Annotated in this window: 50 protein-coding genes (1 of these 50 cut by a window edge); 25 read left to right on the top strand and 25 right to left on the bottom strand. The window is 33.6% G+C overall.

Features of this window, described 5'->3' with window-relative positions:
• The 3 genes in view from SLW70_RS10940 to SLW70_RS10930 are tightly spaced (at most 58 nt apart) and all read left to right on the top strand, a layout consistent with a single transcriptional unit that may run on beyond the window.
• Positions 1 to 468, top strand: the 3' portion of a protein-coding gene (locus SLW70_RS10940) for a gliding motility-associated C-terminal domain-containing protein (RefSeq protein ID WP_320888420.1). The gene continues 6,723 nt to the left of window position 1, outside the view; only the last 468 of its 7,191 coding nucleotides appear in the window; its start codon lies off the left edge, out of view; it ends in the stop codon at positions 466 to 468.
• Positions 469 to 526: 58 nt separating this feature from the next.
• The gene (locus SLW70_RS10935; protein WP_320888419.1) at positions 527 to 1,435 is read left to right on the top strand and encodes a type IX secretion system membrane protein PorP/SprF; all 909 of its coding nucleotides are present in this window, start codon (positions 527 to 529) and stop codon (positions 1,433 to 1,435) included.
• Between the two features lie 11 nt (positions 1,436 to 1,446).
• Complete coding sequence (locus tag SLW70_RS10930; protein WP_320888418.1) at positions 1,447 to 3,384, top strand: OmpA family protein; 1,938 nt, start codon at positions 1,447 to 1,449, stop codon at positions 3,382 to 3,384.
• Positions 3,385 to 3,459: 75 nt separating this feature from the next.
• On the opposite strand, the gene SLW70_RS10925 is transcribed toward SLW70_RS10930, so the two are convergent.
• The 8 genes from SLW70_RS10925 to pyrR all read right to left on the bottom strand — a co-directional run bounded on the left by SLW70_RS10925 (position 3,460) and on the right by pyrR (position 9,845).
• Positions 3,460 to 3,948 (bottom strand): CAP domain-containing protein, encoded by a 489-nt coding sequence (locus SLW70_RS10925; RefSeq protein ID WP_320888417.1) that lies wholly within the window; start codon positions 3,946 to 3,948, stop codon positions 3,460 to 3,462.
• A 321-nt stretch (positions 3,949 to 4,269) separates the two neighbouring features.
• Entirely contained in the window at positions 4,270 to 4,779 is a 510-nt protein-coding gene (locus SLW70_RS10920; protein ID WP_320888415.1) for a CAP domain-containing protein, read from the bottom strand.
• A 699-nt stretch (positions 4,780 to 5,478) separates the two neighbouring features.
• Entirely contained in the window at positions 5,479 to 5,988 is a 510-nt protein-coding gene (locus SLW70_RS10915) for a CAP domain-containing protein (protein ID WP_320888414.1), read from the bottom strand.
• Between the two features lie 263 nt (positions 5,989 to 6,251).
• Entirely contained in the window at positions 6,252 to 6,896 is a 645-nt protein-coding gene (pdxH, locus tag SLW70_RS10910) for a pyridoxamine 5'-phosphate oxidase (protein ID WP_320888412.1), read from the bottom strand.
• A 36-nt stretch (positions 6,897 to 6,932) separates the two neighbouring features.
• Complete coding sequence (locus tag SLW70_RS10905; protein WP_320888411.1) at positions 6,933 to 7,838, bottom strand: ribonuclease Z; 906 nt, start codon at positions 7,836 to 7,838, stop codon at positions 6,933 to 6,935.
• 103 nt (positions 7,839 to 7,941) lie between these two features.
• Entirely contained in the window at positions 7,942 to 8,274 is a 333-nt protein-coding gene (locus SLW70_RS10900; RefSeq protein ID WP_320888409.1) for a ribonuclease Z, read from the bottom strand.
• Between the two features lie 50 nt (positions 8,275 to 8,324).
• A complete protein-coding gene (locus tag SLW70_RS10895) occupies positions 8,325 to 9,251 on the bottom strand; it encodes an aspartate carbamoyltransferase catalytic subunit (protein WP_320888408.1) in 927 nt (308 codons plus the stop codon).
• A 54-nt stretch (positions 9,252 to 9,305) separates the two neighbouring features.
• Positions 9,306 to 9,845 carry a bifunctional pyr operon transcriptional regulator/uracil phosphoribosyltransferase PyrR gene (gene pyrR / locus SLW70_RS10890; protein ID WP_320888407.1) on the bottom strand — a complete coding sequence of 180 codons (540 nt, stop codon included), beginning with the start codon at positions 9,843 to 9,845 and terminating at the stop codon, positions 9,306 to 9,308.
• 259 nt (positions 9,846 to 10,104) lie between these two features.
• Between pyrR and SLW70_RS10885 the strand changes: the two genes are divergently transcribed.
• Entirely contained in the window at positions 10,105 to 10,278 is a 174-nt protein-coding gene (locus SLW70_RS10885; RefSeq protein WP_320888405.1) for a hypothetical protein, read from the top strand.
• 54 nt (positions 10,279 to 10,332) lie between these two features.
• On the opposite strand, the gene SLW70_RS10880 is transcribed toward SLW70_RS10885, so the two are convergent.
• Positions 10,333 to 11,949, bottom strand: a complete 1,617-nt coding sequence (locus SLW70_RS10880; protein WP_320888404.1) for an ABC-F family ATP-binding cassette domain-containing protein — start codon at positions 11,947 to 11,949, stop codon at positions 10,333 to 10,335.
• A gap of 175 nt (positions 11,950 to 12,124) precedes the next feature.
• Here SLW70_RS10880 and SLW70_RS10875 point away from each other — a divergent pair, with 175 nt between their 5' ends.
• The 12 genes from SLW70_RS10875 (at position 12,125) to SLW70_RS10820 (ending at position 26,336) form a co-directional block, all read left to right on the top strand.
• Positions 12,125 to 13,309: a hypothetical protein gene (locus tag SLW70_RS10875; RefSeq protein WP_320888403.1), complete on the top strand. Its 1,185-nt coding sequence runs from the start codon at positions 12,125 to 12,127 to the stop codon at positions 13,307 to 13,309.
• A gap of 404 nt (positions 13,310 to 13,713) precedes the next feature.
• Positions 13,714 to 14,364: a GNAT family N-acetyltransferase gene (locus SLW70_RS10870; RefSeq protein ID WP_320888402.1), complete on the top strand. Its 651-nt coding sequence runs from the start codon at positions 13,714 to 13,716 to the stop codon at positions 14,362 to 14,364.
• 269 nt (positions 14,365 to 14,633) lie between these two features.
• Positions 14,634 to 15,827, top strand: a complete 1,194-nt coding sequence (locus SLW70_RS10865; RefSeq protein ID WP_320888401.1) for an argininosuccinate synthase — start codon at positions 14,634 to 14,636, stop codon at positions 15,825 to 15,827.
• 284 nt (positions 15,828 to 16,111) lie between these two features.
• Positions 16,112 to 17,089, top strand: coding sequence for an N-acetyl-gamma-glutamyl-phosphate reductase (gene argC / locus SLW70_RS10860; RefSeq protein ID WP_320888399.1), 978 nt, complete (start codon positions 16,112 to 16,114; stop codon positions 17,087 to 17,089).
• 222 nt (positions 17,090 to 17,311) lie between these two features.
• Positions 17,312 to 18,448, top strand: a complete 1,137-nt coding sequence (locus tag SLW70_RS10855) for an aspartate aminotransferase family protein (protein ID WP_320888398.1) — start codon at positions 17,312 to 17,314, stop codon at positions 18,446 to 18,448.
• 208 nt (positions 18,449 to 18,656) lie between these two features.
• Positions 18,657 to 19,853 carry a glutamate-5-semialdehyde dehydrogenase gene (locus SLW70_RS10850; RefSeq protein ID WP_320888397.1) on the top strand — a complete coding sequence of 399 codons (1,197 nt, stop codon included), beginning with the start codon at positions 18,657 to 18,659 and terminating at the stop codon, positions 19,851 to 19,853.
• A gap of 59 nt (positions 19,854 to 19,912) precedes the next feature.
• Entirely contained in the window at positions 19,913 to 20,674 is a 762-nt protein-coding gene (gene proB, locus SLW70_RS10845; RefSeq protein WP_320888395.1) for a glutamate 5-kinase, read from the top strand.
• 70 nt (positions 20,675 to 20,744) lie between these two features.
• Positions 20,745 to 21,692, top strand: coding sequence for an N-acetylornithine carbamoyltransferase (locus SLW70_RS10840; RefSeq protein ID WP_320888394.1), 948 nt, complete (start codon positions 20,745 to 20,747; stop codon positions 21,690 to 21,692).
• Positions 21,682 to 22,467: an acetylglutamate kinase gene (gene argB / locus SLW70_RS10835; protein WP_320888393.1), complete on the top strand. Its 786-nt coding sequence runs from the start codon at positions 21,682 to 21,684 to the stop codon at positions 22,465 to 22,467. The genes SLW70_RS10840 and argB overlap by 11 nt, the downstream gene beginning before the upstream one ends.
• 75 nt (positions 22,468 to 22,542) lie before the next feature.
• Complete coding sequence (locus SLW70_RS10830) at positions 22,543 to 23,610, top strand: M20 family metallo-hydrolase (RefSeq protein WP_320888392.1); 1,068 nt, start codon at positions 22,543 to 22,545, stop codon at positions 23,608 to 23,610.
• Between the two features lie 102 nt (positions 23,611 to 23,712).
• A complete protein-coding gene (argH, locus tag SLW70_RS10825) occupies positions 23,713 to 24,993 on the top strand; it encodes an argininosuccinate lyase (protein ID WP_320888390.1) in 1,281 nt (426 codons plus the stop codon).
• Between the two features lie 179 nt (positions 24,994 to 25,172).
• Positions 25,173 to 26,336 (top strand): MFS transporter, encoded by a 1,164-nt coding sequence (locus tag SLW70_RS10820; RefSeq protein WP_320888389.1) that lies wholly within the window; start codon positions 25,173 to 25,175, stop codon positions 26,334 to 26,336.
• A 217-nt stretch (positions 26,337 to 26,553) separates the two neighbouring features.
• Here SLW70_RS10820 and SLW70_RS10815 read toward each other — a convergent pair whose 3' ends face one another.
• Together SLW70_RS10815 and SLW70_RS10810 are read right to left on the bottom strand one after the other, a co-directional pair.
• Positions 26,554 to 27,594, bottom strand: a complete 1,041-nt coding sequence (locus SLW70_RS10815) for a cysteine synthase family protein (protein ID WP_320888388.1) — start codon at positions 27,592 to 27,594, stop codon at positions 26,554 to 26,556.
• 76 nt (positions 27,595 to 27,670) lie between these two features.
• The gene (locus tag SLW70_RS10810) at positions 27,671 to 29,725 is read right to left on the bottom strand and encodes a S9 family peptidase (RefSeq protein WP_320888387.1); all 2,055 of its coding nucleotides are present in this window, start codon (positions 29,723 to 29,725) and stop codon (positions 27,671 to 27,673) included.
• 143 nt (positions 29,726 to 29,868) lie between these two features.
• Between SLW70_RS10810 and SLW70_RS10805 the strand changes: the two genes are divergently transcribed.
• Complete coding sequence (locus SLW70_RS10805; RefSeq protein WP_320888386.1) at positions 29,869 to 30,189, top strand: YbaB/EbfC family nucleoid-associated protein; 321 nt, start codon at positions 29,869 to 29,871, stop codon at positions 30,187 to 30,189.
• A gap of 149 nt (positions 30,190 to 30,338) precedes the next feature.
• On the opposite strand, the gene SLW70_RS10800 is transcribed toward SLW70_RS10805, so the two are convergent.
• The gene (locus tag SLW70_RS10800) at positions 30,339 to 31,364 is read right to left on the bottom strand and encodes a GntG family PLP-dependent aldolase (protein WP_320888385.1); all 1,026 of its coding nucleotides are present in this window, start codon (positions 31,362 to 31,364) and stop codon (positions 30,339 to 30,341) included.
• Positions 31,365 to 31,452: 88 nt separating this feature from the next.
• On the opposite strand from SLW70_RS10800, the gene prfB reads away from it, so the two are divergent.
• From prfB to SLW70_RS10785, 3 genes are all read left to right on the top strand, one after another.
• Positions 31,453 to 32,551 (top strand): peptide chain release factor 2 gene (prfB, locus tag SLW70_RS10795; RefSeq protein ID WP_320888384.1). Its coding sequence is split into 2 segments (ribosomal slippage): positions 31,453 to 31,515 and positions 31,517 to 32,551, totalling 1,098 coding nucleotides; the frame shifts between segments, so codons are not numbered across the junction.
• A 219-nt stretch (positions 32,552 to 32,770) separates the two neighbouring features.
• Entirely contained in the window at positions 32,771 to 33,769 is a 999-nt protein-coding gene (gene lpxD / locus SLW70_RS10790; protein WP_320888383.1) for a UDP-3-O-(3-hydroxymyristoyl)glucosamine N-acyltransferase, read from the top strand.
• Positions 33,770 to 33,799: 30 nt separating this feature from the next.
• Positions 33,800 to 34,222, top strand: a complete 423-nt coding sequence (locus SLW70_RS10785; protein ID WP_320888381.1) for an META domain-containing protein — start codon at positions 33,800 to 33,802, stop codon at positions 34,220 to 34,222.
• Between the two features lie 121 nt (positions 34,223 to 34,343).
• Here the strand turns inward: SLW70_RS10785 and SLW70_RS10780 are convergent, their stop codons facing one another.
• Together SLW70_RS10780 and SLW70_RS10775 are read right to left on the bottom strand one after the other, a co-directional pair.
• Entirely contained in the window at positions 34,344 to 36,863 is a 2,520-nt protein-coding gene (locus SLW70_RS10780) for an FAD-dependent oxidoreductase (RefSeq protein WP_320888380.1), read from the bottom strand.
• Between the two features lie 19 nt (positions 36,864 to 36,882).
• Entirely contained in the window at positions 36,883 to 37,824 is a 942-nt protein-coding gene (locus SLW70_RS10775) for a hypothetical protein (protein ID WP_320888379.1), read from the bottom strand.
• Positions 37,825 to 38,057: 233 nt separating this feature from the next.
• Between SLW70_RS10775 and SLW70_RS10770 the strand changes: the two genes are divergently transcribed.
• From SLW70_RS10770 to SLW70_RS10760, 3 genes are all read left to right on the top strand, one after another.
• Positions 38,058 to 39,686: an acyl-CoA carboxylase subunit beta gene (locus SLW70_RS10770; protein ID WP_320888378.1), complete on the top strand. Its 1,629-nt coding sequence runs from the start codon at positions 38,058 to 38,060 to the stop codon at positions 39,684 to 39,686.
• Positions 39,687 to 40,183: 497 nt separating this feature from the next.
• A complete protein-coding gene (locus SLW70_RS10765) occupies positions 40,184 to 41,035 on the top strand; it encodes a toll/interleukin-1 receptor domain-containing protein (protein ID WP_320888377.1) in 852 nt (283 codons plus the stop codon).
• 141 nt (positions 41,036 to 41,176) lie between these two features.
• Positions 41,177 to 41,527, top strand: a complete 351-nt coding sequence (locus SLW70_RS10760; protein ID WP_320888376.1) for a DUF4359 domain-containing protein — start codon at positions 41,177 to 41,179, stop codon at positions 41,525 to 41,527.
• A gap of 990 nt (positions 41,528 to 42,517) precedes the next feature.
• On the opposite strand, the gene SLW70_RS10755 is transcribed toward SLW70_RS10760, so the two are convergent.
• From SLW70_RS10755 to guaA, 11 genes are all read right to left on the bottom strand, one after another.
• Entirely contained in the window at positions 42,518 to 42,928 is a 411-nt protein-coding gene (locus SLW70_RS10755) for a hypothetical protein (RefSeq protein WP_320888375.1), read from the bottom strand.
• A 44-nt stretch (positions 42,929 to 42,972) separates the two neighbouring features.
• Positions 42,973 to 43,917, bottom strand: coding sequence for an NAD(P)H-dependent flavin oxidoreductase (locus tag SLW70_RS10750; protein ID WP_320888374.1), 945 nt, complete (start codon positions 43,915 to 43,917; stop codon positions 42,973 to 42,975).
• 9 nt (positions 43,918 to 43,926) lie between these two features.
• Positions 43,927 to 45,543: a S8 family serine peptidase gene (locus SLW70_RS10745; RefSeq protein WP_320888373.1), complete on the bottom strand. Its 1,617-nt coding sequence runs from the start codon at positions 45,541 to 45,543 to the stop codon at positions 43,927 to 43,929.
• A gap of 100 nt (positions 45,544 to 45,643) precedes the next feature.
• Complete coding sequence (gene mnmA / locus SLW70_RS10740; protein ID WP_320888372.1) at positions 45,644 to 46,831, bottom strand: tRNA 2-thiouridine(34) synthase MnmA; 1,188 nt, start codon at positions 46,829 to 46,831, stop codon at positions 45,644 to 45,646.
• Positions 46,832 to 47,091: 260 nt separating this feature from the next.
• Positions 47,092 to 47,805, bottom strand: coding sequence for a hypothetical protein (locus SLW70_RS10735; protein WP_320888371.1), 714 nt, complete (start codon positions 47,803 to 47,805; stop codon positions 47,092 to 47,094).
• Between the two features lie 105 nt (positions 47,806 to 47,910).
• Entirely contained in the window at positions 47,911 to 49,809 is a 1,899-nt protein-coding gene (gene yidC, locus SLW70_RS10730) for a membrane protein insertase YidC (RefSeq protein WP_320888370.1), read from the bottom strand.
• Positions 49,810 to 49,892: 83 nt separating this feature from the next.
• Entirely contained in the window at positions 49,893 to 51,509 is a 1,617-nt protein-coding gene (locus SLW70_RS10725; protein WP_320888369.1) for a CTP synthase, read from the bottom strand.
• Positions 51,510 to 51,663: 154 nt separating this feature from the next.
• Entirely contained in the window at positions 51,664 to 51,897 is a 234-nt protein-coding gene (locus SLW70_RS10720; protein ID WP_320888368.1) for a DUF3820 family protein, read from the bottom strand.
• 114 nt (positions 51,898 to 52,011) lie between these two features.
• Positions 52,012 to 52,413 (bottom strand): OsmC family protein, encoded by a 402-nt coding sequence (locus SLW70_RS10715; protein ID WP_320888367.1) that lies wholly within the window; start codon positions 52,411 to 52,413, stop codon positions 52,012 to 52,014.
• Positions 52,413 to 54,365 carry a LysM peptidoglycan-binding domain-containing protein gene (locus SLW70_RS10710; protein WP_320888366.1) on the bottom strand — a complete coding sequence of 651 codons (1,953 nt, stop codon included), beginning with the start codon at positions 54,363 to 54,365 and terminating at the stop codon, positions 52,413 to 52,415. The genes SLW70_RS10715 and SLW70_RS10710 overlap by 1 nt, the downstream gene beginning before the upstream one ends.
• 105 nt (positions 54,366 to 54,470) lie before the next feature.
• The gene (guaA, locus tag SLW70_RS10705) at positions 54,471 to 56,000 is read right to left on the bottom strand and encodes a glutamine-hydrolyzing GMP synthase (RefSeq protein WP_320888365.1); all 1,530 of its coding nucleotides are present in this window, start codon (positions 55,998 to 56,000) and stop codon (positions 54,471 to 54,473) included.
• Positions 56,001 to 56,535: 535 nt separating this feature from the next.
• Here guaA and SLW70_RS10700 point away from each other — a divergent pair.
• Both SLW70_RS10700 and SLW70_RS10695 read left to right on the top strand, forming a co-directional pair.
• On the top strand, positions 56,536 to 56,820 hold the full coding sequence (locus SLW70_RS10700; protein WP_320888364.1) for a hypothetical protein: 285 nt from the start codon (positions 56,536 to 56,538) through the stop codon (positions 56,818 to 56,820).
• 5 nt (positions 56,821 to 56,825) lie between these two features.
• Entirely contained in the window at positions 56,826 to 57,662 is an 837-nt protein-coding gene (locus tag SLW70_RS10695; protein WP_320888363.1) for a DUF6671 family protein, read from the top strand.
• Positions 57,663 to 57,671 lie beyond the last annotated feature (9 nt).

Below are 57,671 nucleotides of genomic sequence, written 5' to 3'. Positions count from 1 at the left end.
GAAAACTACACTGTAAAACAAGAAGATAGAGTTAATCTATCGGTGACCAATGTAGCCTTTGCTGATGGTTTCACACCTAATCAAACTCCTATTAGTGCTTCGGATAGCGAAGTTGTTGAAGCTAATATCGTGTTGGGTTGTGGTAGTATAACTGTTCATAATGCTTTCTCTCCTAATGGTGATGGTATTAACGAAACCTTTATTATCGACAATATTGATGATGTTTTATGTTATCCTACCAACTCTGTTGAAATATACAACCGTTGGGGAGTATTAGTTTTTGAAACTTCTGGATATGATAATGTAACTAAAGCCTTTAAAGGGATATCTGAAGGTAGAACAACTATTAGTCAATCTTCTAGATTACCTGCTGGAACTTATTTTTACATCTTGCATTATACTTCAATTGATGGACTTAATAATTCAACCAACAACACTAAAGATGGGTATTTATACCTTACTAGATAATTATAACTCAAATCTAATTCCTGAGGACTTTGGTCCTCAGGTTTAAAACTTAAGCCAAATGAAAACAAAAATACTTTCTTTCGTTTTGATGTTTACAGCAATAGTAAGTTTTGCACAACAGGATTCGCAATTTACTCAGTATATGTACAACACAATCAATGTGAATCCTGCTTATGCTGGATCTAGAGGAGCTATGAGTATCTTTGCTTTGCATCGTACTCAATGGGTAGGACTCGATGGAGCTCCTGTTACCAATGCGGTTTCAATCAATACCCCTTTGAATGAAAGTAGACTTGGACTTGGGGTATCTCTTATCAATGATAGAATTGGACCTATTGATGAGAATACTATTTCGGCTGATTTGTCTTATACCATTCCTACTTCGGAGATTTTTAAACTCTCTTTTGGAATCAAAGCAACTGCCAACTTATTTAGCTTAGATAACAGTAGATTAAACCCTGTAAACCAAGCTGACCCTACCCTACAAAGTTTCAATAAATTCAATCCTAATATAGGAGCTGGTCTATACTTACATTCTGATAAAGCCTATGTAGGTTTTTCTATTCCTAACTTCATTCAAACCAATCGATATGACGATAATGAAGTAGCTCTTTTTAAGGAGAAAATAAACTATTACTTAATTGCTGGTTATATATTTGACTTGAATAATTATATCAAATTCAAACCGGCTCTTCTCACTAAAATGGTAACGGGTGCTCCTTTGCAAACCGATATTTCTGGAAACTTCCTATTCAATGACAAATTTATGGTTGGGGTTTCATACAGATGGAGTGCGGCTCTAAGTGCAATGGTAGGCTTCCAAATCTCAGAGGCAATGTACATTGGATATGGATATGATAGAGAAACAACCAACTTGAATAATTACAACTCTGGTTCTCATGAAATTTTCTTGCGCTATGAGATTTTCAAAAATAACGATAAAATCACAACCCCAAGATTCTTCTAAAATCAATTATTATGAAAAAGAATATACTCCTTTACATAACTATAATAAGTGTTTTTTCTCTAAACATTTATTCGCAAAAAGCTAGACTTGCTGCGGCTGACAAAAAATATGACAACTTTGCCTACATTGATGCCATAAAAACCTATGAAAGAATCGCTGAGAAAGGATATAAATCAGCCGAGATGTTTCAAAAATTGGGGAATGCCTATTACTTTAATGCTCAGTTAGAGAATGCCGCTAAATGGTATGGTGAATTATTTGCTATGCAAACTGAGTTGCAACCTGAATACTATTATAGATATTCGCAATCGCTAAAAGCCATTGGGGATAACAAACAAGCTGATGCAATGATGGAAAAATTCAATCAATTATCAGGTGATGATAAACGGGCCAAGCTTTTTAAGAAAAATAGAAACTACCTTGCCGAAATAAAAGCAAACTCAGGAAGATATAAAGTTGAAGATGCAGGTATTAACTCCAAATATTCAGATTATGGTACTGCGGTTTATCTCAATAAAATCGTTTTTTCTTCTGCTAGAGATACGGGGAGTTTAGGGCAACGCAAACACACTTGGACTAATCAGTATTTCACTAATTTGTATATGGCTGATTTGGGCGAAGAAATGACTCCGGGTGCTCCTAGTAAATTTGATAAAAACATAAATTCTAAATTCCATGAAGCAACTCCTGCTTTTACTAAAGATGGGAAAACCATGTACTTTACTCGCAACAACTATCTCGAGGGGAAAAAAGGTAAAAATGGAAACGATATTACGTTAATTAAAATTTACAAGGCTACTTTAGAAAACGACAAATGGGCCAAAATTGTTGAAATGCCTTTTAATAGTGACAACTACTCTACTGCACACCCAGCTTTGAGTCCTGACGAAAAAACATTGTATTTTGCCTCAGACATGCCTGGTACCTTAGGATTATCAGATTTGTTTAAAGTCAAAATAAATGAGGATGGAACCTATGGAAATCCTGAAAATCTAGGAAACTCAATCAATACTCCGGGTAGAGAAACGTTTCCTTTTATTAGTGAAGATAACGAAATCTATTTCGCTTCAGATGGACATCCTGGCTTAGGAGGATTGGATGTATTTGTTTCTAAAATATTTGAAGATGGAACTTTCAATGAGGTTCAAAACGTAGGAGCCGATATCAATTCTCCCAAAGATGATTTTGCTTATCTAATCGATAGTAAATCTCGAAGAGGTTTTTTCACTTCTAATAAAGATGGCGGACAAGGATATGATGATATCTATAAATTCTTAGAAACTAAAAAATTAACTTGTGATCAAAAATTATTTGGACAGATTACAGACATAGAATCTAAAGAAGCCCTTCCTAATGCTAAGGTGAGTCTTTTTGATAAAAAATTCAACGAAATATCTTCCATAATGTCTGATGCCAAAGGAAACTATTCCTTTATGGTTGAATGTGGAAAAACATACTATGTAAGAGCCGAAAAACCAGAATACAATACCAATGAAGCAAATATAACGGTAGGTAAAGAAAATGGTCAAACCGAACTCAATATTGCTTTAGAAAAAATTAGCTGTAAAGTTGCTGTAGGTGATGATTTAGGAAAATGTTTTGGTATCAAAATGATTTATTTTGACCTTGACAAATCAAACATCAGACATGAAGCGGCTCTAGACCTCGAAAAAATCCTTGATGTATTAAAACAATATCCTAATATGAAACTTGATATTCGTTCACATACTGACTGTAGAGCTTCTTTCAAATACAACGAAGCCTTATCGGACAGAAGAGCCAAATCAACCATCGAATGGCTGGTTAAAAATGGGGTAAGTTCTAATAGACTTACGGGTAAAGGATATGGGGAATACCAACTCGTAAACCATTGTGCTGACGGTGTGAAATGTTCTGAAGAAGAACACCAAGAAAACAGACGTAGTGAATTTATAATTACAGATTTGTAAGGATACCGTTTATACACGAAAACACATTATAAAACCTCGAAATTTTCATTTCGAGGTTTTTGATTTTATGAGAAACTAATTAATCTTTGCAAAAATATTAGTAATATAATTTTTCCCTGTCGTTGGATCTGCTTTAATAGCAATTCCAAAGTGAGTAAAATTTCCCATGATCTTCTTTTTATGACTTTCACTTTTTAACCAAGCAGCTACTACTGATTCTGCAGAATTAAAATTCCAAGCAATATTTTCAGCCACAGTTTCAGCCCCAAGAACATTCTTTATATCCTCAGAACGAACAATGAAATTATCATGACTTACAACATTCATAGAAATCATATAATCATCATGTTCAGCTGATTTAGTCGATATATAATTTATTTTTTGTAAGGTAGTTAATCCTAAACTTTTCCTGTATTCATTAATTACATTTAATGTTTCCAGTTCCGTTTGAGTATAATTATAAATTATATTTCTCTGAAGAGTATTTTCATCATTAAATAATACTTCGGTATCGTTTAAAGCATTAGTTGAACAAGAGGTTATTACGTAAGCTAGCGAACTCATTATGAGAACACTAAAAACATTTCTATTCATAAAATATGTAAAAATTAATTACGTAATTTTCAATTCATCTGCACCTTTGTTTATAAATTTGATGGGACCAAACATACATATGTTTTAGTTAAACAAATGTAAAACATCGATGAAATACATGATTTTAACAGATTTCTATAATTTTTCTGATACTGTTTTTTTTTTGGATAAATAGATTCATTCTACAAATTCTCACAAATAATAATTGTTATGATAATGAAACACTTAAGTAGTATACATAAAAAAAGTGCCTCAAATGAGACACTTACATATGTAAAAAACTAATAAAATTTAAATCTTAGCAAAGATATTAGTATAGTAATTTTTACCCGTTACTGGATCTGATTTTATAGCAATTCCAAAGTGAGTGTAATTACCAACTATATTTTCTTTGTGTGCTGGACTATTCAACCAGGCTGCAACTACTGATTCTGCCGTTTTGAAGTTATAAGCAACATTCTCACCTACAGTTTTAGCTCCTAATACCTTGATGATATTTTCTGAACGTGAAACAAAATCATTATGATTTACAACTTTGTTTGCAATCATATAATCATCATGTTGCTCTGATTTGAAAGACATATGATTAATTTTTTCTAATGGATTTAATCCTTGACTAACTCTGTATTCATTAATTAATACCATAGTCGCTAATTCTAATTCATTATAATTGTAGTCAACTACTTTAGCTGTAAGATTGCTAGCTTCAATTGAAGCTTCTTCAGATTTATCAGAAGAACAAGAATTCATTGTGAAGATTACTATTGTGAGTAATGCAAGACGTAGTAAGTTTGTTTTCATAATAATAGTAGATTAAATTTAAAGTAGATTGTGGGGCAAACTCTTTAATATGATTATTTATTCCTTGTTTTAATTTCTTTAACAAACATAAATAAAACATCGATTAAAAGCGTAATAAAATCGATGAAATACATAAATTAAATAAAATTTATGTATTTTTCCTACTATGAAGTGATGTTTACGGATGCAAAACATAATTAGAATAAAAAAAAATCTGATTAAATAAGATTCACATACCATAATTCATAACTCTATTTTATAAAAAAACTGAGTCTTAATAGAGAAAATAGTACCTAAAAAAGTTCATAGTAGTAATTTTAAAAAATGATATTTAAACCATATAGATTCATGGCTTAAGCTGTATAAAAAGAATTATTACATAAGTCAAACAAAATGGTAGAAAAGGATTCAGGTAGTTAAGACAATATGCACAAGAAGTCAAAAAGAGTCTGAAGTTTAAAAACAAGTAATTATCAAAAGTCCTTCACTAGCTATTTTAAAGTATATTAAAGCCATCAGGTTATTAAAAAGCCAAATACAAGTTGAGAAATGTATTTTGCAAAAAAAAGCTATTGAAGTCATTTCAATAGCCTAATTATGAAACAATAAAAAATTACCTAGTAATATAATAAATTAACTATTTCCTAAAAACAATATATTTTCAATTTTGAAAGCTTATTATTTTTAATAATTATTGATTTATATTTTTGCAAAAATATTAGTATAATACTTCTTTCCTGTCACTGGATCTGATTTAATAGCAATTCCAAAATGAGTATAATTCCCAACAATATTTTCTTTGTGTGCTGGACTATTTAACCAAGCTGCTACTACTGATTCTGGTGTATTGAAATTGTAAGCTACATTTTCACCTACGGTCTTAGCACCTAAAACCTTGATAATATTTTCTGAACGTGAAACAAAATCATTATGATTTACAACCTTATTAGCAATCATATAGTCATCATGTTGCTCTGATTTAAAGGAAATATGATTAATTTTCTCTAATGGATTTAATCCTTGACTTACCCTATATTCATTTATCAATGTCATAGTTGCCAATTCAATATCATTATAACTATAGTCAACAACTTTTGCTGTAAGATTACTAGCTTCAATTGAAGCTTCTTCAGATTTATCAGAAGAACAAGAATTCATTGTAAAGATCACTACTGTTAGTAATGCTAGACGAAGTAAGTTTGTTTTCATAATAATAGTAGTTTAAGTTTAAAGTAGATTGTGGGGCAAACTCTTCAAAATGTTATTAAATGCTTTGTTATAATTTCTTTCACAAACATATATAAAACATCGATTAAACACGTAATAAAATCGACAAACTACACAATTTAAATAAATAGAATAACTTTTTCTTACAAAAATAAGCTTCTTTTATATCAATTTAGTTACAAAAAAAAGGAACTTACAAAAAAGTTCCTTTAAATGAATATAAATAATAAATGATTAATATAAAATTAGGGTGCCATACGTTCTATTTTCCACGAATAATCTTGCTGTAAAGTATAACGAATTCTGTCGTGCAAACGATTAGCCCTTCCTTGCCAAAATTCAACCTCAATAGGACTGACTATAAAACCTCCCCAATTTTTTGGTCGTAAAATAGGTTTGTTTTCAAAATCCTTTTCTATTTTTTTTAATTCATTTTCCAAATAATCTCGAGATGGAATCACTTGGCTTTGATTAGAAACAATAGCGCCTAATTTACTTCCATCAGGTCTTGAATCAAAATAATTATCGGAGATAATTTCTGTTGTCTTTTCTGCTTTTCCTTTAATAATTACCTGTCTTTCCATCGAATGCCAAAAAAAAGACAAACAAACATTAGGGTTATTTAGAATTGCTTTTCCTTTTTCAGAATTATAATTGGTATAAAATATAAAACCTTCCTCTGAGAATCTTTTCAATAATACAACTCTTGATTTAGGAAAACCATCCAAACCAATTGTTGCAATTGTCATCGCATTTACTTCCTCATTACCTCCAAAATCCTCTACTTCATGAAACCATCGATTAAAAAGATTAATTGGATCCTCTGGAATCATAGATTCTAAGAGTTCACTTTTTTCATAAGATTTTCGATAATTACTTATATCTTTCATTGTTTGTTTAAATTTTAGAGAATCAATAATACAATATTAAAATTCAAAACTCTTTCCGTCATCTCCTAACAGCACATTTGAAAACACAGTTTTAGCTTCTTCCTCAAATAACGCGATACTATCATATCTTGTCGAATAATGACCTAATACTAAATGCTTTACATTAGATTTCTTTGCAATTGTTGCGGCTTCAATTGCTGTGGAATGCATTGTTTTATTGGCTAATATTTTTTCGGATTCTAAAAAAGTGGATTCATGATACAACACATCAACATCTTTGATTAATGGAATAATTGCTTCATTATAAACTGTATCAGAACAAAAGGCAAAACTCTGTGGAGCAACAGGATCAAAAGTTAACTCCTTGTTTTTTACAATTTGACCGTTGTCCAGTACAATATCTCTCCCGTTTTTGATATTTTGATAATAACAGATATCAATTTCATACTGTTTTACAGCTTCAATATTTAATTTTCTTTTTTCAATTTTTTCTTGAAATAAAAAACCATTCGTATAAATGCGATGCTTCAACGGAATTGTTTTAACCGTAACTTTTTCATCTTCAAAAACAATTTCACTTTTAGTTGAATTTAACTCATAAAAATTCAACCCATATTGGGTCCATGAATTCGATAATTTGAGTTGTAAAAGAACAATTTCTTTAATCCCTTTAGGCCCGTAAATATGTAAATCAGTTGTACGACCTAATAAACTAAAAGTTGAAATCAATCCAATTAGTCCAAAAAAATGATCCCCATGCAAATGGGAAATAAAAATATGGTTTATTTTTGAAAATTTGAGTTTATTTTTTCGCAATTGAACCTGCGTTCCTTCTCCGCAATCAATCAAAAACAATCTGTTTTTTATTTCTAAAACTTGAGAAGTAGGATTAGTAAGTGTTCTTGGAGTAGCTGCATAACAGCCTAGTATCGTTAATTTCAATTTTATGTTTATTCGTTTATTTGCAAATTTGGTAAACCGTTAAAGATTAAAAAGTCAAGTAAGAATCGATTAAACAGTTAAACAAATAAACAATTAACCATTCTTAGAATCCTAAATCTCTTTCAATTTCTTCCATTTGGATGATATCGTGAGCTTCTAGTAATGTAGGCACTACAGTTAACTTAGTGGGTATTGCATTATAATCAAAATCACTAATCACAATAACAAATGATTTTAAAGCTTTTTTATGTTGCTTAGATAGAGGTAAAAATAATTTAGCTTGGTCAACAGTTACTTCTTTATGATGCAAAAGGTCAATAATAATATTATGCTTTTCGTAAGTTTTATATTGATGAGTAATCTTCATTAAAAACGCCATTAAATCTCCTTGAGTATCTTTAATAATGAACGTGTGTCCTTTTTCTTCTACTTTCATTTTATTAAATTTAAAATTACTGTTATGCTAAGGTACTAAGGAATTTTTAATTATTTAATTTTTGACGCCAAAAGATAAATTACGGCCATACGAATTGCTACCCCATTTTCAACCTGATTTAAGATTACTGATTGCTGAGAATCAGCAACATCAGTAGTAATTTCAACTCCTCTATTAATAGGTCCTGGATGCATAATTACGATTTCCTTATCTAGTGAATCTAATAAAGCTTTATCTACACCATATTGCTGTGCATATTCTCTAGTTGATGGAAAGAAATTTACATCCATCCTTTCATTTTGAACACGTAACATATTTGCCACATCACACCATTCTAGTGCTTTACGCAAATTTGGTTCGACAGTAACCCCAAGAGATTCAATATGTTTTGGTATCAAGGTTTTTGGACCACATACTTTAACTTCAGCACCTTGCATTTGCAAAGCATAAATATTAGAAAGTGCAACTCTTGAATGTAAAATATCACCCACTATAACTACCTTCTTCCCTCCTACATCACCTAGTTTTTCACGAATAGAATAACTATCTAATAAGGCTTGCGTTGGGTGTTCATGAGCTCCATCACCAGCATTTACAATACTAGCTTTTACGTTTTTTGATAAAAAATAAGCAGCTCCGGGGTTAGAATGCCTCATTACCACCATATCTACTTTCATAGATAAAATATTATTTACTGTATCAATTAATGTTTCGCCTTTTTTAACGGAAGATTGTGCAGCAGAAAAACTAATAACATCTGCAGATAAACGCTTTTGTGCTAATTCAAATGAAAGTTTCGTTCTTGTACTATTTTCGAAAAAAATATTAGCAATGGTAATATCTCGTAAGGAAGGTACTTTCTTTATAGGTCGATTAATAACTTCTTTAAAATGATCGGCAGTTTCAAATATTAGGTCAATATCATTATTATTGATGTACTTAATTCCTAATAAATGATTTACGCTTAATTCTTTCATTTTTATAGTCTTATTATTTTTTTAAAGTTTGGATAATAGTAACGAGACTAATACTTAGCTTGTCACTAAATACACAGCATCTTCACCTTCATTTTCTATCCAACTTACTTTTACTTTTTCGTTATTAATTGCATCTACTTGTCGGCCTCTATAATCAGGTTGTATAGGCAAATTACGACTGAAACGTCTGTCTATCAAAACTAATAATTCAATTTCAGAAGGTCGACCAAAAGATTGTATAGCAGTAAGAGCCGAATTTATGCTTCGCCCTGTATACAATACATCATCAATAAATATGACTTTTTTGTTTTCGACAATAAAATTGATTTTCGTTTTATTTGCCTCCAATGGTTTGTCTTTTCTTCGAAAATCATCTCTAAAAAAAGTAATATCTAAATAACCCAAAGTAATCTCAGGAGCATTGTATTCCGTTTCTAGAATTTGTTTTAATCGTTCTGCTAAAAAAACACCTCGTGGCTGAATCCCCACTAATATCGTATCTGAAAAATCAAGATGTTTTTCAATCAATTGACAGGCCAAACGATGGAGTATGATAGTAACTTCTTTTGCATTAAGTAATACTTTTTGACTCATAGTAGATATAATGTTTGGTGCTGCAAAAATACACTATTTTTTAAAATATTGAGGTAATGATTATAAAAAGAAATAAAAGCATTGACTGACTATTCTAAGACATTGTTAATTAAAACAACAACTCCTTAACAACTCATAATTGAATCTTTTGCTTTACATAAATCTTAAAACTTTTAAGTAAAATTTTATAAGAGCATTTATCAAGAGCTTTGTAATTTCACATAGTAATTAGTTCGAAATTAACGAAACATTCAAAGTCATGAAAAAAACAGTCACAAGAATCGCCCTTTTACACTTAGTTTTATTTACATTCTCCAGTTGTGAAATCATTGGTGGAATTTTCAAAGCTGGAATGGGATTTGGAATTTTTATATCCGTAGTAGTAATGGTTGCCCTAATATACCTTGCGATTAAGCTATTGGGTCGAAAATAAAAAATGCTCCTTTAAATCTGTAAAGGAGCATTTTTAGTTTATTTAATTTTCAAATTAAGAATACATTTTCACTCTTAATTCCTGAACTTTTTCGTCATCTAAATATTCATCAAAAGTCATATAACGGTCAATTACTCCCTTTGGAGTTAATTCAACAATACGGTTACCTACAGTTTGAGCGAACTCATGGTCATGTGTTGTAAAAATCACAGATCCTTTATAATTTTTCAATGAATTATTGAAAGCTGTAATCGACTCTAAGTCTAAGTGATTCGTAGGTTCATCAAGCATCAAGATATTTGCACGTTCCATCATCATACGTGACAACATACAACGTACTTTTTCACCCCCAGACAATACTCGACTTGTTTTTAGTGCTTCTTCTCCTGAGAAAATCATTTTTCCTAAGAAACCTCTAATATATACTTCATCACGCTCTTCTTCCGTTTTAGCCCATTGACGCAACCAGTCTACCAAAGTCAAATCATTTTCAAAATAGTCATGATTCTCAGCCGGTAAATATGCTTGATTAGTTGTAATACCCCAATCAAAAGTTCCTGCATCTGCTTTCATTTTATTATTTAAAATTTGATAAAAAGCAGTAGTTGCTCTAGAGTCTTTTGAAAATAAAACAATTTTATCTCCCTTAGCCATATTCAAATCTACTCCTTTAAACAACAATTCTCCATCTACAGAAGCACTTAAATCTTGTACATTCAAAATTTGGTCACCCGCTTCACGGTCTTGGTCAAAAATAATCGCTGGATAACGACGACTAGATGGTTTAATTTCAGAAATATTCAATTTCGAAATCATTTTTTTACGAGAAGTCGCTTGTTTAGACTTCGCAACATTCGCACTAAAACGACGAATAAATTCCTCCAATTCTTGTTTCTTTTCTTCTGCTTTTTTGTTTTGTTGCGCACGTTGTTTTGCCGCTAACTGGCTAGACTCATACCAAAACGTATAGTTTCCAGAGTAGTGGTTAATTTTACCAAAATCAATATCCGAAATATGAGTACAAACCGCATCCAAGAAGTGACGGTCGTGAGAAACCACAATTACGGTGTTTTCATAATTCGCTAAGAAATTCTCTAACCATGCAATGGTTTCAAAATCCAGGTCATTGGTAGGCTCATCCATTATCAACAAATCTGGATTCCCAAATAAAGCTTGCGCCAAAAGGACACGTACTTTAATTTTACCCTCCAAATCAGCCATCAAAGTATAATGATTATCTTCTGTAATTCCAAGGTTTGAAAGCATAGATGCAGCATCAGAATCAGCGTTCCATCCATTCATTTCTTCAAATTGGACTTGAAGCTCCCCTATTCTATCTGCATTTTTATCGTTGTAATCCAAATACAACTCATCCATTTCTTTCTTAACAGCATACAATACTTTGTTTCCCATCAAAACGGTTTCAAGCACTGTATGTTCGTCAAACATGTTGTGATTTTGGTTCAAAACCGACATCCTTTTTCCTGGTTCCAAATGAACATGTCCTGATGTAGGATCCATATCACCTGAAATAATTTTTAAAAAAGTAGATTTTCCAGCACCATTAGCACCAATAACGCCATAAATATTTCCGTGTGTGAAGGTTGTATTTACTTCGTCAAACAAAATTCGTTTACCAAATTGAACCGATAAATTATTAACTGTTAACATGAATGTGTTTTTATTTAAAAAATTTGTGCAAAAGTACAAAAAAATACTCATTCTATTAAATAGTATTTTAACACCTTAAAAAGCCCTATTAAAACGTAATTAAGCATATATGTTCTTGGATTCCTTTTGATTTTGTGTCTTAATAAAATATATTTGTCACTTTAAAATTTTAAAGATGAAAAAACTACTCCTTTTTAGCCTATTATATCTAATTGTAACTGCTTGTGGCGTAAAAAGCACCCGAAACATGCTTGTTTCAGGAAATTATGACGAAGCTATCAATAATGCAATTTCAAATATTGGCACCTATAAAGACAAAAAAAGCAAACAAGATTATATTTATATGCTTGAGGAAGCATTTGCAAAAGCTAAAGAACGAGACCTAAATACTATCAATTTGTTAACTAAAGATGGTAATCCCGCACATTTAGAAAAAATATACAATACCTATTTACTTCTAAACAGTAGACAAGAAAGCATTACCCCACTGCTTCCTTTGAAATTAATGAAAGAAGGTCGAAATGCAAAATTCCCTTTTAGTAACTACAATAATCAAATCGTAGAAAGCCGAAACGAACTTTCTGTTTACCTCTACAACAACAGTAAAAAATTATTAGCATCAAAAGACAAATTGGATTTTAGAAAAGCTTTTGACGATTTAAATTATCTTAACAAAATCAATCCCAACTACAAAGACACCAATAAATTAATTGACGAAGCACAATTCAAAGGAACTGATTTTGTGATGGTTTACACCAAAAATGAAACCAACATGATCATTCCTAGTCGTTTATTAAATGATTTAATGGACTTTAACACCTATGGAATTAATGATAAATGGACCGTTTACCACAGTGCCAAAACTAAAGGAATAACCTATGACTATGAAATGATTTTGAGTTTTAGAGATATTCAAATTTCACCTGAACAAATCAAAGAAAGAGAATTCATTAAAGAGCGCCAAATAATTGACGGCCAAAAGAAACTTTTAGACGACAAAGGAAAAGTAGTCTTAGACAATAAAGGCAAAGAAGTTTTAGTCGACAACATTATAAAAGCAACTGTTAAAATATACGAAATCAGACAATTAAAATCGAGTTTAATCACAGCCAAAGTTGACTTTTTTAATATCAAAAACAAACAATTACTACAATCTTTCCCTTTAAGCAGTGAATTTATATTTGAAAACATTTACTCTAATTACAAAGGTGATCGTCGAGCTGCTGATGACAATTATATGGGATATTTTAACAACAAAGTAGTGCCGTTTCCAGATAGCCAGCAAATGGTTTATGATACAGGTGAAGATTTAAAACAAAAATTAAAAAATATTGTATCAAAATATAAATTTAATCAATAGTCCTTTAATTCCAAATAAACAACAGCCAGTTAAAAAAATGTTAGAAAAAAACGAATCATACTGCTCTTTTTCAAAAATATTTGTACTTTTGCGCCTATGAATAACACACGTGTACATATTACTTCTAATTCACGGATGAACAAACCCGCAACCTCTCCCGAGGTACGGATACTATTAGTATAGTATTCATTATGTTTGGGGCTATCATAATTTATTCATTTTTCATTTTTTTCATATTGGAACTGCAACTATTATCTAGTAGTATTGGATTAACAAATCCTAAAAACATTATTTATAATTTAATTTTGTCTCCATTTACATGGAAACAAAGTCCTAGTACACTTGTTTGCATTTTGAAAAATGAACAACAACTTGTTTCACAACCTAATAAATCAAATCATTAGATGAATATTGATATAGTTATTACTGAGGAAAAGCATTTTAAATATGCAGAAGAAATTTGCGAAACCATAGAATCTTCGGCTAAGCTAAGAGGAACTGGTATTGCAAAAAGAACGCCTGAGTATATCCAAAAAAAGATGGAGAACAAAGATGCCGTTATTGCATTAGCAGATGGCAAATTTGCTGGCTTTTGTTATATCGAAAGTTGGCAACACGGTAAATTTGTGGCTCACTCAGGATTAATTGTACATCCTGATTACAGAAATTTAGGCTTAGCCAAAAGGATTAAAACCTTTGTTTTTGATTATTCATTAAAGAAATATCCAGAAGCCAAAGTTTTTGGTATCACTACTGGTTTAGCTGTAATGAAAATCAATTCGGATTTGGGATACAAACCGGTTCCGTTTTCAGAATTAACAACCGACCCAAGTTTTTGGAAAGGATGTCAAACCTGTACCAATTATGAAATTCTAAAAAGCAAAGACAACAAAATGTGTTTGTGTACAGGAATGTTGTACGACCCAAAAGAAAAACCAAAAGACCCACCCAAACACCCATTCAATGTGCGTATTTGGAACCGATTAAAAGCAATAAAACAAGCGCTTTTTCTTCAAAACAAAAATGAAAAAAAAGACAAAAAGGATAATAAATAAAAATAGTAACATCATTAATATCCCTTAAAAAAGACTAAGTCACGTTTACAAAGTTATAATGAAAATGAAACTTTAAAAAGCAACATCGACAACACAACATCGACAAAGTAACATCGACAAAGTAACATCGACAAAGTAACATCGACAAAGTAACATCGACAAAGTAACATCGACAAAGTAACATCGACAAAGTAACATCGACAAAGTAACATCGACAAAGTCACCCCCTCCTTTGGAGGGGGCTGGGGGGAGGAAAAAAAACAATTAAAATGAAAAAAGTAGTATTAGCTTATAGTGGAGGTCTTGACACCTCATATTGTCTAAAGTATTTAAAAAATGAAAAAGGATTCGAAGTTCATACGGTTTTAATTAATACCGGTGGTTTTGACGACGAAGAACTACAAGCTATTGAAGACAGAGCCTACGAATTAGGAAGCGCTAAACACGCTAACCTTACTATTTTAGACAAATATTACGATAAAGCTATTAAATACTTGATTTTTGGAAATGTATTAAAAAACAATACTTACCCATTATCAGTAAGTGCTGAACGTGTTTTTCAAGCGATTGAAGCGATTAAATACGCTAAATCTGTTGGAGCTACTGCCATTGCTCACGGAAGTACAGGTGCTGGGAATGACCAAATCCGTTTTGATTTGATTTTTCAAACCATTGCTCCGGAAATCGAAATCATCACGCCTATCCGTGACTTGAAATTATCAAGACAAGAAGAAGTTGATTACTTAATCAAAAATGGGGTGCACTATTCTTGGGAAAAAGCACAATATTCTATCAACAAAGGATTATGGGGAACAAGTGTGGGAGGAAAAGAAACTTTGACTTCACACCAATCATTACCTAGCGAAGCCTACCCTTCTCAATTGACTAAAGAAGGTGAAGAAAAAGTAACTCTTGAATTCAAAGAAGGGGAATTAATCGCTGTAAACGGTAAAAAAGACAAGCCATCAAACAACATTGTAGTTCTTGAAAAACTAGCGAGTGCTTACGCCATTGGTAGAGATACTCACGTGGGTGACACGATTATTGGTATCAAAGGAAGAGTTGGTTTTGAAGCGGCTGCTCCGCTTATCATCATCAAAGCACACCATTTGTTAGAGAAACATACTTTAGGAAAATGGCAACAATACTGGAAAGAACAACTAGGAAACTGGTACGGAATGTTATTCCACGAAGGGCAATTTTTGGATCCTGTGATGCGTAACATCGAGGCTTTCTTGCAAGACACACAAAAAACAGTGAACGGAAAAGTTTTTGTTACTTTGAAACCATACCACTTTATCTTGGACGGAATCGAATCTGAAAACGACTTGATGAACACCGGTTTTGGTCAATATGGAGAGATGAACAATGCTTGGACATCTGACGATGCTAAAGGATTTATCAAAATTTTGGGTAACGCTCAAAACATCTTTTCATCAGTAAACAAAGAAACTTACGAATAAGACAAATTGTTTTCTTAGGAGCAGAACCATTTTGCTTTTTAAGAAACATCCCTCCCGCTGTACGTTACAATCTTTTCCTTTTGAAAAAAAAGGAAAAGGATTTTCACTGCCATCGGGGCTAATGAGAAAGTTTAAGTTTTCAAAGAAACTTTTACAATCTTTTAAAACCATTAAGAAATTAAGTTTCATTTAGCTTAATAATCTTAATTTCTTAATTGTTTAAATAAAAAATGTTTTAAAAATAGATTGCTTTTTTCAAAGAGACAATCTTAAAAAAAGAGATTATGATTACTATTGGAATAATTGGAGGATCAGGATATACTGCGGGCGAATTAATTAGAATTCTAATGTTTCATCCTAATGCAAAACTTGATTTTGTGTACAGTACAACCAATGCAGGAAAACCGCTTTCTACAGCACATCAAGATTTGATGGGTGATATCGAAATGAATTTTACTGACACCATCAACCCTAATGTGGACGTACTTTTCTTGTGTTTAGGACACGGAAAATCAATTGCGTTTTTAGAAAACAACAAATTCTCAGACACTACCAAAATTATTGATTTAGGAAACGATTTCCGTTTGACTAAAGACAAGGAATTTGATGGAAAATCATTTGTGTACGGTTTGCCTGAACTCAATAAATCCGATATTAAAAAAGCCAATTATATCGCTAATCCTGGTTGTTTTGCAACTGCTATTCAATTGGCCTTATTGCCATTAGCAGCCGAAGGATTACTAACAGACGATGTTCATATCAATGCCACTACGGGTAGTACAGGTGCGGGTGTTAGTTTATCCCCAACATCACATTTTAGCTGGAGAAACAACAATTTCTCGCACTATAAAGCTTTTGAACACCAACATTTGGGCGAAATCAACCAAAGCATCAATCAGCTACAAGCTTCTTATAGTGACGAATTAATTTTTGTTCCAAATAGAGGGGATTTCCCAAGAGGAATTTTTGCAACCTTATACACAAAATCGGAAGAAAGTTTAGAAGATTTAGTTGCTAAATACGAAGCTTTCTATGCAGACCAACCTTTTGTAACGGTTACTACTACTAACATCAACATGAAACAAGTAGTACAAACCAACAAATGCATTATCAGTTTATTAAAAAAAGGAAACCGGGTTTTAATAACATCAACAATTGATAACTTATTAAAAGGTGCTTCAGGTCAAGCCGTTCAAAACATGAATTTAATGTTTGGACTCGAAGAAACAACTGGCTTACACTTGAAACCGTGTGGATTTTAATCCCCACCCCAGCCCTCCCCAAAGGGGAGGGAGGCATTATTTCATATACTTTGTCAATTATTTTAGTCTTATCGACTAATCAAAAAAATAAAATGAATTAATATAATCGTGAACTAACTGTTCTTTCTCTTAAAAAGAAGAACAGTTAGAATCTAAAAGCAACACCCCCCGTTGTACATATTTATTCCCCCTCCTTCGGAGGGGGTTAGGGGGAGGAATACTATGAACTTATTTGACGTTTACCCATTATACCCTATTACGCCTGTAAAAGCAGTGGACTGCACAATTTACGACGAAAAAGGAATTGAATATTTAGACTTATACTCTGGTCACGGAGTAATATCTATAGGACATACTGAGCCTTATTACGTAGCCAAAGTAAAAGAACAATTGGATAATTTGAGTTTTTACTCGAATGCAATTCAGAATCCATTGCAAGTGGAATTAGCTGAAAAATTAGGAAAAGCCTCTGGCTTGACTGATTTTAGCTTGTTCTTATGTAGCTCTGGAGCTGAAGCCAATGAAAATGCCTTAAAAATGGCGTCCTTCCATACAGGAAAATCAAGAGTAATTGCTTTTGACAATTCGTTTCACGGAAGAACTTCGGCTGCGGTTGCTGTAACTGACAATCCTAAAATTGTGGCGCCTATCAATGCACAACAAGTAGTGACGTTCTTGCCATTGAATCAAATTAATTTGGTGGAAGCCGAATTGAAAAAAGGAGATGTCGCTTGTGTAATCATCGAGCCTATTCAAGGTGTGGGTGGTTTAGACCAAGGAACAACCGAATTCTTTCAAGCTTTGGAAAAAATTTGTAAAGCAAATGAGGTGATTTTGATTCTTGACGAAGTGCAATCAGGTTACGGAAGAAGCGGAAAGTTTTTTGCGCACCAACACCACGGAATCAATCCAGATATTATAACAACAGCTAAAGGAATGGGGAACGGCTTCCCTATTGGAGGCGTTTTAATTTCGCCTAAATTCCAAGCAAGTTACGGATTATTAGGAACTACTTTTGGAGGAAGTCATTTGGCTTGTGCTGCTGGTATTGCGGTTTTGGATGTGATTGAAAGCAAAAACTTAATTGAAAACGCTAAGAAAATAGAAGCGTATTTCATGGAAGCCATAAAAGTAATTCCAGAAATCAAACAAGTTAAAGGAAGAGGATTGATGCTAGGAGTAGAATTTGATTTTGACGTGAGCGCTTTAAGAAAGAAAATGATTATCGAAAAACATATTTTTACCGGTGGCGCAAACAACAAAAACTTGTTGAGAATTTTACCTCCTTTAACGATAACAACTGATGCTATTGATACTTTTGTAGTGGCACTGCAAGAGAGTTTGGCTGAGTTGAAGTAATTTTAAGTTATAAATTAAAAATAAAAATCTGCTAAAATCTGTGTGCTATAATTTTCACGCAGATTTCGCAGATTTAAAACGATTTTAAATCAGGCCCCCTAAAGTGGTTTACGTGAGATTTGAAATTAAAAGGAGGACAGCCAGTGGCTGTCAGGTATTTTTACGGAGGGTCACGCCCAAAATAGAATAACATATAGTAAAAAAAAATATGAGTACATTATTATCCATAGAAAAAAGAAACGCTGTATTGACTACGATGGCGACACTTTTGGAACAAGAAAGAGAAGCTTTGAAAGTCATCAATCAACAAGATTTAGCCAATTATAATGGTGAAGACTTAGCTATGGAGAAACGGTTACTCGTGGACGACGCTAAGGTGGACGGAATGATACTTTCGGTACAACAATTAGCGAGTCAAGAAGATCCTGTGGGGCAAGTTCGCTATGAATTTACTCACGACAACGGTATGCGCATTAGCAACAAAACGGCTGCTTTTGGAACGATTATGATTATTTATGAATCGCGTCCAGATGTAACTGTGGAAGCTGGTGGAATTGCTTTTAAATCTGGAAACAAAATTTTGTTGAAAGGCGGAAAAGAGTCTTTGCTTTCGAACCAAAAGATTGTGAGCCTATGGCACCAAGCTTTGGAAAGCAATGGCGTAAGTACTGAATGGGTAGAATATTTGAATTATGACCGAGCGCAAACCCAAGCTTTCTTAGAAAAACCGACTCAAAGAATCGATTTAATCGTACCACGTGGTGGCGAAAAATTGATTGAATTTACTAAAAAACACGCCACTTGTCCAGTAATTGTAAGCGGTCGTGGCAATAACTTTGTATATGTCAATGCTGATGCCGATTTAGACAAAGCGATGTCTATCATCATCAACGGAAAAACCTCAAACATATCGGTTTGTAATGCTTTGGATAAAGTATTGATTGATGTTAATTTACCTAACTGGGAAGTTTTTGCTAACGCATTAATAGCCAAATTAAAAGAGTTTAAAGTAACTGTTTTAGGAGATGATGCTGTTGCTAAAGCGACTGGAGTTCCTGCAATTGAAAATGATTTAATTTGGTACGAAGAATTTTTAGATTACAAAATTGTAATTGGAACAGTTAACTCTAATCCAGCAGCAATTGAAATGATTAATAAATATTGTGGCGGACACTCGGCTTCTATCATTACAGAAAACGCTGGTCTAGCACAAGAGTTTATGGAGAATGTTGATGCATCTTCAGTATATCATAATGCTTCGACTCGTTTTACTGATGGTGGGCAATTTGGTTTAGGTGGTGAATTAGCTATCAGTACCGATAAATTACACCAACGTGGACCGATTGGTTTGCAACATTTGGTAACCAATAAATGGTATATTTACGGCGAAGGACAAATCAGGTAGGGATAGGTCGCGTGTAGGGACAAGTCGCGACTTGTCCCTACGCCTGCAAAATAAAAAAAATGGCAAAAAAAAGAATTTTATTAAAATTAGGTAGCAATACGCTCACTAAAGAAACCAATCATATTTCGAGAGGAAAGATTGAAGATATTGGGATGCAAATAGCCGAATTGAATGAGGACTATGAATTTATCATCGTAAGTTCAGGGGCGATTGCTGCTGCCAAACAGTTTGTAAAACTTGAAAAACAAGATAAAGAACTTTTTGTAAAACAAGCGTTGGCATCTATTGGTCAGCCTCATTTGATGCGGATTTACCATGAGAATTTCAAGGATTTAGGTTTGCATACTTCTCAATGTTTGTTGTCTTATTCTGATTTTGAGAAGGAACAAACCAAGAAAAACATTGTCAATACCATCAATGTTTTGGTCAAAAACAATTACATTCCTATTATCAACGAAAATGATACCGTTGCTACGGATGAGATTAAATTTGGCGACAACGATAAATTAGCCGCTTTAACCGCTGTGTTATTAGAAGTCGATATTTTGATAATTGCCACAAATACCGATGGTTTTTATACCAAGGAATCCATGCAAAATGGAAAACCTGAAACCATTTTAACGGTTGCTGAGTTAAACGATTTGGAAAAGGAAATTGGAGACTCAAAATCCTCACACGGTACCGGTGGTATGCAATCCAAAATCGAAGCCGTAGCCATTGCAAAAGAAGCTAATATTGAAACTTGGATTGTCAACGGCTTGAATGATAATTTTATATTGAATGCTATAAATAACAAAATTCCATTTACTAAGATTGTGTAGAATAGCTTATTTGTTTAATCGGTTAATCGGTTAAACAAATAAACAGTTAACCGATTAAACATTAAAAAAGATGAACTACATTTCTATAAAAAATATCGACAACCTATCACAATGGGTTCAAGATGCATTAAAAATTAAAAAAAATCCACTAAAACACAAAAAACTAGGAAAACACAAAACCCTTGGAATGTTGTTTTTCAACCCTAGTTTAAGAACCCGTTTGAGTACTCAAAAGGCGGCTTTAAACCTAGGAATGAATGTAATGGTGATGAATTTCACCAGTGAAGGATGGACATTGGAATTTGAAGATGGTGCTATCATGAGCCAAGGTGCTTCTGAGCATATCAAAGAAGCCGCGGAAGTAGTTTCGCAATACTGTGATATCATTGCTATCAGAGCTTTTGCTGGTTTGGTTGAAAAAGATAAAGACAATGCCGAAATAGTATTGTCTGGTTTCTTAAAACACGCTACAGTGCCTATCGTGAATATGGAAGGTGCAACTGGCCACCCGTTGCAATCTTTGGCTGATGCTATTACGATGGAAGAATTCAAAACACCACACAGACCAAAGGTAGTCTTATCATGGGCTCCACACCCAAAAGCCTTACCACAGGCTGTAGCCAACTCTTTTGTGGAAATGATGCAGTTACAAGATGCTGATTTTGTGATTACCCATCCAGAAGGTTACGAATTGAATCCAGAAATCACCAAAGATTCCAAAATAGAATACGATCAAAACAAAGCTTTTGAAAATGCCGATTTCATTTACGCCAAAAACTGGAGTAATTATAACGAATACGGTCAAATTACAAATGCTGATACCAATTGGACAATAACTGCCGAGAAAATGGCTTTGACTAACAATGCTAAATTTATGCACTGTTTACCAGTTAGACGTAATGTTATTGTAGAAGACGAAGTAATTGATAGCGAAAATTCAATCGTGATTCAACAAGCAAATAACAGAACTTATGCCGCACAATTAGTACTTCAAAAAATATTAAAAAATGCAAAATAAACCATCTGTAACACTTGTGAAAATTGGCGGAAACATTATTGATGATGCCAATGAATTAAAACATTTTTTAGCTGACTTTTCAAAAATTGAAGGACATAAAGTACTCATTCACGGTGGTGGAAAATCGGCTACTAAAATGGCTAAAAGTATAGGCTTAGTTCCTCAAATGGTGGATGGACGCCGTATTACTGATGCAGCAATGCTAGAAGTAGTGGTGATGATTTATGCTGGACAAATTAACAAAGAAATTGTAGCACAATTACAAGCCAATAATACGAATGCTATTGGTTTCTCTGGAGCTGACGGAAATTTAATCCAATCTGAAAAAAGAAACCACCCAACTATTGATTATGGATTTGTAGGTGATGTACAAAAAGTAAACACACCGCTTTTACAAACGTTAATCACTAACGGCATTACTCCTGTTTTCTGCGCCATTACACACGATCAAAAAGGACAATTATTAAATACCAATGCTGATACTATTGCTAGTGAATTAGCTATTGCATTATCAGAAGTATTTGATGTAACCTTGAACTATTGCTTCGAAAAACCAGGAGTTTTGACTGATGTTGATGATGACAATTCGGTCATCCTACAAATCAATTCGGAGCTCTATGCTAAATTAAAAGAGGAAGGTGCCATACATTCTGGTATGATACCTAAATTAGACAACTGTTTCAATAGCTTGTCTAAAGGTGTTCAAAAAATAAGAATTGGACACCACAAAATGTTACAAAATGCAAATGCCATTTGCACAAGTATTCAATTATAAACGTATGTTTTCCGATTTATAGTATATAACTTTATGATACTGTAAACTTGAAAACTTGCGCCAAAAAAAAACAAAATGAAAAACCAAGAAACACTTACTAAAGAAGCAATCCAATTATTAAAAAATCTGATTGAAACCCCTTCCTTTTCTAGCGAAGAGCAACAAACAGCCGTTTTAATAGAGCAATGGTTTATTCAAAACAACATCCCTTTCGAAAGAGAAAACAATAATATTTGGGCTTACAATAAATCATTTGACAAAAGCAAACCTACGCTTTTATTAAATTCACACCACGACACCGTACGTCCTAACCAAGCTTACACCAAAGACCCTTTCAAAGCAATCGTCGAAGATGGAAAACTATACGGTTTAGGAAGTAATGATGCCGGAGGATGCCTAGTTTCTCTTTTGGCTACTTTTGTACATTTTTACGCTGCTGAAAACTTACCATACAATATTGTTATCGTCGCATCGGCAGAAGAAGAAAGCAGTGGAAAAAACGGTTTAAACAGTGTTTTAAAACATTTACCAGAGTTGGAATGTGCTATTGTAGGGGAACCAACCTTAATGCAACTTGCGATTGCTGAAAAAGGATTGTTAGTACTTGATGTCAAAGTAAAGGGAACACCAAGTCATGCTGCACATCAAAACGATGACAACGCTATTTATAAAACCATCGCCGTTATGGAATGGTTCAAAAACTATAAATTCGAAAAAATATCTGAGCAATTAGGCCCCGTAAAAATGACTGTAACCCAAATCAATGCAGGAAAACAGCACAATGTAGTACCGTCAGAATGTGATTTGGTTGTCGATATCCGAGTAAACGATTGCTACAACAATACACAAATTCTAGAAACCGTAAGAGCTAATGTGGAAGCCGAAGTAAATCCTCGTTCGATGCATTTAAACGCCTCTTCAATCCCTGAAGCACATGGATTAGTTCAGGCCGGAATCGCGTTGGGTAGAACCACTTATGGCTCTCCTACCCTTTCAGATCAATCGGTTTTGAGTTGTAAATCTTTGAAATTAGGACCTGGAGACACATTGCGTTCTCACTCGGCGGATGAATTCATCTACTTAAACGAAATTGAAGAAGGAATTGATTTGTATATTAAAATCTTAGGGGATTTTTTAAAATAATAATGCTGTACGGACAGGTCGCGACCTGTCCCTTCGCTGATTTTACAAAAATAATGATGTGCGGACAACTCTCGAGCTGTCCCTACGATAAAAAAATTGACTATGAAACTTTGGGAAAAAGGAATACCAACTGATAAGCAAATTGAACAATTCACTGTTGGGAACGATCGTGAACTAGATTTAGTTCTAGCTAAATACGATGCACTAGGATCAATTGCACACGCAAAAATGCTAGGTGAAATAGGTTTGCTAACCACTGACGAAACCAATTCATTAGTAGCCGCTTTGAATGATATCATTGCTGATATTGCTAAGGGAGACTTCGTAATTGAAGATAGTTTTGAAGATGTTCACTCCAAAATCGAATATTTACTTACTGTAAAACTTGGCGATGCAGGTAAAAAAATACATACTGCTCGTTCCCGTAATGACCAAGTAATGGTCGATGTAAACTTGTATTTAAAAGACGTTGTAACCGACTTAAAGCAACAAGTTAAAACCTTGTTCGACTTAATGATGGAAATGGCTGAAAAACACCAAAATGTGTTATTACCTGGATACACCCATTTACAAATTGCAATGCCGTCATCATTCGGAATGTGGTTTTCTGCTTATGCTGAAACTTTGATTGACGATATTACGATGTTGAATGCTGCATTGAAAGTAGTGGATCAAAATCCATTAGGTTCTGCAGCTGGTTATGGAAGCTCTTTTCCAATCAACAGAACTTTTACAACCAAAGAATTAGGTTTTGAAACGTTGAAATACAATTCGGTTGCCGCACAAATGAGTCGTGGTAAATCTGAGAAAACATTAGCATTTGCTATGAGTAGCGTTGCAGCTACTTTGGCCAAATTCTCTATGGATGTATGTGTGTACATGAGTCAAAATTTTGACTTCATAGGTTTGCCAGCACACTTAACAACGGGTTCAAGCATCATGCCTCATAAGAAAAACCCAGACGTATTTGAACTAATTCGTGGAAAGTGCAATAAAATTCAAGCTTTACCATATGAAATCACATTAATAACCAATAATTTACCAAGTGGTTACCACCGTGATTTACAGTTATTGAAAGAAGGGTTATTTCCAGCCATTCAAAACTTACAAGCTTGCCTTGATATTTCGATTTTCTCAATTAAAGACATTAAAGTAAAAGATAATATCTTAAACGATAAAAAATACGATTATTTGTTTACTGTTGATACCTTAAACGAAATGGTAGTAGCAGGTATGCCGTTTAGAGACGCTTACAAAGCTGTAGCCGAACAATTAGAGACTGGCTCATACGAATCACCTAAAGCAACTAAACATACACACGAAGGAAGTATTAACAACCTTTGTTTGGCTGAGATTAAAGAAAAAATGAATCGCGCTTTGTAATTTATTTTTCAAAATAAATAATTAGCAATAAACTGTTCAAAGAGTAATTTTTGAACAGTTTTTTTATTAAACATTATTTCACTGTGATATTAAACTATGAAAGTTTTAATTACAAAGGTTAGAATTTAGTTATTGCACTAAAAAACAAAGCTATTAGACTATTTTTGAAATCAAAAAAAATGAAAAAAGTATTATTCCTCATTGTCATTGCTCAATTTCTATGTACCTCCCTTTGGTTTGCAGGAAATGCTGTGTTACCCGAATTGATTGTTCATCTCGGACTAGGAAAAGAATTTCTTGCACATAGCACAAGTGCTATTCAATTGGGGTTTATTATTGGAACCTTATTTTACGCTTTGTTTTCAATAGCTGATCGTTACTCACCTTCTTGGGTATTTTTTGTAAGTGCTATTTTAGCTGCTATTTTTAATATGTGGATAAATGTACCACAAATCAACGTTTGGGGTTTGCTTTTATTTCGTTTTTTTACTGGATTTTTTCTCGCGGGTATTTACCCTATCGGAATCAAAATTGCCGCTGATTACTATAACAGCAGTTTAGGAAAATCATTAGGTTATTTAGTTGGTGCTTTAGTACTTGGCACTGCTTTCCCTCATCTTATTAAAGGGATGGCCTTTAACTTACCTTGGCAATATGTTGCTTATGCTACCTCAACATTTTCGGTAATTGGAGGATTCTTAATAGTTCTTTTTATTCCAGATGGTCCTTATCGTACTAAAGGAACACAATTTCAACTAACAACAATATACACCGCATTTAGAAATAAGTCACTTACAGCAGCCGCAGTTGGATATTTTGGTCATATGTGGGAACTTTACGCTTTTTGGACTTTCTTGCCTCTGATGCTACAATTTCATCAAAATCTACATCCCGAATTAAACTATTCTATTTCCTTGTACTCTTTTGGAATAATTGCAATAGGAAGTATTGCCTGTATTCTTAGCGGTTATCTATCAACTTTTATTGGAACCGAAAAGCTTTCTAAAACGATTTTATTTTTATCTGGTTGCTGCTGTCTTGTTTCTCCCTTTTTTATAATGATTGATTCAGAGTTTCTTTTTATTAGCTTTCTTCTATTTTGGTCTTTTGTAGTTATTGCAGATTCTCCATTATTTTCAACTTTAGTAGCCCAAAACGCACCAAGTAATATAAAAGGTTCCGTTATTACAATCGTAAATTGTATTGGTTTTTTTATTACAATTATTAGTATTCAAATCCTTCAAATTGTATTAGAACACATGGGAAACCAATATAGCTACTCAATCCTAGCTATAGGACCAATAGTGGGATTATATTATTTAAGGAAATTAAGAAAACAGTAGACAAATAATGAATATCAACTTCTAAAATATTCTATTTTAAAACTGAACATCAGTAAAAATTATAAAATGAGTACTACTATTATGCTTAACTAAAGTGTTTACTAGCTTACAAGAATATAGCCTCACTACCAATTTAACAACAATACATTTATCCCTTAAACAAAAAAAACTCCAGATTTCTCTGAAGTTTTTTACTATTCTTAAAAAACAGTTAAAACTATTTAATCAATTCAATTTTTTGAGTTTCTTCTTCATTAACACTATCAAAGAATCCTTGTTCGTTCATCCAATCATCACTAAATACTTTACTCATGTATCTTGAACCATGATCTGGAAAAATAGCAATTACATTACTATCTTTAGTAAACTCACCTTCATCTCCATATTGTTTTATAGCTTGTAAAACAGCTCCTGAAGTATATCCAACAAACAAACCTTCTTTCCTAGTGATTTCTCTTGCAGAATGTGCACTTTCTTCATCAGTTACTTTCATAAACTTATCAATTACATCAAAGTCAGTAGCCGATGGAATTAGATTTTTCCCTAATCCTTCAATACGATAAGGATAAATCTCATCTGTATCAAATTCTTTTGTTTCATGGTACTTTTTCAATACCGACCCAAAAGCATCTACTGCTAAAATTTTGATATTTGGATTTTGTTCTTTTAAGTATTTAGCTGTACCTGAAATAGTTCCTCCAGTTCCACTACAAGCAACAAGGTGGGTGATTTTACCATTAGTTTGCTTCCATATTTCTGGTCCTGTAGTATTGTAATGTGCATCAATATTCAATTGGTTGAAATATTGATTAATATATACTGAACCTTGAGTTTCTTCATGTAATCTTTTAGCAACGCTATAATACGAACGTTCATCATCTGCAGCCACATGTGCTGGACAAACATATACTTTTGCTCCAAGACAACGAAGCATATCTATCTTATCTTTAGATGATTTAGAACTTACAGCTAGAACGCAATTATACCCCTTGATAATGCTCACCATAGCCAAACTAAATCCAGTATTCCCAGAAGTTGTTTCAATTATAGTATCACCAGGCGATAATATTCCTTTTCTCTCAGCTTCTTCAATAATGTATAATGCGATTCTATCTTTAGAAGAATGACCCGGATTAAAAGCTTCCACCTTAGCATAGAAGTTTCCTTCAATGTTTTCGGTTACTTTATTTAGTTTGATAAGCGGTGTATTGCCTATCAACTCTAAAACATTATTATAAGCATTTATTTCTTCTTTCATAAAAAAATAGTTAATCAAGGTTAATTTTATTTAACAATGATACATTGCAAATTTAACAAAAAAATCCAATTACTCTTTATTTTTTTTCTAATTCTAGTAAAAAACTAAATTCTTTTGCTAATTCTCTAAGTGCTTCAAATCGTCCTGAAGCCCCTCCATGACCAGCATCCATGTTTGTGTCAAGATACAAAACAGTATCATCTTGTTTTACTGTTCTTAATTTGGCAACCCATTTTGCAGGTTCCCAATACTGCACTTGCGAATCATGCAATCCAGTTGAAACATACATATTAGGATATTTTTGTTTTTTTACATTATCATAAGGAGAATAAGACCTCATATAATTATAATACTTTTTCACATTTGGATTTCCCCATTCATCATATTCACCTGTTGTCAATGGAATTGTATCATCGAGCATAGTCGTCATTACATCTACAAAAGGCACTTGAGCAATAATACCATTATATAAGTCTGGAGCTTCGTTTGCAATAACCCCCATTAAGAGTCCCCCAGCCGAACCACCCTCTGCATACAAATGTGCTGGCGAAGTGTATTTTTGTTCGATAACAAATGTAGAACAATCAATAAAATCAGAGAATGTATTTTTCTTTTTTAACAATTTTCCGTCTTCATACCATTGTCTCCCTAAATCTTCACCCCCACGAACATGTGCAATAGCATAAATAAATCCACGATCTAACAATGATAATCGTGTTGAAGAAAAATAAGCATCCATAGAATGTCCATAAGAACCATACGCATACAACAACAATGGATTAGACGCATCTTTCTTTAATTCCTTGCGGTACACCATCGAAATAGGAACCTTAGTACCATCTTGGGCTGTAGCCCAAACTCTTTCTTCTGTATAATTGTTTTTATCGAATTTTCCACCTAAAACTGCTTGCTCTTTCTTAACTTCCTTTTCTTTTGTTCGCATATTGAAATCAATAATCGAAGAAGGTGTTGCCATCGACTGATAACTATAACGTAAAATTTCAGTTTCAAAATCAACATTCGTTGACGTATAAGCGGTATAGGTTTCACTGCCAAAAGGCAAATAATATTCTTCTTTCCCATCCCATGACATGATTCTGATTTTATTCAAACCTCCTGTCCGCTCTTCAAGTACTAAATAAGTAGCAAATATTTCGACATTTTCTAACAAAACATCTTCACGGTGCGCAATTAACTCTTCCCAATTATCAGATGTTGTTGCATCTTCAGGCGTTTTCATTAATTTAAAATTGTCCGCATCATCTTTATTTGTTAAAATATAAAAGCTTTCCTTATAATGATTAATGCTGTACTCTACCCCTCTTTTTCTTTTTTGGAACATTTTGAACTTTCCATCAGGTGTATCAGCATTCAAAATACGATATTCTGTTGTCAAAGTACTACTTGCCTCAATGGTAAGGTATTTTCTGGATTTCGTTTTAGATACATCAACACTAAAAGTATCATCCTTTTCAAAATAAACTAAAACATCTTCTTCATGCTTAGTTCCTAATTTATGCTTCAAAATTTTATCTGCACGTAGTGTTACTTCGTCCTGCGAAGAATAAAAAAAAGTTTTATTGTCATTAGCCCAAACTGCCGAACCCGTTACTTTTTCGATTCTATCCTCTAAAATTTCTCCTGTTTCTAGGTTTTTAACCTGAATCGTATAAATACGTCTACCAATAACATCAGTACTAAAAAGAGCTAATTTATTATCCGGACTAATACTCATTCCGCCCAATTTAAAATACGCTTGTCCTTCAGCCAATACATTACAGTCAAATAGAATTTCTTCCTTGGCCGTAAGACTCCCTTTTTTTCGAGCATAAATAGGATATCCTTTCCCTGTTTCAAAGCGAGTGATGTAATAATAGCCATTATACAAATAGGGAACCGACTCATCATCTTCCTTGATTCGGCCTTTCATCTCCTCATACAATTCGTTTTGAAACGCTTTCGTATGAGCAGTCATTCCCTCGTAATATTCGTTTTCTTGTTTTAGATAATCAATAACCTCAGGGTTTTCTCGGTCATTTAACCAAAAATAATTATCAATTCGAACATCCCCGAATTTCTCTAATTCAGTAGGTATAATTTTGGCAGAAGGAGCTTGTATGGTATCTATCATTAGGTAAGTTTCAAATAGGATATAAATTGCTGGCAAAAATAAGTCAAAGCCAACTTAAAACGTATAGGCTTTTCATCTATTTTAACATTGTGTTTTGGTTCAAATATATTAATTTAGCCATATAAACACTAAAAAAAATAAAAATGGATTTAATGGGAATGATGGGCAAATTGAAAGAAACCCAAAATAAAATCGAATTGACAAAAAAACGATTGGATACTGTTTTTATTGACGAACAAAGTTCTGACAGTTTATTGAAAGTATCAATTAGCGCTAGTCGTAAAATAAAATCAATAACAATAGCAGATGAGCTGTTAGAAGATAAAGAACAACTCGAAGATTATTTAATCTTAGTTTTAAATAAAGCCATTGATAACGCTACAAAAATTCAAGACGCTGAATTAGATGCAGTTGCCAAAATGGATATGCCAATGATTCCAGGAATGGATAATTTGTTTAAATAAAACTTTAAAAAGAGACACGAATTACACCAATTTACACGAAAACTAAACCTTTTTATTACACTAATTTGCATTAGGCAAATAAAATTAGTGTAATTTTTAAAATGCAAAGAATTTGTGCTAATTCGTAAAATTCGTGTCTCTTTCAAATATTACATCTCCAATTTCGCAATCGTTTCAAGCACATAACCATGCATCACTTCTCTGTAATCTAAATGAGTTACCATTCGGAGTTTATTTTCTCCCAAGGCGCTGATAGAAATATTCTTTTGTTTTAACTTTTCAATTACTAGGACAGGATTATAATTCGATTGAATTGAAAACATTATAATATTCGTTTCAACAGGTTCAACAGAAGCTACCCAATTCGTTTTCGATAAAACTTGTGCTAATTCTTTAGCTCTGCGGTGGTCTTCTGGCAATTTTGCTATATTATTTTCCAATGCATACAAACCAGCTGCCGCTAAATAACCTACTTGTCTCATACCGCCTCCTAATATTTTTCGAACACGCAAAGCACGATTAATCGTTTCTTTATCTCCTAACAAAACAGAACCAATTGGCGCTCCTAAACCTTTTGACAAACAAACTGAAATCGTATCACAAATTTGACCGAAAGCTTTTGGATTTTGTTTCTTAGCCATTAAAGCATTCCAAATACGAGCACCGTCCATGTGCAATTTCAAGTTATTAGCATCACAAACAGCTTTTATTTTTTGGAGTTCTTCAAGCTCATAACAAGCACCACCTCCTTTATTTGTTGTATTTTCAACACAAACTAAGCTTGTTAAAGCACTATGATAAAACTCTTTTTTATTTATCGCTTGAGTAACTTGGTCAGCAGTAATCATCCCCCTTTCACCATCAATCAAATTAAAAGAAACGCCACTATTAAAAGAAGCACCTCCACCTTCGAACAAATAAACATGTGCATTTTTATCGGCTATAATTTGGTCTCCAGGATTAGTATGAAGTTTAATAGCAGCTTGATTAGCCATTGTTCCTGATGGAAAAAACAAACCTGCTTCCATTCCGAAAATTTGCGCTACGGTAGCCTCAAGTTCTATAACTGTGGGGTCTTGCTTATAAACATCATCCCCTACTTGAGCATTAAACATACACTCTAGCATTTCAAAATTAGGTTTTGTAACCGTGTCACTAACTAGGTTGATTTCCATATATTTTTTTATAATATGATATGAACAAGTCACGACTTGTCCCTTCGTAAAATTTTTCTATTTTTGCGCAACAAAATTATAATAATTTATGACAACTACCGAACAAATTAAAGGTATTGTAGAGCGCCTTGGTGCGTTGAGGAGGTATCTTTGACGTTGATGCGAAACTAATCGAAATTGCCAACGAAGAAGAGAAGACTTTTGCCCCTGATTTTTGGAATAATGCCAAAGAAGCAGAGCTGATTGTAAAAAACCTGACTTCCAAAAAGAAATGGATTGAAGATTACAATAAGGCAATAGAATTGACTGATGAATTGCAGTTAGCCCACGAGTTTTACAAAGAAGGTGAACTTACCCCCGAAGAATTAGACGAGCAGTACGAAAAAGCCGCACTTCATATTGAAGGAATTGAATTCAAAAATATGCTTTCTGACGAAGCAGATAGTTTGAGTGCTGTATTGCAAATTACGGCTGGTGCTGGAGGAACAGAAAGTTGTGACTGGGCTTCGATGCTGATGCGAATGTATATGATGTGGGCTGAAAAATCAGGTTACAAAATACGAGAGCTTAACTATCAAGAAGGTGATGCGGCAGGTATAAAAACAGTGACATTAGAAATTGAAGGTGATTATGCTTTTGGTTATCTAAAAGGTGAAAATGGAGTACATCGTTTAGTACGTATCTCCCCTTTTGATAGCAATGCGAAAAGACATACCTCATTTGCTTCTGTTTATGTTTATCCTTTAGTCGATGATACAATTGAAATTGAAATCAACCCTGCTGATATCGAAATTATCACCTCTCGTTCTAGTGGTGCTGGAGGACAAAATGTCAATAAAGTAGAGACTAAGGTTCAACTGTACCATAAACCTTCTGGAATTCAAATTCAATGTTCAGAGACAAGGTCTCAACACGATAACAGAACCCGAGCGATGCAAATGCTTAAATCGCAATTGTATGAAATTGAGCTAAAAAAGCAACTCGAACAACGTTCAGATATTGAAGCTGGAAAAATGAAAATAGAATGGGGTTCGCAAATTCGAAATTATGTAATGCAACCTTACAAATTAGTCAAAGATGTACGAACTGGACATGAAACCAGTAATGTAGATGGCGTGATGAATGGCGATATTGACCCTTTCTTGAAAGCCTATTTGATGATGATGGGACAACGAGAAGAAGAATAGTTACGACCTATTTAGCGTCTATATATTTGTCTTAACAAACCAATAGCTTTTCAACTAGTATAGTAAAACTAGATTGAAAAGCTATTATTTTTTTGTATTAAACTTACACAAGTTTTTTAAAATTAAGTTGTAATTATGTTAATATTGACAGTCTAACTATCCAAAAATTAGGAATACCAATAGCAATTCACTTTATTTGATTATTATAACAAACTCATTATGAAATCATATTCTATTTTAGAAATAAACGACGTCCTTAAAGGTGTTATTTTAGGAGACACTATACAAAACATTACTGCTCCTGAACAATTAGAAGTAGCTACCAATACGGAAATTTCGTTTATTGGAAATAAAAAATATGAAAAACTATGGGCTAGCTCAAACGCTTGTGTTGCTGTTGTAAATGAAGACATTTCAATTGAACCAGGTGAAAACAGAGCCTTCATCAAAGTGAAAAATGCCGACTTGGCTATGTCGCAAATTTTGAATCTTTTTGCTTCGCCAATGCCTGAATTCGAATTCGAAATTCATCCTTCAGCAAATGTTGATGCTACGGCTGTTATCAACGCAGGTGCTAAAATTGGCGCCGGTTGTTATATTGGACCTAAAGTAACTATTGGAGAAAACACTATTCTATATCCAAATGTAACAATACTAGACGCTTCTACCATTGGAAAAAATACGGTAATTTGGTCTGGAACCGTGGTAAGAGAACGTTGCCATATTGGTAACGATTGTATTATTCACCCTAACGCTACTATTGGAGCTGATGGTTTCGGATTCCGTCCTTGTCCTGAAAGAGGATTGGTAAAAATTCCACAAATTGGAAATGTAATTATCGGGAACAATGTTGAAATTGGAGCTAATGCTTGCGTAGATAGAGGAAAATTCAGTTCTACTATTTTAGGTGATGGTTGCAAAATTGACAATTTGGTTCAAATAGGACACAACAGCAAACTAGGTCGTTTTTGCATCATGGCTGGAAACAGCGGACTTGCGGGTTCTGTGACTTTAGGCGATGGTGTTATTATCGGCGGAAGCGCTTCTATCAAAGACCATACAACTATTGGCTCAGGAGCCATTGTAGGTGCTGGCTCTGGAGTTACAGGTGATATTCCTGCTGGAAAAACCATGTTGGGTTATCCTGCGGTTGAAGCTCGTGACGCACTAAAACAATGGGCTATCTTGAAACGATTAGTCAACGAATCCAAAAAATAATTTCAAAACATTCATACGCTTTAGATTAACATGAAAAAAATTGCCTGCCTTTCCCTTTTATTAGTATTTATTTTAATTGCTTGTAAAACCGTAAAAACAGATACCTATACTGAAAACAACTTAGACGGAAATTGGCAACTCACTTACATCTCTGGTAGCCGAATCGCTTTTGGAGGATTGTATCCAGATAAGAAACCCGAAATCACTTTTGACACCAAAACAAATAAAGTAAGCGGCCATTCCAGTTGTAATAATTTTGGAAGCAAATATACTATCGACAATCAAAAAATCAATTTTGAAACTCCTTTTGGAACCAGAATGGCTTGTCCAGGACAAGGTGAACAAGCTTTTTATACTATGCTTCAAAAAGTAAACAGATATACTATCATTGAGGGAAAATTATTGTTCTTTATCGATGATGTTGTGATGATGCGCTTTGAGAAAAAGAACTAGTCTTCTTCATACTATAATAATCTTTACCACAAATTAACTCGATTAATTTGTGGTATTTTTTTTTCCTACTCTAAAACAGAAACAACTTAAGTTTCGTAACTACCATTTGAGGAGCTGCTTTTTAGTAATCATAAACATGTTCTAACTCATAGCCGTTACTCGTGACGTTTTTGATAAACAACATCAATTTACTTACAGGTATTAAAAATACATTTCGTTCCAGTTTATTATTAGATACTATTCTAGAAGTGTATAATGGTTTATTATTTGCCAACAATAGAGGAACAGATACAGGAGAGACTACTGAAACGGCTATTTCATCATTCCCAGAGATGTCTTGAATTTGAATATTTTCATCACTCAACTCTTTCATTACCTCAGTAAAAATTCCCCATCGAGTAATGGATAGCATCATCTTCTCCCCATTTCTTTCTATCACTTTAATATCTGAATCTTCTTTTAAAGCATCGTCATTTGCTACCGTCAAAAATATCGTATTCACTGGCTCTTCATAAGTGGAACTAGCACCAATTTCAATTAATTTGGAATAAAAAGCTTTAAAGGAAAACTCAAAAGTAAAAAAGAGCACTCGCTCCCACTTTCTGATGACACTATATGAAGTCGTATTTTCAGGAACATTCCATACTTTTTTAATCCAAGGCATGAATTGAAATTCATACCAAGCGGTTTGATAAATAAAATCACTGTATGCTCTTTGCGCTTCAATAATTAGTGCTTCCTCATTTGATTTTTCAGTTTTTGATAAATAAGAAAATAATTTCCCAATTGTATTTTCATATAGTATTTTGACCCCATATTCCATAGTTAAACTAACACCTATAACTTGCAACATCGTTTTGTATTCTGGATTCTCAGGATAGGCTTTAGAAGTTAGCTTTAATGAACGATCATAAAGTTTCCAGTATTCATCTATCGATTGATAAAAAGGAAAATCAGATGGATTTTTACCACTTTCTAAATAATCGGAATACTCTTTTGGGTTAAACACTAAATACCATTCTGGAATGGTTAAAATGGTTTGTTCTTCCGCTCTATAATATCCTTTTATTTCACTCTTAGTTTGTGCTAATTTATTGTTATTATTGGGATTGTATTTATCTATTAATTGATTTGTAAAACGTTGATTCGGATCTAATTTGGATTTTAAATCAAAATACTTTTCATAATTTGGATATCCTTTTTTAAATTGTTCAAATGTCGCATGCGGCTGATAGGGTAAATACCAAGTTCCTCTTTCACTCAAAATAGCGTCCGTCATTGCAACCGTCCATTTTTCAACATTTTGCCTAGAGGCTTCATCAGTATTTTGTTTATAATAAACGACAAAAGCAAAAACTTCTTCATTAGCCCATGAAAGATAACTTTCTTTATCAGCTAAGGCGTGACGCAAAGAAACATTCATTACATTGACATCATACTTTTGAAAAACAGTCCTCATTTTAGGTATAAATGATTTTATATTGTTCACAGGAATAAAATACTCTTGTAGCACATAGGTGTCTTTTTCTCTTGAGGAAGGCTCTAGCTCTCTAACATCATAACTTGCTTCTTTGTTTCTCCACTTAATTTTTTCAGGATAATATACTAATGGATCTATCCAGTTTTTCTTTAGCCATTTACCTGTATTCCCCATAGAAACCACTTTTTCGAGACTAACTTCTAACCAATAATGTTCATTTTCGGAAATCAATCGATCTTTATCTGTTAGCTCTTTTGTGGATTCTTCCCAATACACACTTCTAATTTCATCATAATTAGGTGGATATAAATCACCATTTTGAAATAGAACTGCTTTATTATTTTTGATTTTAGTATTAAAATAGGTGTTATAAGTACTAACATCCATCACTTCATCATGCCTTTCGATTTTCACATTATCAACCAATTGAAGTGTCGCTTCAGTAATTACACCAATACCTCCGTAACCTCCTACTGCCGCTTTAAAAACATCTTGATTCGAATTCCTATTAGCAATTATTACTTCACCAGATGCGGTTATTATTTTCAACGCTATCACTGACGAAATGATGGGCCCGTGACCAATATAACGACCATGGCAATTAACAGAGATGGATCCTCCTACCGTAAAATTAGAATAGGTTTGCATAATCTTAATGGACAAATCTAGTGGGTCAATTTGTTTTTGTAAATCTCTCCAGCGAATTCCTGCCTGAACAGTTACTTGTTTCTTTTGTTTATCAAGGCTAATTACTTTATTTAAAGACCTCATATCAATATGCAAACTATTTCTAAAAGCAGTTTGTCCACCCATACTATATTTCCCTCCTCCAATGGAAATTGAGCCAGTAGTGGTCGTGATGGCTTTAATAATTTCATTATCCGTTTTAGGCTTAATAATTTTATTTACTTGAATTGGATTCAGTTGTGTCACATCATTAATTTGCTTGTTGTCCAAAACTTTATTATAAGTTGAATCCCCTGAAAATTGAATTAAAGCAACGATGTACAAGACAAAAAGAAGAAAGCCATAAAAAGGAATAGCTAATCTTTTTTTACTGTGGATGTATTGAATTACCTTTTTAATTTTCGAATTAAGAAACTTTAGAATTAGCAAAATATAGCGGTATACTAACTGGAGAACTTTCAAAAAAAACTTCATAATTGAATCCTATTGTAAATTATATTTTTGTAAAAATCATTAGAGCATTTTTGGTCGGGTCACCCTCTTGAAAAATTGTTTTTTTAGTAAACTTAAACCCAATTTTTTCCACAAATTCGCATATAAAATCTAAGGAATAAAAATTTCTGATTTCCTTATTATTGTATTCCCATGTTTCACTTGTTCCCATATTAAAAACATCATGAGCTAAGGCAACCAAAGTTTTTTGTTCTTCTGTATCGCAATCATGGTCTCTAAGAATCAACTTCCCTCCTGCTCGCATCGTATCTCTAATTGATGAAATAAAAGGTACTCGCAATTCCAAAGGACAATGGTGAAAACCAATATAAATAGTTACTAAGTCCAAACTTTGAGCAGGAATAAATTCAGAATATTTAGTTTTATAATTTGCTAACGGAATATAAGTCGCCCCTTTGCATATCTGTCCACGGTCAATCATTTCAACAACAGAATAGCCTGGCTCTTTGCCATCAGCATAATATCGTTTTCCTTTGATTTCAACTTTCTCTTCTAAATAATCCAAATATCTTCCAGAAGAACCAATTTCTAAATAACCATTATAAACAGTTCCTTCTCCTAACAACAAAACAGTTTGTCTTTCCATTTCTTCCTTTTGACTCATCAAAGCTGGCAATTGGTATCGCACACTCGTTAATATGGGAGAAATAGAATCTAATTTAGATTGAGTAGTCTTGTAAATTTCTTGATCTGTATTTTTAACCGCGGTAACATCACTTATTAATTTATGAAATTTATTTTCAGGGTACAGATTAAATACATTTTTCAAAAATTTAAAAAACTCACTTTTTAGCCCATTATTTCCATAAATGAATTTAAAATTACTTTTTGTAAATAAATCTGTTGGAAACAAATTAGTTGAAAACAATTGTGTTGAAGAAACAAACAGCAATGCTGTTTTTACAAAATTCCGTCTTTTCATATTTTTAAAATTTGTATCAAAGTGAAAGCTTAAAATTCATTCCTTTTTTCTGACTCAAAGCTTGTTGTACTTGTAAGTATAATCGTGCTCCCAAAAGTAACTAAAAATACAAAGTAAGCGCAAAAAATAATTTTGCTTTAAAAATGTCTTAACTACCATTTAAAAAAAATCTTTCCCAAACATTTCATTCGTTTTTGTAATTTAGCCCAGTATTCTGAAAACCCACAGCCAACATGGATTTAAACTTCAACAAAAACGAAGACCACAATAAACTATTAGTATCCGATTTAAAACAAAAGTTTGCCAAAGTAAAACTAGGCGGCGGTGAAAAACGCATTGCAAAATTACACGCACAAGGCAAAATGACCGCTCGTGAGCGCATCGATTACCTTTTTGACGATAACGCTAAAGTGATTGAAATAGGTGGTTTTACAGGTGAAGGCATGTACAAAGAACACGGAGGTTGCCCTTCCGGTGGTGTTGTGGTTAAGATTGGATACATCAAAGGCAAGCAATGCATTGTTGTGGCTAATGATGCAACCGTCAAAGCAGGTGCTTGGTTCCCTATCACAGGAAAAAAGAACTTACGCGCACAAGAAATCGCTATCGAAAATAAGTTACCTATCATTTATCTTGTAGATAGTGCTGGCGTTTATTTGCCATTGCAAGATGAAATTTTCCCAGACAAAGAACACTTCGGACGTATTTTCAGGAACAATGCCATCATGAGCAGCATGGGAATCACCCAAATTGCGGCCATCATGGGCAGTTGTGTGGCCGGTGGTGCGTATTTGCCTATTATGAGCGATGAAGCCCTGATAGTCGATAAAACAGGAAGCATTTTCCTAGCAGGAAGTTACCTTGTCAAAGCCGCAATTGGCGAAACCATCGATAACGAAAGCTTGGGCGGTGCCACCACACATTGCAAAATCTCAGGTGTGACCGATTACAAAGCCAAAGACGACAAAGACGCCTTAGACAAAATCAAAAATATAGTCGACAAAATTGGCGATTACGACAAAGCCGGTTTCAACCGCATCAAAGCCGTAAACCCTGCCAAAGACGAAAAAGAAATCTACGGCATCTTACCCAAAGCCCGTAACGAACAATACGATATGATGGAAATCATCCATCGCTTGGTGGATAATTCAGAGTTTGAGGCTTATAAGGACGGTTACGGTCAAACCATCATCACGGGTTACGCTCGTATTGACGGTTGGGCGGTAGGAATTGTAGCCAACCAACGCAAAGTCGTAAAAACTAAAAAAGGCGAAATGCAGTTTGGCGGTGTCATATACTCCGACAGTGCCGACAAAGCCACCCGTTTTATTGCCAATTGCAACCAAAAGAAAATCCCACTCGTCTTCCTACAAGACGTGACTGGTTTTATGGTGGGTTCCAAATCGGAACAAGGCGGAATCATTAAAGACGGTGCCAAAATGGTCAACGCCGTAAGCAACTCAGTCGTGCCAAAATTCACTGTGGTTATAGGAAACTCTTATGGAGCTGGAAACTACGCCATGTGCGGAAAAGCCTTTGATCCTCGCTTGATTTTTGCGTGGCCAAGTGCCGAGTTAGCCGTTATGGGTGGTACACAAGCCGCCAAAGTACTCGCACAAATCGAAGCTTCCTCCCTGAAAGCCAAAGGCGAAAACATAGACGAAGCCAAAGAAAACGAGTTGTTTGCCAAAATCAAAGCCAAGTACGACGAGCAAGTGTCGCCTTACTATGCCGCAGCCCGTTTGTGGACAGATGCTATCATCGACCCGCTAGACACCCGAACATGGATTTCCATGGGTATTGAAGCCGCAAACCACGCTCCTATCGAAAAGAAATTTAATTTAGGGGTCATTCAGGTTTAATTATTTTGGAACACAGATTTGAGAAAATTAAGAAATTTATAAAATCTTCTTTTGTTGTTCTAGATAAAACACAATCGTCACAATAGAAACTCCATCTTTGTGAACCTTTGTGACTTCTTCTTGTGCTTTGTGGTTAAGGAAAATTAGGAGCTTAACGATTGTTTTCATAAGAACTTCCCTCCCGCTATTCGTTGCAATCTCTAGTGTTTGCTATCGCCACACTAGAGGATTTCCACTGCTAACGGGGCTACAAATCGCGTTTATTTTTCCATAATTACGTTTTACCGTACAATTCCGTCAGAAAAAGGATTTACTTTTGAGAAATAGTTACTAACAAAAATAGGGTAATTCTTAAATTTAATTTTATATTTGGGAAAGGAATATGAATTAGCTTAATAGAGACAATCTAGCTTAAATTAGATGGATTACTGTAATTGAGTAGCATATCTAAACTGGTTAAGTAGCTAGCTTTTCAATATCATCTTAAAAATCACTCTATGAACTCATCATACTATCAAAATCAAATTAGTCGAATCGAAAAGGATGTTGCCGATTTACAGAAAAAAATTGCCGATGAAAATAAAAAGGAAAATGATAAAGTAAAACAAATTGATTCTATAAATAGATCAATTAATAAAAGTACTTCACTCTCGACTTTACAAAGTAAGCAACGTCAAATTCAAGGCTATCAAAATGATATTTATAATTGCAAAAAGAAAATCGCTGATTATCAAAAACAAATTGCAAATAAATCTGTCGAGTTAGGAAGAAAAAAACAAGATTTGAGAAAATCAGAAGAAACTGAACAGAAGAAATTTCAGAAAGATCAACTTGATTTTCAGAAAAAACTTCAAAGAGATATTGATAGCCAAAAAAGTCAACTAGAATTTCTAGTGAATCAAAATTACTCTTCTAAAACTACGATTAATCAAAATGAAGATTCTGATAAAGAATTTGATTTTTTTATTTCTCATGCGTCTGAATATAAAGACGAAATTGTTCAAGATTTGGCAGATGCATTAAAAGATAATGGTTTTGAAGTTTGGTATGACAAATTTGAATTAAAAATTGGAGACAGTTTAAGAAAGAAAATTGATAACGGACTTTTAAAATCGAGATTTGGTATTGTAATAATTTCTCCATCTTTTGTAAAAAAGAATTGGACAGAATACGAATTAAACGGAATGGTTGCAAGAGAAATGAATGGACATAAAGTTATATTACCAATTTGGCATAAAATTTCAAAAGATGAAGTTTTAAAATTTAGTCCTTCATTAGCAGACAAGATGGCTTTAAATACTTCAATACATACAATCCAAGATATTATAAACTCATTAAAAGAATTATAAGCCATCCACTTACAGATAGAGTTTCGTTGCGTGCGTAGCACGAACAATGAAACTCGAGTTAAACCGAACCACTCTTTCAGTAACCTTAAAGGTAAAACATTATGAGCAAGATTAGCACAACTAACTTTAAAACAATAAATTATGAAAACGAATTGGACAATTATCATTTTTACTTTAATAATTTTAATAGCTATATTTACTAATCCCAGCACCGAAGAACACAAAGAAGCTGTCAAATCTGTAGTTAACAAAGTTGTTCAGGAGTCAATATCTGAAGACGCATCTGACATGGAAAATTTAGGAATTTTACTAGGGAGCTCATTAGTCGAGAAATTAGTTGGAAACTCAGTAACACGTGATAATTATGTTGTATTTTCTATAACTAAATTTTCATGGAAAGGCGATGAAAAAAATATTGGCTACGGAGTATTTGGCAATATTTTTCTTTCTAAAAAAATTAATGAAGCATTTAATCAACAGCTCGAAAAATAGTTATTTAAAGCCAATCGTTTTTAACATCATAGTTAAGGAAGATATTTATCTGTGTCCATAAAGATTGGCAAATACAGTTGTAAAACCCGATCGCTCAGATATGCACAAACGATAGCGCAGAATTACTTCGTCAGTTCGCTATCGCTCGCGTGTATTGTGTGTCCGAACAATGAGTAAACATCGTAAGTGAAATACGTTGTCGAGTTACTTACGAAGATCCCTCATTCTTCGGGATGACAAGATTGCGGGAAGTAGATGGAGAATAATAACGTTACTTTAAAGAAATCATTACAAAATTTAAAACTCCAGTTAAACAGATTGGTAAACAATTCATTTTAATTCTTTGTGAACCTCCGTGCCTTCTTTGTGTGGCTTTGTGTTTAAAATTCTATATTAATCTATAGAGAACTATCATAAATTCTTTGTGTCCCTTTGTGTTTAAACTTTTATACTATTCTATCGAGAATTATCTTAAATTCTTTGTGAACCTCCGTGCCTACTTTGTGCCCCTTGTGTTTAAACTTCTATACTAATCTATAGAGAACTATCATAAATTCTTTGTGAGCCTCCGTGTCTTCTTTGTGTGGCTTTGTGTTTAAACTTTTATACTATTCTATCGAGAATTATCTTAAATTCTTTGTGAACCTCCGTGCCTACTTTGTGCCCCTTTGTGTTTAAACTTTTATAAAATCCATAGAGAATTATCATAAATTCTTTGTGAACCTCCGTGGCTTCTTTGTGTGGCTTTGTGTTTAAACTTCTATACTAATCTATAGAGAACTATCCTAAATTCTTTGTGTGGCTTTGTGTTTAAACTTTTATACTATTCTATTGAGAACTATCATAAATTCTTTGTGTGGCTTTGTGTTTAAACTTTTATACTAATCTATAGAGAATTATCGTAAATTCTTTGTGACCCTCCCTGCCTACTTTGTGCCCCTTGTGTTTAAACTTTTTAAAAGCAGCACATAGCTTTCATACAAAAACTAGCTACATATTGAAAATATTGTATAAAATAATACGTTCGCCATAGTTGATGTACATTTGTTTGCGATTGCCTTGTTTTTTGCGTGTGATGATGGAAACGGTACAGTCAATGCCATCGTTGTCCTTGCAGGTAAAGGAATACACAGTGTCGTTCTCATTCTCCTCAGCAGGTAAATAGGTTACGATATTAAACAATTGAATCGCTTCAGAGTACACTACGATTCGGTTTTTATTGGTATCGAGCGTAACTAAGATATTGGTTAATTGTAAATTAGACCAATTTCCCCATTTCCCGTTTTGCTTTTTCTCTAAAACACTTAGGCCAGAGGTTTTGAATTTATAGGTTTGGCTTTGAGCGGTATGTATTCCAAAACCGAAGAACAATAAGACTATAACAAATTTGATTGGGGTCATTTTTATATCTTTTAATTTTACTGGACTTTACCAGTTTCTTTTATTTAAAACCTTTTTTGAGATAATTCTGTTTTAGCTTTCTCAAAATCGGTTATGATTTCTTGAAGGATTTCCTTAGCTGGTTTGATGCTGTGAATCAGTCCGGCTATTTGTCCTATTTCGAGTTCGCCATCATCTAGATCACCTTCAAACATTCCTTTCTTGGCTCTTGCCCTACCTAATAATTCTTTTAAATCATCAACTGTGGGACATTGAGTGTATAATTGCTGTACCTCTTGATAGAATTTATTTTTTATTAAGCGTACAGGCGCCAGTTCTTTTAAAGTGAGTTGGGTGTCGCCTTCTTTGACTTCAACAATCTTTTGCTTAAAATTTAGATGTGCAGAAGACTCCACCGAAGCGGCAAATCGGCTTCCTACTTGCACACCATCGGCTCCAAGAACCATGGCCGCTAGCATTCCTTGTCCAGTTGCAATTCCGCCCGCTGCGATTAATGGAATATTAATTTGCTCCTTGACCATGGGAATTAGGGTAAAGGTGGTGGTTTCATCTCTGCCGTTGTGTCCTCCTGCTTCGAAACCTTCGGCTACGACAGCATCGACACCTGCCGCTTGCGCTTTAAGTGCAAAAGCAGCACTACTTACAACATGCACCACTGTGATTCCGTGTTGCTTTAAAAAAGGCGTCCACGTTTTAGGATTTCCCGCAGAGGTAAAAACTATCTTTACTCCTTCTTCGACGATAATATCCATGATATTTTGCAAATCAGGATACAACATCGGAACATTCACACCAAAGGGGTTTGAGGTCGCTTTTTTGCATTTTTGAATATGCTCCCGAAGTACTTCAGGATACATCGAACCCGAACCTATCAATCCAAGTCCCCCAGCATTACTTACCGCACTAGCCAACTTATAGCCACTTACCCAAACCATTCCAGCTTGGACAATAGGATACTCAATATTAAAAAGGTTGGTGATGCTATTCATAGAAGTGTATTAAAGTTTAATAATTTTTCCTGTTTTAGAAAATGTATTAAATTCTAATGTATAAAAATAGATACCACTCGTTAACGACTCTAATGAAATAGGTTCAATAGGAACAATATTATTTTGTTCCAACACTTTTTTTCCAAAAGCGGAATAAAACAAAACTCGTCCGTTTTTAAAACTTTCCGGAAAATCTACACGAATAAAATTAGGCGTAGGATTAGGATATACTTTTACTGATTCTGAAAAATCTTCGATTTCAGGGAACACGATTCCTAAAGCCAAACTAAAGTTAGGAATACCATAACCAAATTCATTAGTAGGACTCGTATACTTACTAGATGATCGAATCACCATATCTTTGATTTCTTGATTGGTTTTATTAGGGAATGCTTGCCACAAACAAGCCACCATACCAGCAATTATAGGCCCAGAAAACGAAGTCCCACTAGCGGTAACTATATTTCCTTTTTCATCAGACAAAACAGCAGACTGTCCTTGTGCCATCACATCTGGTTTTACTCTACCGTCATATGACGGACCAATAGAGCTAAAGCTTGCTCTTACTCCAGTACTCGTTACCGCTCCAACTGCCAACACAGAAAAAGCATCGGCTGGCGAACCGATATGTGGCTCTGAAGTAGTCCCTTCATTTCCGCCAGAAGCAATAACCATCATTCCTTTTGAAAAGGCAATATTTGCTCCCTTAGATACAAAAGTAGCATCACCCGACATATCAGAATAACTATAATCGTAAGCAGGATTCGTATGATCTTTAAAATATCCTAATGAAGTCGTAATAATATCAACTCCTAAACTATCCGCTTTTTCAGCAGCTTCAACCCAGTAGGATTCTTCAACAGGGTTTTCATCAACATCGTCTTCGGTAACAAATAAATAATAAGAGGCATCTGGTGCAGTTCCTACTAAGACGTTTTCCTTATATCCTGCCATACTGGACAAAACATAGGTACCATGTGTTCCTCCTTTATAGAAATCTGTACTGTGTGCTACAAAATTATAACCCCCTAAAATTTTATTAGCGTCTCGTATTCTTGCAAAAGGAGCAACCGTATTCACCCCTGGAAATCCTGAATCTAAAACGGCAATTATTTTTCCTGAACCGGTATAGTTTTGCTGGTGCAAAACATCACCATTCAGCATCTTGATTTGGTTTTCAGAAACTCCATAAGCAAAATTGACTCTCGTATTTTTTGTCTTATCTGTTACCGCTACTTTTGCAGTTTTAACTGTCTTATTGGACAGATTCAAACTTTTATTTGCAAAAACAATTTTGTCTACAAAGGAATGAGTCTTTAACGAGCGAATTGCTGTGACATCTCCTCTTAGATGAATAGCATTCAACCATTTGGATTTTGCCATAACCGTAAAACCCTCCGTTTTTTTTATTTCAGAAATATAACTGGGATTGATGGGAACGTCCTTAAAATCGATATTTATTTTTTGGGCAATGCGTCTGTCTAACGCTCTTTGAGAGAGCATTGTTAGTGGAGCATCATAATAGGATTGCTCATTAGCTTTGGCATTAAAGTATACCCATGCTTCTTCCTGTGCTGAAACAGCAAAACAGATAAAAAAGGAAAGTAAACATAAAACATTTTTCACTCCAACGGGATAAATTCATCAATTAAAGACGGTAAATATACTAAACTACTTTAATTAATATAAATACAATGAATCTTTCCCACTAAAATAGGCAAAAAAATTAAGAAATTACCCCTGAACCTATCAATTCATCATCATGGTACCAAGCGGCAAACTGACCTTCTGTAATTGCTGATTGTGGCTCTTCAAAAGCAATATACATTCCGTTTTCAAATTGATGTAAAATTGCTTTTTGTAAAGGTTGACGGTAACGAATACGAACCATCACTTCCATGGTTTCGCCATTGGCCAAAGCTAAATCTTCACGAATCCAATGTACCTCAGACGATTCAATAAACAAAGCGCTTCTAAACAATCCTGGATGTTCTGCTCCCATACCAGTATATATGGTATTGGTATCTACATTGGTCGCTATAACAAACAAGGCTTCTTTGGTTCCACCTACGTTCAGCCCCTTGCGTTGTCCCACTGTAAAATAATGAGCACCTTGGTGTTTCCCCACCACTTTACCCATTGTAGGTGTATAATTTACTTTGTTCGAAGCTAAAGTTAAAGCCTCAATACCAGAAACGTTCGCATCCGACTTAGTATTATAAATAGAATCCAAAGCGTCAATTTGTATAATTTGACCTTCTTTCGGTTGTAATTTTTGTTGTAAAAATTCTGGCAGACGTACTTTTCCAATAAAACAAAGTCCTTGCGAATCTTTCTTTTCAGCAGTTACCAATTCCATTTCGCCAGCAATTTCACGGACTTCTGGTTTGGTTAACTCACCTATGGGAAACAAAGCCTTAGACAATTGCTCTTGAGATAATTGACAAAGGAAGTACGATTGGTCTTTATTATTGTCAACACCAGCTTTCAATTGGTAAACGGTTTTACCGTCTACTTCTATTTCACTTTTACGACAATAATGACCTGTTGCTACATAATCTGCCCCAAGACTAAGGGCGATTTTCATAAAAACATCAAATTTTATCTCGCGATTACAAAGCACGTCCGGATTAGGAGTACGACCTTTTTCATATTCGTTGAACATATAGTCCACGATTTTCTCTTTGTATTCTTCGCTTAAATCAACCGTTTGAAAAGGAATTCCAAGTTTCTCAGCTACTAATAAAGCATCGTTACTGTCTTCTAACCACGGACAATCATTCGATATAGTAACCGAATCATCATGCCAATTTTTCATAAAAAGACCGATTACTTCATATCCTTGTTGCTGTAACAAATAAGCTGCTACACTGGAATCAACACCACCCGAAAGACCTACTACAACACGTTTCATTTTAAAATTTGTTTTATGAGAGCGCAAAGGTACAAAGTTTTATACCGCTATTTGACTTAAAATTTGTTAATTCCAGCCCGAACGAGTCTGTTTACTTAACCGCAGATTCGCAGATTATTACAACCTTTATTATGTAATTAGGGATAAATTAATTTGCGCTAATTTCGCTGAAAGCGATTTATTTACAATCAAAAATTTTATTATAATCTGCGAATTTGCGGTGGTTGTTTTTTTTTATTTTTATAGAACGAACCTTGTTGTTAATTACCTTTTTGACTATTAGCCGCTTTTAGATTACTCATATTGGTTTCTTTGACTAATTTTCCTTTTTCGAAAAACTGCCAAACACCTACTTTTTTACCATTTGAAAATTTACCTTGAGAAACAATGTTTCCATCCCCTTCTCTAAAGATGGCAAGGCCATGGAATTCATTGGCTTTATAAACAGTTTCTTCAAGTACAATTCCATTTTCAGAATACTTCTTATAAAGACCTTCTTTTACATCATTTTTATAATTGGTTTCTTCGGCGATTTTTCCATTTGGATAAAAGACAGAACGTAAGCCATTCAGTTTTCCGTTTTTATAATTTTCGATAGTCATTACAACTTTAGAAGCATGATGATAGTATTTCCATTCTCCTTCAAAAAGTTTATTGACTACTTTTCCTTCACTGACCTTGTTTTTTGATTGGTCATAAAAAATAGTATAAGCACTTCCGTCAATTGGACTAAACTCTCGAGTTGCAATGACAGAACCTAATTTAGTATCATCAAAAAACTTAAACAAACCTACTTCTTTACCATGAGAAAATGTTCCCTCATATCTTGGCCTTTTTGACTCTTCATAAACCCCTTTCCATAGTCCATCTTTTTTACCTTGGGCATCTAATTTATTTGAATCTACTTGTGCATAACTAAAAAGAGAATTTAACACCATCAAAACTGTTAACAAGTATCCTTTTAATGATTTCATATATTTTTTTAAAATTTATATCAATTAGTATATAACGCTTAAGGGCACACAAAATTACAGCTAAAACCAAAAAAATCTCGAATGAACGAGATTTTTTTGGTTGAATTATTTCTTTTTTTGTTGTGCTTTCATAGCCTCTTGTTGCTCCATTACCTCTTGTAATTTTTGTTGGAACTTGCTTGGCTTTTTCGGCTCTTTTTTCTTGTTCTCTTGAATTTGAGCATGAATTTTATCTTCATCCACAATATAATTTTTGATAACCAATAACAATCCGATTGAAATTAAGTTGGAAATAAAATAATACAAACTCAATCCTGATGCGTAACTGTTGAAGAAAAACAACATCATTAAAGGCGAGATATAAATCATGATTTTCATCATCTTAGCCATATCTGGCATCCCTTCTTGTTGTGGTTGTGCCATTTGTTGGTCTCCAGTTGTTAATTTCATATAGAAGAAAATCGCAATCGAAGCTAAAATAGGAAACAAACTGATATGACTTCCGTAACCTGGAATTCGGAAAGGCAAAGCATAAACGGAATCAAAAGAAGACAAATCATCTGCCCAAAGGAATGATTGTTGTCTCAATCCAATCGCTGACGGAAAAAATTGGAACAACGCATAAAAGACAGGCATTTGCAACAAACCAGGAATACAACCCGCCATAGGATTTACCCCTGCTTTGTTGTATAATTTCATTGTTTCTTGTTGCTTTTTCATTGGGTCTTTTTTGAATTTCTCTCCCAATTCTGTAATTTCTGGCTTCAGTACTTTCATTTTTGCTTGTGACAAGAATGACTTATAGGTTACTGGAGACATTAACAATTTAATCAAAATTGTAAATAATACAATCGCCCATCCGTGCTCAATAAACGAACTCAACAAACTATACATAGGAATAAAAGCGTGACGGTTGATCCATCCAAATATCCCCCAACCTAATGGTACAATTGATTCTAAATTTTTATCGTATGATTGTAACAGTTTATAATCTGTAGGTCCAAAATACCAATTCATTTTTTGGTCAATTTCACCATTTTTGAATGCTAAAGGCACTTTAGATTTGAATTGTTTTGTAAAAATAGTATCTATTTCTTCGTCATTCACTAAATTATTTGAATACAAATCCGCTTTTTCAAAAGGCGTACTTGTCAACAAAATAGATGAAAAGAAATGCTGTTTGTAAGCAATGAAAGACACTTTAGAAGGATCATCCGTTTTATCACTTCCTAAACCTAAATAATCCGTTTTACCATCTTCATACTCAAAATATACTTCAGCATAACGATTTTCATAGTTGATGCTTTTTTCATTAGCATAGGTCTTTAAATCCCATTCTAGGTTTAATGGTTTTGAAGATACCAAAGCGTTGTTTAATCCTTGAGTTTGAATTTCAAAATCCAACATATAATCATCGGCCTTCAATACATATTTATATTCTAAATATTGATTTTCAGCTGATTTTAAACGCATCGATAATATTTGATCTTCACCGTTTTTAGTTAGTGTAGGTTCAAAATATAAATCTTTAGTGTTTAAAGTATGATTGTCTTTTGTTACTAACTGAATGTTTAAACTAGAGTTATTATCCTTAATTAACTGAACCAATTCGCCAGAACCTTTCTTGAATCTTTCAAAGTTCTTTAAAGTCGCTTCAACAATATAACCTCCTTTATTAGCTATTTTTAAAGTAACTAAATTGTTTTCAAGAGTTGTAATTCCACCTTGAGCAGAAGGTAAAGTCGCTGAATAAGCAAAGCTCCCTAATGATTTTTGTAATTGTGCCAATTGAAGGGTATCACTCACCGTTGTAGCAGCAGCCATTGTAATGGTTTTTGCTACTTCTTGAGCTTTTAATTCTTCTTTTGCAACCAATTCTTTTTGTGCTTTCTCTGCAGCAATCTGAGCTTCGTCAGGCTTGTTTTGATACATTATCCAAAGTAAAATTCCAAATATCAGTACAAAACCAATTAACGAATTAGGATCAAATTTTTTTTCTTCCATTTTAATATGTAAAAAAGTGAATAGTTTAAAGTTGAAAGCATTTCTAATTTTCAAAGTCTGAAAAAAAGAAATGCTTAATATTTTTATTTATTTTTCTTAGCCTGCACTGCAGCTGCCACAAAATTGACAAAAAGAGGATGCGGATTGATTACTGTACTCTTATATTCTGGATGGTATTGTACACCAATAAAGAAAGGATGATCTTCAATTTCAACAATTTCAACTAAACCAGTATCAGGATTTACACCTGAAGCTTTTAAGCCTGCATTTTGAAGTGCATCAAGGTATTCGTTATTGTACTCATAACGGTGACGGTGACGCTCTGAAATAGTAGTTTGACCATAAATTTTGTAAGCCAAAGTATCTGGTTTAATTTCACATTTCCAAGCTCCAAGACGCATCGTTCCACCTTTATCCGTCACAGTTTTTTGATCTTCCATCAAATTAACCACTGGATTAGGTGTTTCAGGATTCATTTCAGTTGAATTTGCTTCTGCTAATCCTAAAACGTTTCTTGAATATTCAATAACTGACATTTGCATTCCCAAACAAATACCAAAGAATGGTAATTTGTTTTCACGTGCATAACGTACCGCAGCGATTTTACCTTCTATACCTCTTTCACCAAAACCAGGAGCCACAAGTATAGCATCTAAATCTTTAAATTGCTCTGCTACCGACTCTTCGTCAATATATTCAGAATGCAATGAAATTACATTTACTTTAGTCTCATTAGCCGCTCCTGAATGAATAAAAGCTTCTAAAATCGACTTGTAACAGTCTTGCATTTCAACATATTTGCCAATTAAACCAATATTAACTGTATGTTTTGGGGATTTAATTCTTTTTAAGAAAGTGTTCCAATGTTTTAAATCTGGAGCCGCTTTTTTAGGTAAATCTAACTTCTTAAGAGCCACAATATCTAAGCCTTCTTCAAGCATTAAATTAGGCACTTCATATATAGTAGAAGCATCAATAGATTGAATAACTGCTTCTCTTTTTACGTTACAAAACAACGCTAATTTATTACGAATTTCATTTGAAATTTCGTGCTCTGTTCTACAAACTAAGATGTCTGCTTTAATACCGCTTTCCATCAATGCTTTTACAGAGTGCTGTGTTGGTTTTGTTTTTAACTCACCTGCTGCAGCTAAATAAGGAACTAATGTTAAATGAATTACAATAGCATTATTTTCACCCATATCCCAAACTAGTTGACGTACAGATTCAATATAAGGTAATGATTCAATATCTCCGACAGTACCACCAATTTCAGTAATGACAATATCATAATCACCTGATTTACCAAGTAATTGCATTCTGTCTTTAATTTCATTGGTAATATGAGGAACTACTTGTACTGTTTTCCCTAGAAACTCCCCTCTTCTTTCTTTTTCAATAACAGAAAGGTAAATTCTACCAGTAGTGACGTTATTTGCCTGAGAAGTAGGAACGTTCAAGAAACGCTCGTAGTGTCCTAAATCCAAATCAGTTTCAGCACCATCATCAGTTACATAACATTCCCCGTGTTCGTAAGGATTTAATGTCCCTGGATCTACATTTAAATAAGGGTCAAACTTTTGAATTGTTGTACGATATCCTCTGGCTTGTAACAATTTTGCTAATGATGCTGCAATAATTCCTTTTCCTAATGAAGAAGTCACACCACCAGTAACAAAAATATATTTCGTTTGATTCATTCTGTTCTAATTTGTATTGTAATTGTATAAAAAACGATGCAAAAATACGATTATAAATTGGGATTATGCTAATTTAAAAAAGAGATAATTGGGAAATTTGACAATTGACCGACAGATTAATTTATATATCAAAAACCTACTAAAATTTAAGAGATTATCTAGATTTGGGATACCTTTTTTTAATATTTCGTATCAATTCCTCCAATCCATTCAATTTTAATTCATAGATCAATTGAAGTTGTTGACCTAATTCTCCTTTTGGAAATCCTTTGTTCTGATACCAAACCACATAATATTCGGGCAAATCAATCAAATAGCGTCCTTCGTATTTACCAAAAGGCATCTTTGTATGGGCTAGTTTGATGAGTTGTTCTTGATTTTTATCCATGATAAAATAAAAAAAGAGTAACGTATAACACATTACTCTGGTTCAAATCTTTATAATAATTTTGACACGAATTACACGAATTACCACAAATTAAAAAAGTGGAAAAAAAATATCTTACTTCCAGTTGAAACTGATTTTCTTCTCGATATCAGGATGCAAACTCAAAAACACTGGACAAGTCATCGCAGCTCTTTCTAAAATTACTTTAGTTTTATCATCGACTGCCACATCCATATCAAATGTAATTTCGATAGTACCAATTTTTCTTGGTTCAGCATTCATAATTTTCGTTACCGAAGCTGTTGAAGCAGTCAAATCTACGTCCAAATCACGAGCTTTAATCCCCATAATAGTAAACATACAAGTCGCTAAAGCATTAGCCACAGTATCCGTAGGAGAAAAAGCCTCCCCTTTTCCGTTGTTATCCAAAGGAGCATCCGAAATGATTTCGCTTCCAGATTGCAAATGAATCGATGATGTTCTTAAATCTCCTAAATAGGTCACTTTTGATGTCATTATTTTGCTTCTTTAATAGTTAAATCTGAATCATAATATAAAATAAACACTCCTTTATTTGTATACCCTCCATCTGATTTTAAATAATATTCAAATTGGTTATCGACTTGTTTTGTCGCCACCGTATTGACTGTTTCTTCAAATTTCACATCTTGCACTAGACGCATCATGGTATCAAAAGTAACATCGAAACCGCGAGTTGCATAAGTTCCAGGATAAATAGTATTCACTTTTTTGTAGTTCTTTTCAAACATAACAGCTTCATTTGAAATATTTTCACGAGTCACTGATGGATACATCAATTTCAATTTTACCAAATTTTCAAATTTAATTTCCTCAAAATCCAGTGTATCATTCGGCTCTAAAATCACAAGTTGTACTTGATAATCATTCATTACTCCTAGCATCATCGCCAAAGTCGTTTTTATCATCCAAGTATTAGCAGTTTCCATCACCACATAGTTCATTTTCCCTTTTACCAATAAACTCTTAAAACTTTCAACCGAAACACTTCCATTACTTGTAAAAGCTACAAAAGGAACACCTTTTTGATTTTCTTTGATATACTTAATAATGGATTCTTTTTTTCTATCCACAACAGCCATTATATTTCCGCCATTGGAACGCATAAAATCAAACATGGTATTTTTAACTGTTTCTGTTGAAGGAATCGTTTGATACAAATTACGATACGGATTCCCTACATCTTTAGACAAAGGCGAAATTACAGGTGTATTGGTTTCTTTCAACAATTTAGCTGCTACTTCAGCATTACTTTGATAAAACGGACCAATAATTGCATTTGCCGATTGTAATTGGTGTTTCTGAATTAAAGCTGGCACATTCGATCCATACTTGTTTTCTTGTGAATCATAAATTTCAATATCAATAGGTAAACCTAAAACTTTAGCCGAATCAATTGCCATCAAAGCTCCAGCATAAAAATCCATCGTCATATTCAAGAACTTATCTTTCTTCAAACGCTCAGTAGTAGAGTTCACGGTATCCCCTTGTACATTGGGAATATTAAACGGTAACAACATCACCAATCTTTTTCGTTTTCCTTCTGCTATGATATTAGATAAAGAAGTAAATTCTTTTTTTACTTGGTTCTGTAGAGCCGTTTTTGACGGTACTTTCAATACCATACCAATAGTAACACCATTGATTAGCGCTGGATTTAATTTTATCAATTCGTCCTGAGACAAATCAAACATTTTAGATAAACTATACAATGTTTCCTGTGGCTTTACCTCATAAGTAGTATAAGTAACCTCCTTTTTTAAATCATTAGCAAGCGGATTTAAAACAACTTTTTTAACTTCTAACGGCTCAACTGTTTTAATAACTTTAGCAGGAGTAGGCGCTCCATTTATTAATAATTTATACCCAATAGTTAAATTAGGTACAATTTCTGGATTTAATTTCTCAAGCTCTTCAATAGTAATTCCATATTGCTTCGCGATAGAATACTTTGTTTCTTTCGGAAGTACTTCGTGATAAACCGACTTCTCAGTCACTACTGGTGCTTCAGACTTATTTAATCTATTATAAGGAATAACTAAAACTTGCCCTATTTGCAAACCATCAGTCTCTAAAAACGGATTAGCTTTTTTTAAAGCTTCTTCAGTAATACCATATTGTTTTTGAATCCCATAGATTGTCTCTTTTGGCATCACTTCATGAGAACCTGTAGGCAATGTTAACTTTGGCGCAACTGCAGTTACTTTGGCTCCAGCCTTCGATGGAATCAACAATACCATATTAGGTTTTAATCTTTTTTGGGCATCAGGATTAAGTTGGTAAATATCGTAAGGAGTGACTTGGTATTTTTTAGCAATTTCAACTATTGTTTCATCTGCTTCAACCTTATGTGTAATTGTTTTTTCTTGAGAAAAACTAACATTGATAAATAAAAAAAACTGCAGACAAATTATAAAAAAATACTTCATTGGTTGATTTAAAAAATTATTGCTTCAAAGATAAGAAAACGGTATCAAATTTTATTCCAAAAATCTGATACCGTTTTATAATAAACATTTAATCAATGTATTGTTTTATTCCCACTCAATAGTTGCTGGTGGCTTAGAACTAATATCATAAACGACACGGTTCACTCCTTTAACTTTATTGATAATATCGTTAGATACTTTCATCAAAAACTCATAAGGTAAATGTACCCAGTCAGCCGTCATTCCGTCTGTAGATTCTACTGCACGAAGTGCCACTACTTTTTCATAAGTACGCTCATCACCCATAACACCTACACTATTTACTGGAAGTAAAATAGCACCGGCTTGCCAAACTTTATCGTACAATCCCCAAGATTTTAATCCGTCGATAAACACTTTATCTACATCTTGTAAGATTCTAACTTTCTCTAAAGTAATGTCTCCTAATATACGAATAGACAATCCTGGTCCAGGGAAAGGATGTCTTCCTAATAATTCTGGATCAATTCCTAAAGTCGCTCCTACTCTACGTACTTCATCTTTGAAAAGCATACGCAAAGGTTCAACGATTTTTAATTTCATATAATCAGGCAAACCACCCACATTATGGTGTGATTTAATCGTTGCTGATGGTCCTTTTACAGAAACCGATTCGATAACGTCAGGATATATTGTTCCTTGAGCTAACCAAGTAACATCTTCAATTTTATGTGATTCATCATCAAATACTTCGATAAAGGCATTTCCAATGGCTTTTCTTTTCTTTTCAGGATCTTCAATTCCAGCTAAGGCATCATAGAACCGTTGAGAAGCATCCACTCCTTTTACATTCAAGCCCATTCCTTCATATTGATCTAATACGCTTTGGAATTCATTTTTACGTAGCAAACCGTTATTAACAAAAATACAATATAGGTTTTTACCAATTGCTTTGTGCAATAAAACCGCAGCTACTGTTGAATCTACACCTCCTGAAAGACCTAAAACAACTTTGTCGTTTCCGATTTTCTCTTTCATTTCGGCAACGATTTCTTCAACGAAAGCGTTAGGAGTAAAATTTTGAGGCACTTCGGCAATTTTCACCAAGAAGTTCTCTAACATTTTTGAACCATCAGTTGAGTGAAAAACCTCAGGATGGTATTGAATAGCATAAGTAGTTTCTCCTTCAATTTTGTATGCAGCATATTCCACATCATGTGTACTGGCTAACTTTACTCCATTGGTAGGCAAAGCTTTGATACTATCACTATGACTCATCCAAACTTGGCTATTTTCAGAAACACCTTCAAAGAAAGTTTCACCTTCCTTAATATAGGATAAATTAGCTCTACCGTATTCTCTTGTATTAGATGCAGCAACTTCACCTCCACTAAAATGGGCTAAATATTGTGCTCCGTAACAAACGGCAAGCATAGGCAGTTTACCTCTAATTTGAGATAAATCAGGATGTGGAGCTTCTTCTCCTCTAACAGAAAAAGGACTTCCTCCTAAAATTACCGCTTTATAACTTGACAAATCATCTGGAAAATGATTGTAAGGGAAAATTTCGCAGAATATATTTAATTCGCGAACTCTACGCGCAATCAGCTGAGTGTATTGCGATCCGAAATCTAAAATAAGTACGTTGTGTTGCATGGGCGCAAAATTACTTTTTAAATTTGGATTGTAAAATTGATTTTTGTTTTTTTTTCAATCCTCTAAAAAAAAATAAATCCATAAATTCAAACCCCACATCCTTCCTGTTTTTTAGAACATTTAATTTGATTACACTGCTTACAACCACTCTTGTCAATTTTCATATTACACTACAGTAACACCAACACAATAACTCAGTTAAAGAACTAGCTGATTTTAAATGGCAGCATTTAAATCAAGATAATTCATTAAAACTCACTAGTTATTTAACATAAATTAATTTTATACATTCCATTACACATATAAATAAAAACTTATGAATAAAAATATTGAGATTTGCAGCACAACATTTTAACATAACCAATCAATTTATAAAAATGAAAAATCCGAAAGTTAAAATCTACCTCAATCTATTTATAATGTTAAGTTTTTTGACAATTGCATTGACTACAAATAATATTTTATACAGCAATTTGTTCACCACATTCTCAATTGTAATGGGTACTTATCTCAATAACCTAATTAAAAACTAACAATGAACAATTTGGAAAACCTCAAACTTATTGATGGATCATTTTCGGCTTCGGAAGCGAAAGAAATACTAACTACTTTATTTTCGAATAAAATTCAATTTCACACCACAAAAAATTTCAGCACAGAAGTACGTTTTGGAAAAGATGATGAAGTATCTTCTAAAAGAATTCCAGAACTAAATCAAAGTCTTGAAAAAATATTAAACTTAATCACTCAAGCCCAAGAAAACAACCAAACTTTTGAAATACAATCTGAAGTAAACATTCGTTTGATTACAAATAAATAACAGTAATGTTTGAAGGCAGAAAATTATTAATTGCAACAAAACACCAAAAAGAAATGGTTATTGCGCCAATATTAGAAAAAGAATTAGGCGTAAAATGTGTGGTCACCACTTCTTTTGACACCGATCAATTAGGAACGTTTACCGGCGAGGTAGACCGTAAAGATGATCCTATTACTACTGCGAAAAAGAAATGTTACCAAGCCATGGATTTGATGGGATATGATTTAGCAATTGCTAGTGAAGGCTCCTTTGGAAGGCATCCTAGTGTTTTTATCGCACCCGCTGACGATGAATTTTTGGTATTCATTGATAAAAAAAACAATCTAGAAATAATCGCAAGAGAACTAAGCCTTGAAACCAATTATAATGGTCAAGAAGTTAACTCCACAGATGAACTTATTGAATTTGCAAATCAATGCAAATTTCCATCGCATGGTTTAATTGTTAGAAAATCTCAGACTCAATATACCAACATTCAAAAAGGAATAACTGATTGGCAAAGTCTCAACAAAGCATATAATGAATTATACGATTTATATGGAAGCGCCTACATCGAAACAGATATGAGAGCAATGTACAATCCTACCCGAATGAAAATTATAGCCCAGGCTACCCAAAAATTAGCAAAGAAAATAAACAGTTGTTGTCCGCATTGCCATACTCCTGGATTTGGAATTACCGATGCTAAAAAAGGATTACGTTGCGAACAATGTAATTTCCCTACACGCTCCATTTCAAGTTACATCTATCAATGTCAAAAGTGCGACTATGTAGAAGAAGAAAAGTACCCTTTTGGTAAACAAGCAGAAGATCCAATGTATTGTGACAATTGTAACCCTTAAAAAAACTAA

It is taken from the genome of Flavobacterium sp. NG2 (assembly GCF_034119845.1).
In the GTDB taxonomy this organism is placed as follows: domain Bacteria; phylum Bacteroidota; class Bacteroidia; order Flavobacteriales; family Flavobacteriaceae; genus Flavobacterium.
The sequence above is the reverse complement of the archived record's forward strand: the minus strand, read 5'-3'. Positions and strand labels throughout refer to the sequence as shown.

Excerpts from the sequence above, each read along its gene's own strand:
- SLW70_RS10935 (WP_320888419.1), top strand. The coding sequence starts at position 527 with ATGAAAACAAAAATACTTTCTTTCGTTTTGATGTTTACAGCAATAGTA.
- SLW70_RS10930 (WP_320888418.1), top strand. The coding sequence starts at position 1,447 with ATGAAAAAGAATATACTCCTTTACATAACTATAATAAGTGTTTTTTCT.
- SLW70_RS10925 (WP_320888417.1), bottom strand. The coding sequence starts at position 3,948 with ATGAGTTCGCTAGCTTACGTAATAACCTCTTGTTCAACTAATGCTTTA.
- SLW70_RS10920 (WP_320888415.1), bottom strand. The coding sequence starts at position 4,779 with ATGAAAACAAACTTACTACGTCTTGCATTACTCACAATAGTAATCTTC.
- SLW70_RS10915 (WP_320888414.1), bottom strand. The coding sequence starts at position 5,988 with ATGAAAACAAACTTACTTCGTCTAGCATTACTAACAGTAGTGATCTTT.
- pdxH (WP_320888412.1), bottom strand. The coding sequence starts at position 6,896 with ATGAAAGATATAAGTAATTATCGAAAATCTTATGAAAAAAGTGAACTC.
- SLW70_RS10900 (WP_320888409.1), bottom strand. The coding sequence starts at position 8,274 with ATGAAAGTAGAAGAAAAAGGACACACGTTCATTATTAAAGATACTCAA.
- SLW70_RS10895 (WP_320888408.1), bottom strand. The coding sequence starts at position 9,251 with ATGAAAGAATTAAGCGTAAATCATTTATTAGGAATTAAGTACATCAAT.
- pyrR (WP_320888407.1), bottom strand. The coding sequence starts at position 9,845 with ATGAGTCAAAAAGTATTACTTAATGCAAAAGAAGTTACTATCATACTC.
- SLW70_RS10885 (WP_320888405.1), top strand. The coding sequence starts at position 10,105 with ATGAAAAAAACAGTCACAAGAATCGCCCTTTTACACTTAGTTTTATTT.
- SLW70_RS10880 (WP_320888404.1), bottom strand. The coding sequence starts at position 11,949 with ATGTTAACAGTTAATAATTTATCGGTTCAATTTGGTAAACGAATTTTG.
- SLW70_RS10875 (WP_320888403.1), top strand. The coding sequence starts at position 12,125 with ATGAAAAAACTACTCCTTTTTAGCCTATTATATCTAATTGTAACTGCT.
- SLW70_RS10870 (WP_320888402.1), top strand. The coding sequence starts at position 13,714 with ATGAATATTGATATAGTTATTACTGAGGAAAAGCATTTTAAATATGCA.
- SLW70_RS10865 (WP_320888401.1), top strand. The coding sequence starts at position 14,634 with ATGAAAAAAGTAGTATTAGCTTATAGTGGAGGTCTTGACACCTCATAT.
- argC (WP_320888399.1), top strand. The coding sequence starts at position 16,112 with ATGATTACTATTGGAATAATTGGAGGATCAGGATATACTGCGGGCGAA.
- SLW70_RS10855 (WP_320888398.1), top strand. The coding sequence starts at position 17,312 with ATGAACTTATTTGACGTTTACCCATTATACCCTATTACGCCTGTAAAA.
- SLW70_RS10850 (WP_320888397.1), top strand. The coding sequence starts at position 18,657 with ATGAGTACATTATTATCCATAGAAAAAAGAAACGCTGTATTGACTACG.
- proB (WP_320888395.1), top strand. The coding sequence starts at position 19,913 with ATGGCAAAAAAAAGAATTTTATTAAAATTAGGTAGCAATACGCTCACT.
- SLW70_RS10840 (WP_320888394.1), top strand. The coding sequence starts at position 20,745 with ATGAACTACATTTCTATAAAAAATATCGACAACCTATCACAATGGGTT.
- argB (WP_320888393.1), top strand. The coding sequence starts at position 21,682 with ATGCAAAATAAACCATCTGTAACACTTGTGAAAATTGGCGGAAACATT.
- SLW70_RS10830 (WP_320888392.1), top strand. The coding sequence starts at position 22,543 with ATGAAAAACCAAGAAACACTTACTAAAGAAGCAATCCAATTATTAAAA.
- argH (WP_320888390.1), top strand. The coding sequence starts at position 23,713 with ATGAAACTTTGGGAAAAAGGAATACCAACTGATAAGCAAATTGAACAA.
- SLW70_RS10820 (WP_320888389.1), top strand. The coding sequence starts at position 25,173 with ATGAAAAAAGTATTATTCCTCATTGTCATTGCTCAATTTCTATGTACC.
- SLW70_RS10815 (WP_320888388.1), bottom strand. The coding sequence starts at position 27,594 with ATGAAAGAAGAAATAAATGCTTATAATAATGTTTTAGAGTTGATAGGC.
- SLW70_RS10810 (WP_320888387.1), bottom strand. The coding sequence starts at position 29,725 with ATGATAGATACCATACAAGCTCCTTCTGCCAAAATTATACCTACTGAA.
- SLW70_RS10805 (WP_320888386.1), top strand. The coding sequence starts at position 29,869 with ATGGATTTAATGGGAATGATGGGCAAATTGAAAGAAACCCAAAATAAA.
- SLW70_RS10800 (WP_320888385.1), bottom strand. The coding sequence starts at position 31,364 with ATGGAAATCAACCTAGTTAGTGACACGGTTACAAAACCTAATTTTGAA.
- lpxD (WP_320888383.1), top strand. The coding sequence starts at position 32,771 with ATGAAATCATATTCTATTTTAGAAATAAACGACGTCCTTAAAGGTGTT.
- SLW70_RS10785 (WP_320888381.1), top strand. The coding sequence starts at position 33,800 with ATGAAAAAAATTGCCTGCCTTTCCCTTTTATTAGTATTTATTTTAATT.
- SLW70_RS10780 (WP_320888380.1), bottom strand. The coding sequence starts at position 36,863 with ATGAAGTTTTTTTTGAAAGTTCTCCAGTTAGTATACCGCTATATTTTG.
- SLW70_RS10775 (WP_320888379.1), bottom strand. The coding sequence starts at position 37,824 with ATGAAAAGACGGAATTTTGTAAAAACAGCATTGCTGTTTGTTTCTTCA.
- SLW70_RS10770 (WP_320888378.1), top strand. The coding sequence starts at position 38,058 with ATGGATTTAAACTTCAACAAAAACGAAGACCACAATAAACTATTAGTA.
- SLW70_RS10765 (WP_320888377.1), top strand. The coding sequence starts at position 40,184 with ATGAACTCATCATACTATCAAAATCAAATTAGTCGAATCGAAAAGGAT.
- SLW70_RS10760 (WP_320888376.1), top strand. The coding sequence starts at position 41,177 with ATGAAAACGAATTGGACAATTATCATTTTTACTTTAATAATTTTAATA.
- SLW70_RS10755 (WP_320888375.1), bottom strand. The coding sequence starts at position 42,928 with ATGACCCCAATCAAATTTGTTATAGTCTTATTGTTCTTCGGTTTTGGA.
- SLW70_RS10750 (WP_320888374.1), bottom strand. The coding sequence starts at position 43,917 with ATGAATAGCATCACCAACCTTTTTAATATTGAGTATCCTATTGTCCAA.
- mnmA (WP_320888372.1), bottom strand. The coding sequence starts at position 46,831 with ATGAAACGTGTTGTAGTAGGTCTTTCGGGTGGTGTTGATTCCAGTGTA.
- SLW70_RS10735 (WP_320888371.1), bottom strand. The coding sequence starts at position 47,805 with ATGAAATCATTAAAAGGATACTTGTTAACAGTTTTGATGGTGTTAAAT.
- yidC (WP_320888370.1), bottom strand. The coding sequence starts at position 49,809 with ATGGAAGAAAAAAAATTTGATCCTAATTCGTTAATTGGTTTTGTACTG.
- SLW70_RS10725 (WP_320888369.1), bottom strand. The coding sequence starts at position 51,509 with ATGAATCAAACGAAATATATTTTTGTTACTGGTGGTGTGACTTCTTCA.
- SLW70_RS10720 (WP_320888368.1), bottom strand. The coding sequence starts at position 51,897 with ATGGATAAAAATCAAGAACAACTCATCAAACTAGCCCATACAAAGATG.
- SLW70_RS10715 (WP_320888367.1), bottom strand. The coding sequence starts at position 52,413 with ATGACATCAAAAGTGACCTATTTAGGAGATTTAAGAACATCATCGATT.
- SLW70_RS10710 (WP_320888366.1), bottom strand. The coding sequence starts at position 54,365 with ATGAAGTATTTTTTTATAATTTGTCTGCAGTTTTTTTTATTTATCAAT.
- guaA (WP_320888365.1), bottom strand. The coding sequence starts at position 56,000 with ATGCAACACAACGTACTTATTTTAGATTTCGGATCGCAATACACTCAG.
- SLW70_RS10700 (WP_320888364.1), top strand. The coding sequence starts at position 56,536 with ATGAACAATTTGGAAAACCTCAAACTTATTGATGGATCATTTTCGGCT.
- SLW70_RS10695 (WP_320888363.1), top strand. The coding sequence starts at position 56,826 with ATGTTTGAAGGCAGAAAATTATTAATTGCAACAAAACACCAAAAAGAA.